The organism is Paenarthrobacter sp. E2MeOHC11 (assembly GCF_058744955.1).
This window is the reverse complement of sequence record NZ_CP196673.1, coordinates 1268775-1326050: the sequence shown is the minus strand read 5'-3', so window position 1 is coordinate 1326050 and position 57276 is coordinate 1268775. Positions and strand designations below refer to the sequence as shown.

General features: G+C 63.7%; 49 protein-coding genes, 2 tRNA genes, 1 pseudogene and 1 riboswitch (2 of these 53 running past the window's edge). Of the genes and pseudogenes, 21 read left to right on the top strand and 31 right to left on the bottom strand.

What is annotated here, in order from left to right:
• Positions 1 to 26, bottom strand: the beginning of a protein-coding gene (locus ACSSVG_RS06080; protein ID WP_231343302.1) for a nucleoside deaminase. Its footprint begins 511 nt before the window's first position; the window shows 26 of its 537 coding nt (coding positions 1–26); it begins with the start codon at positions 24 to 26; the stop codon falls past the left edge of the window.
• A gap of 22 nt (positions 27 to 48) precedes the next feature.
• On the opposite strand from ACSSVG_RS06080, the gene upp reads away from it, so the two are divergent.
• The 5 genes from upp to ACSSVG_RS06055 all read left to right on the top strand — a co-directional run bounded on the left by upp (position 49) and on the right by ACSSVG_RS06055 (position 5102).
• Positions 49 to 684, top strand: coding sequence for a uracil phosphoribosyltransferase (gene upp, locus ACSSVG_RS06075; RefSeq protein ID WP_159704801.1), 636 nt, complete (start codon positions 49 to 51; stop codon positions 682 to 684).
• A gap of 283 nt (positions 685 to 967) precedes the next feature.
• Complete coding sequence (locus ACSSVG_RS06070; protein WP_492417888.1) at positions 968 to 1738, top strand: hypothetical protein; 771 nt, start codon at positions 968 to 970, stop codon at positions 1736 to 1738.
• Between the two features lie 812 nt (positions 1739 to 2550).
• Positions 2551 to 2928 (top strand): glyoxalase superfamily protein, encoded by a 378-nt coding sequence (locus ACSSVG_RS06065; RefSeq protein WP_492417887.1) that lies wholly within the window; start codon positions 2551 to 2553, stop codon positions 2926 to 2928.
• Between the two features lie 45 nt (positions 2929 to 2973).
• Positions 2974 to 3657, top strand: a complete 684-nt coding sequence (locus ACSSVG_RS06060) for an HAD-IA family hydrolase (protein WP_492417885.1) — start codon at positions 2974 to 2976, stop codon at positions 3655 to 3657.
• A gap of 53 nt (positions 3658 to 3710) precedes the next feature.
• A complete protein-coding gene (locus ACSSVG_RS06055) occupies positions 3711 to 5102 on the top strand; it encodes a pyridoxal phosphate-dependent decarboxylase family protein (RefSeq protein ID WP_492417883.1) in 1392 nt (463 codons plus the stop codon).
• A 16-nt stretch (positions 5103 to 5118) separates the two neighbouring features.
• On the opposite strand, the gene ACSSVG_RS06050 is transcribed toward ACSSVG_RS06055, so the two are convergent.
• From ACSSVG_RS06050 to ACSSVG_RS06025, 6 genes and pseudogenes are all read right to left on the bottom strand, one after another.
• Positions 5119 to 5688 (bottom strand): MerR family transcriptional regulator, encoded by a 570-nt coding sequence (locus ACSSVG_RS06050; RefSeq protein WP_492417881.1) that lies wholly within the window; start codon positions 5686 to 5688, stop codon positions 5119 to 5121.
• 18 nt (positions 5689 to 5706) lie between these two features.
• A pseudogene (locus ACSSVG_RS06045) lies at positions 5707 to 5844 on the bottom strand (MerR family DNA-binding transcriptional regulator); the annotation flags it as partial.
• 48 nt (positions 5845 to 5892) lie between these two features.
• Complete coding sequence (locus tag ACSSVG_RS06040; RefSeq protein ID WP_492417879.1) at positions 5893 to 7131, bottom strand: dolichyl-phosphate beta-glucosyltransferase; 1239 nt, start codon at positions 7129 to 7131, stop codon at positions 5893 to 5895.
• A 169-nt stretch (positions 7132 to 7300) separates the two neighbouring features.
• Entirely contained in the window at positions 7301 to 8143 is an 843-nt protein-coding gene (locus tag ACSSVG_RS06035; RefSeq protein WP_231341399.1) for an aggregation-promoting factor C-terminal-like domain-containing protein, read from the bottom strand.
• A 3-nt stretch (positions 8144 to 8146) separates the two neighbouring features.
• Positions 8147 to 8306, bottom strand: a riboswitch (cyclic di-AMP (ydaO/yuaA leader).
• Between the two features lie 135 nt (positions 8307 to 8441).
• Positions 8442 to 9932 (bottom strand): sensor histidine kinase, encoded by a 1491-nt coding sequence (locus ACSSVG_RS06030; RefSeq protein ID WP_492417876.1) that lies wholly within the window; start codon positions 9930 to 9932, stop codon positions 8442 to 8444.
• 3 nt (positions 9933 to 9935) lie between these two features.
• Positions 9936 to 10676 carry a response regulator transcription factor gene (locus ACSSVG_RS06025; protein WP_090825045.1) on the bottom strand — a complete coding sequence of 247 codons (741 nt, stop codon included), beginning with the start codon at positions 10674 to 10676 and terminating at the stop codon, positions 9936 to 9938.
• Between the two features lie 203 nt (positions 10677 to 10879).
• Between ACSSVG_RS06025 and ACSSVG_RS06020 the strand changes: the two genes are divergently transcribed.
• The 3 genes from ACSSVG_RS06020 (at position 10880) to ACSSVG_RS06010 (ending at position 13931) form a co-directional block, all read left to right on the top strand.
• Positions 10880 to 11710: a hypothetical protein gene (locus tag ACSSVG_RS06020; protein WP_492417874.1), complete on the top strand. Its 831-nt coding sequence runs from the start codon at positions 10880 to 10882 to the stop codon at positions 11708 to 11710.
• Between the two features lie 553 nt (positions 11711 to 12263).
• Positions 12264 to 13130, top strand: coding sequence for a winged helix-turn-helix domain-containing protein (locus ACSSVG_RS06015; RefSeq protein WP_231341396.1), 867 nt, complete (start codon positions 12264 to 12266; stop codon positions 13128 to 13130).
• A 276-nt stretch (positions 13131 to 13406) separates the two neighbouring features.
• Positions 13407 to 13931 (top strand): SixA phosphatase family protein, encoded by a 525-nt coding sequence (locus ACSSVG_RS06010; RefSeq protein ID WP_231341392.1) that lies wholly within the window; start codon positions 13407 to 13409, stop codon positions 13929 to 13931.
• A 26-nt stretch (positions 13932 to 13957) separates the two neighbouring features.
• Here the strand turns inward: ACSSVG_RS06010 and ACSSVG_RS06005 are convergent, their stop codons facing one another.
• Entirely contained in the window at positions 13958 to 14281 is a 324-nt protein-coding gene (locus tag ACSSVG_RS06005) for a hypothetical protein (RefSeq protein ID WP_492417872.1), read from the bottom strand.
• Positions 14282 to 14397: 116 nt separating this feature from the next.
• Positions 14398 to 15315 carry a LysR family transcriptional regulator gene (locus ACSSVG_RS06000; protein WP_492417870.1) on the bottom strand — a complete coding sequence of 306 codons (918 nt, stop codon included), beginning with the start codon at positions 15313 to 15315 and terminating at the stop codon, positions 14398 to 14400.
• A gap of 72 nt (positions 15316 to 15387) precedes the next feature.
• Between ACSSVG_RS06000 and ACSSVG_RS05995 the strand changes: the two genes are divergently transcribed.
• Positions 15388 to 16302 carry an EamA family transporter gene (locus ACSSVG_RS05995; protein ID WP_492419155.1) on the top strand — a complete coding sequence of 305 codons (915 nt, stop codon included), beginning with the start codon at positions 15388 to 15390 and terminating at the stop codon, positions 16300 to 16302.
• 56 nt (positions 16303 to 16358) lie between these two features.
• On the opposite strand, the gene ACSSVG_RS05990 is transcribed toward ACSSVG_RS05995, so the two are convergent.
• Together ACSSVG_RS05990 and ACSSVG_RS05985 are read right to left on the bottom strand one after the other, a co-directional pair.
• Positions 16359 to 17837: a gamma-aminobutyraldehyde dehydrogenase gene (locus ACSSVG_RS05990; protein ID WP_492417868.1), complete on the bottom strand. Its 1479-nt coding sequence runs from the start codon at positions 17835 to 17837 to the stop codon at positions 16359 to 16361.
• Positions 17838 to 17991: 154 nt separating this feature from the next.
• Entirely contained in the window at positions 17992 to 18678 is a 687-nt protein-coding gene (locus ACSSVG_RS05985) for a TetR/AcrR family transcriptional regulator (protein WP_492417866.1), read from the bottom strand.
• Positions 18679 to 18857: 179 nt separating this feature from the next.
• On the opposite strand from ACSSVG_RS05985, the gene ACSSVG_RS05980 reads away from it, so the two are divergent.
• Complete coding sequence (locus ACSSVG_RS05980; protein ID WP_492417865.1) at positions 18858 to 20570, top strand: amidohydrolase; 1713 nt, start codon at positions 18858 to 18860, stop codon at positions 20568 to 20570.
• On the opposite strand, the gene ACSSVG_RS05975 is transcribed toward ACSSVG_RS05980, so the two are convergent.
• Positions 20527 to 20787 carry a hypothetical protein gene (locus ACSSVG_RS05975; protein WP_492417863.1) on the bottom strand — a complete coding sequence of 87 codons (261 nt, stop codon included), beginning with the start codon at positions 20785 to 20787 and terminating at the stop codon, positions 20527 to 20529. The two genes, ACSSVG_RS05980 and ACSSVG_RS05975, sit on opposite strands and share 44 nt — an antisense overlap.
• A gap of 69 nt (positions 20788 to 20856) precedes the next feature.
• On the opposite strand from ACSSVG_RS05975, the gene ACSSVG_RS05970 reads away from it, so the two are divergent.
• The 5 genes from ACSSVG_RS05970 to ACSSVG_RS05950 are packed head-to-tail and all read left to right on the top strand — an operon-like array spanning position 20857 to position 27194.
• Positions 20857 to 22251, top strand: coding sequence for an ABC transporter substrate-binding protein (locus ACSSVG_RS05970; protein ID WP_492417861.1), 1395 nt, complete (start codon positions 20857 to 20859; stop codon positions 22249 to 22251).
• Position 22252: 1 nt separating this feature from the next.
• The gene (locus tag ACSSVG_RS05965) at positions 22253 to 23281 is read left to right on the top strand and encodes an ABC transporter permease (protein ID WP_374110783.1); all 1029 of its coding nucleotides are present in this window, start codon (positions 22253 to 22255) and stop codon (positions 23279 to 23281) included.
• Positions 23278 to 24135 (top strand): ABC transporter permease, encoded by an 858-nt coding sequence (locus ACSSVG_RS05960; protein ID WP_492417859.1) that lies wholly within the window; start codon positions 23278 to 23280, stop codon positions 24133 to 24135. Before ACSSVG_RS05965 ends, ACSSVG_RS05960 begins: the two co-directional genes overlap by 4 nt.
• Entirely contained in the window at positions 24132 to 25736 is a 1605-nt protein-coding gene (locus ACSSVG_RS05955; protein WP_492417857.1) for a dipeptide ABC transporter ATP-binding protein, read from the top strand. The genes ACSSVG_RS05960 and ACSSVG_RS05955 overlap by 4 nt, the downstream gene beginning before the upstream one ends.
• 39 nt (positions 25737 to 25775) lie before the next feature.
• Positions 25776 to 27194, top strand: a complete 1419-nt coding sequence (locus tag ACSSVG_RS05950; protein ID WP_253466492.1) for an NAD(P)/FAD-dependent oxidoreductase — start codon at positions 25776 to 25778, stop codon at positions 27192 to 27194.
• A gap of 78 nt (positions 27195 to 27272) precedes the next feature.
• On the opposite strand, the gene ACSSVG_RS05945 is transcribed toward ACSSVG_RS05950, so the two are convergent.
• The 5 genes from ACSSVG_RS05945 to ACSSVG_RS05925 all read right to left on the bottom strand — a co-directional run bounded on the left by ACSSVG_RS05945 (position 27273) and on the right by ACSSVG_RS05925 (position 32969).
• Positions 27273 to 27845, bottom strand: a complete 573-nt coding sequence (locus tag ACSSVG_RS05945; RefSeq protein WP_492417855.1) for a hypothetical protein — start codon at positions 27843 to 27845, stop codon at positions 27273 to 27275.
• A gap of 76 nt (positions 27846 to 27921) precedes the next feature.
• Positions 27922 to 28554: a TetR/AcrR family transcriptional regulator gene (locus ACSSVG_RS05940; RefSeq protein WP_492417853.1), complete on the bottom strand. Its 633-nt coding sequence runs from the start codon at positions 28552 to 28554 to the stop codon at positions 27922 to 27924.
• Entirely contained in the window at positions 28551 to 30587 is a 2037-nt protein-coding gene (locus tag ACSSVG_RS05935) for a YhgE/Pip family protein (protein ID WP_492417851.1), read from the bottom strand. Before ACSSVG_RS05935 ends, ACSSVG_RS05940 begins: the two co-directional genes overlap by 4 nt.
• Positions 30584 to 31441, bottom strand: a complete 858-nt coding sequence (locus tag ACSSVG_RS05930; RefSeq protein ID WP_231341360.1) for a P-loop NTPase family protein — start codon at positions 31439 to 31441, stop codon at positions 30584 to 30586. The genes ACSSVG_RS05935 and ACSSVG_RS05930 overlap by 4 nt, the downstream gene beginning before the upstream one ends.
• A 70-nt stretch (positions 31442 to 31511) precedes the next feature.
• A complete protein-coding gene (locus tag ACSSVG_RS05925; RefSeq protein WP_492417849.1) occupies positions 31512 to 32969 on the bottom strand; it encodes a dihydrolipoyl dehydrogenase family protein in 1458 nt (485 codons plus the stop codon).
• 155 nt (positions 32970 to 33124) lie between these two features.
• Between ACSSVG_RS05925 and ACSSVG_RS05920 the strand changes: the two genes are divergently transcribed.
• Positions 33125 to 33955 (top strand): sulfurtransferase, encoded by an 831-nt coding sequence (locus tag ACSSVG_RS05920; RefSeq protein WP_492417847.1) that lies wholly within the window; start codon positions 33125 to 33127, stop codon positions 33953 to 33955.
• A gap of 60 nt (positions 33956 to 34015) precedes the next feature.
• On the opposite strand, the gene ACSSVG_RS05915 is transcribed toward ACSSVG_RS05920, so the two are convergent.
• The 7 genes from ACSSVG_RS05915 to ACSSVG_RS05885 all read right to left on the bottom strand — a co-directional run bounded on the left by ACSSVG_RS05915 (position 34016) and on the right by ACSSVG_RS05885 (position 42282).
• Entirely contained in the window at positions 34016 to 34702 is a 687-nt protein-coding gene (locus tag ACSSVG_RS05915; protein WP_492417845.1) for an N-acetylmannosamine-6-phosphate 2-epimerase, read from the bottom strand.
• Positions 34699 to 35709: an ROK family protein gene (locus ACSSVG_RS05910; protein WP_492419153.1), complete on the bottom strand. Its 1011-nt coding sequence runs from the start codon at positions 35707 to 35709 to the stop codon at positions 34699 to 34701. The genes ACSSVG_RS05915 and ACSSVG_RS05910 overlap by 4 nt, the downstream gene beginning before the upstream one ends.
• Before the next feature lie 18 nt (positions 35710 to 35727).
• Entirely contained in the window at positions 35728 to 36645 is a 918-nt protein-coding gene (locus tag ACSSVG_RS05905; protein ID WP_253466513.1) for a dihydrodipicolinate synthase family protein, read from the bottom strand.
• Positions 36646 to 36682: 37 nt separating this feature from the next.
• Positions 36683 to 37489, bottom strand: a complete 807-nt coding sequence (locus tag ACSSVG_RS05900; protein WP_231341342.1) for an ATP-binding cassette domain-containing protein — start codon at positions 37487 to 37489, stop codon at positions 36683 to 36685.
• Positions 37486 to 39597 (bottom strand): dipeptide/oligopeptide/nickel ABC transporter permease/ATP-binding protein, encoded by a 2112-nt coding sequence (locus tag ACSSVG_RS05895; RefSeq protein ID WP_253466515.1) that lies wholly within the window; start codon positions 39595 to 39597, stop codon positions 37486 to 37488. Before ACSSVG_RS05895 ends, ACSSVG_RS05900 begins: the two co-directional genes overlap by 4 nt.
• 3 nt (positions 39598 to 39600) lie before the next feature.
• Positions 39601 to 40506 carry an ABC transporter permease gene (locus tag ACSSVG_RS05890; RefSeq protein ID WP_051420905.1) on the bottom strand — a complete coding sequence of 302 codons (906 nt, stop codon included), beginning with the start codon at positions 40504 to 40506 and terminating at the stop codon, positions 39601 to 39603.
• A gap of 153 nt (positions 40507 to 40659) precedes the next feature.
• Entirely contained in the window at positions 40660 to 42282 is a 1623-nt protein-coding gene (locus tag ACSSVG_RS05885) for an ABC transporter substrate-binding protein (RefSeq protein ID WP_374110784.1), read from the bottom strand.
• A 338-nt stretch (positions 42283 to 42620) separates the two neighbouring features.
• Here ACSSVG_RS05885 and ACSSVG_RS05880 point away from each other — a divergent pair, with 338 nt between their 5' ends.
• A complete protein-coding gene (locus ACSSVG_RS05880) occupies positions 42621 to 43349 on the top strand; it encodes a FadR/GntR family transcriptional regulator (RefSeq protein ID WP_492417842.1) in 729 nt (242 codons plus the stop codon).
• 162 nt (positions 43350 to 43511) lie between these two features.
• On the opposite strand, the gene ACSSVG_RS05875 is transcribed toward ACSSVG_RS05880, so the two are convergent.
• Positions 43512 to 43585: transfer RNA gene (locus tag ACSSVG_RS05875), tRNA-Arg, on the bottom strand.
• Between the two features lie 284 nt (positions 43586 to 43869).
• Here ACSSVG_RS05875 and ACSSVG_RS05870 point away from each other — a divergent pair.
• Positions 43870 to 45696, top strand: coding sequence for a phosphoenolpyruvate carboxykinase (GTP) (locus tag ACSSVG_RS05870; RefSeq protein WP_017198121.1), 1827 nt, complete (start codon positions 43870 to 43872; stop codon positions 45694 to 45696).
• A gap of 92 nt (positions 45697 to 45788) precedes the next feature.
• Here ACSSVG_RS05870 and ACSSVG_RS05865 read toward each other — a convergent pair whose 3' ends face one another.
• The 4 genes from ACSSVG_RS05865 to ACSSVG_RS05850 form a co-directional block, all read right to left on the bottom strand.
• Positions 45789 to 46946 (bottom strand): globin domain-containing protein, encoded by a 1158-nt coding sequence (locus ACSSVG_RS05865; protein ID WP_492417840.1) that lies wholly within the window; start codon positions 46944 to 46946, stop codon positions 45789 to 45791.
• A 156-nt stretch (positions 46947 to 47102) separates the two neighbouring features.
• The gene (locus ACSSVG_RS05860; protein WP_231343207.1) at positions 47103 to 47573 is read right to left on the bottom strand and encodes an RrF2 family transcriptional regulator; all 471 of its coding nucleotides are present in this window, start codon (positions 47571 to 47573) and stop codon (positions 47103 to 47105) included.
• 40 nt (positions 47574 to 47613) lie between these two features.
• On the bottom strand, positions 47614 to 48069 hold the full coding sequence (locus ACSSVG_RS05855; protein ID WP_231343209.1) for a hypothetical protein: 456 nt from the start codon (positions 48067 to 48069) through the stop codon (positions 47614 to 47616).
• Positions 48070 to 48077: 8 nt separating this feature from the next.
• Positions 48078 to 49496, bottom strand: coding sequence for a phosphomannomutase/phosphoglucomutase (locus tag ACSSVG_RS05850; protein WP_492417838.1), 1419 nt, complete (start codon positions 49494 to 49496; stop codon positions 48078 to 48080).
• A 125-nt stretch (positions 49497 to 49621) separates the two neighbouring features.
• On the opposite strand from ACSSVG_RS05850, the gene ACSSVG_RS05845 reads away from it, so the two are divergent.
• Together ACSSVG_RS05845 and ACSSVG_RS05840 are read left to right on the top strand one after the other, a co-directional pair.
• Positions 49622 to 51787 (top strand): RecQ family ATP-dependent DNA helicase, encoded by a 2166-nt coding sequence (locus ACSSVG_RS05845; RefSeq protein WP_492417836.1) that lies wholly within the window; start codon positions 49622 to 49624, stop codon positions 51785 to 51787.
• 121 nt (positions 51788 to 51908) lie between these two features.
• A complete protein-coding gene (locus ACSSVG_RS05840; protein WP_231343216.1) occupies positions 51909 to 53342 on the top strand; it encodes an MFS transporter in 1434 nt (477 codons plus the stop codon).
• A gap of 38 nt (positions 53343 to 53380) precedes the next feature.
• Here ACSSVG_RS05840 and ACSSVG_RS05835 read toward each other — a convergent pair.
• Positions 53381 to 53468: transfer RNA gene (locus ACSSVG_RS05835), tRNA-Ser, on the bottom strand.
• 153 nt (positions 53469 to 53621) lie between these two features.
• Positions 53622 to 55868, bottom strand: coding sequence for a prolyl oligopeptidase family serine peptidase (locus ACSSVG_RS05830; RefSeq protein WP_492417834.1), 2247 nt, complete (start codon positions 55866 to 55868; stop codon positions 53622 to 53624).
• A gap of 60 nt (positions 55869 to 55928) precedes the next feature.
• Between ACSSVG_RS05830 and ACSSVG_RS05825 the strand changes: the two genes are divergently transcribed.
• Positions 55929 to 57276, top strand: partial view of an FAD/NAD(P)-binding protein gene (locus ACSSVG_RS05825; protein WP_492417833.1) — the 5' portion only. The gene runs 590 nt beyond the window's last position; only the first 1348 of its 1938 coding nucleotides appear in the window; the start codon lies at positions 55929 to 55931; the stop codon falls past the right edge of the window.

Here is a 57276-nt window from a genome sequence, read left to right as displayed (position 1 = left end):
GCGTGATACGGCTCGGTGGCGCTCATGTCTCAATGATAGTTTTGGGGGATGCGCACACTCGTCGTGGACCACCCGCTGGTCGCTCACAAGCTCACCGTACTGCGGGATAAGAACACCCCTTCACCGGTCTTCCGGCAACTCACGGAAGAACTCGTCACCCTCCTGGCCTATGAGGCCACCCGCGAGGTCAAGACGCAGCCAGTCGAGATCGAGACCCCTGTCACCAAGACCATCGGCACGGCATTCACCAAGCCCACGCCGCTGGTGGTCCCCATCCTGCGCGCAGGCCTGGGCATGCTTGAGGGCATGACCAAGCTGGTCCCCACCGCTGAGGTCGGCTTCCTGGGCATGGCCCGCGATGAAGAAACCCTGGACATCATCACCTACGCCGAGCGCCTCCCCGAGGACCTCACCGGCCGCCAGATCTTTGTCCTGGACCCCATGCTCGCCACCGGCGGCACCCTGCGCGAAGCCATTAAGTTCCTCTTCAAGCGCGGAGCTTCCGACGTCACCTGCATTTGCCTGCTGGCTGCTCCGGAAGGGTTGTCCAAGCTGGAAGAAGAGCTCTCCGATGCCAACGTGAAGATCGTCCTCGCGTCGATTGACGAGAAGCTCAACGAGAAGTCGTACATCGTGCCCGGCTTGGGCGACGCCGGGGACCGCCTCTACGGGGTGGCCGGCTAAGGGGAGACCCCTACCGGTTTCCCACATCTTTGGCTGTGCCGCGCTTGTAGTAACTGCGGTGGGCTCACGGGCAGCCATGCTCTGACTTTTACTTGCTTGCCAGTTCACGCCGGTGGTGCCATGACCCTAAAGCGGCGCCCATATCCCTCGTCATTCTGAGCCTCTAACTTGTGTCTGCTTATGGCAGACTAAGTGGTCCTGAATATGGTTCCCGTCACGTTTCGTGCCCTGAGTTCACTTCCATAGCGGGCGGACCCTCCTCCCGAATTGTGATGGGGGACGAATGCGATTGAAACAATTCGCTGCACTCGCTAGTGCTTCGGCCATAGTCATTTCTCTGCTGGGGCCAGCGGCTGCGCAAGCCAAGGAACATGATAAGACCGGAAAGGAAACTGCCGAGACAGCGGCCGCTGTTATCCAGGAGGCCGTGGTCTCCGCGGGCCAAGACTCGGCTGCTGCCGTGCAACCGCACGCAGAGTCGTCCGATTCGGTAACAACTAACGTCAGGGAATCGACCGTCGAAGTTTCAAAGGACGGAGGAGATGGCACTGCATTGCTGGACGGAGGCGCCGACGGGTTGCAACTCTCGTTGGAACTGCCGACGAGCGGTCAGGCAGACGATGCTGCAGTGGCCGAGGATGGTACAACCGTCTTTGCGGACCCAAACAGACATACAGACGTTGGAATTCAAACGCTTGAAGACGGCGCCGTTCGGGCATTGACGGTCATAAATGACCGGCAAGCGCCTACCCGCTACGACTACAAAATTGATGCTCCTGAGGGCGTAGCCCTCACGCTGGCTGACGGTGGTGCTATTTCAATCAAGGGCCTGGATGGGTCGGATCAGGGCATGATCCTTCCAGCTTGGGCGGTCGATGCGAACGGCACGGCAGTGAGAACCCATTATGAGGTGTCGGGGAATACCGTGACCCAAGTCGTGGAACATAACACGCCAGGTCTCGCATACCCAGTGGTCGCCGATCCAAAGGTCTACTACGCATGGTGGCAGCTATTCAGTTGGTCAGAATGGGCTGGAACAGCTACTACGGCATGAATCAGCTTTCCATTGAGCTTTCTGGTTGGGGACGCTACGACGCTATCTTCAATGCTGGTCAATTCTTGAGCTCGGGTTGGAACCTTCTCCGAACGAAACATTCATCATGGATGTTTACAGCGTCCATGTGGCAGCAATGGGAATGCCATGTGCTTGGAGGGATGGCTGAATGGGGAACCTTCGACTTAGAGTACGAACGTTATTCAAATCCAAATTGGCGAAGCCGGATTGGAATGTGGCCCATATCCCAGACCTGTAACTGGTAGCCAAAGGAGGACTTGGCGATGCCGAGACATGCCGTGCATAAGTGGGTCCTGCTGGGAACTACGCTGTTTCCGTGGGCACTCGGATCCTACGCCGTCTACGTCACTTCGGCGCAGTTTTCCGGTCTCGGCATCTTCGAGTCCTACCGGGCATTTGAGGCCGGTTCCAACCTAGGCAATGCCTTGTGGTTCCTTCTTTGGACAGGGATCTCTGCTGCGGTGTGTTGGTTTCTTGTGCGAAGACCGGGCCCCATCGGAGCGGTTCAATCCGGGTGTCACGCACTATACTGCTACGGCACTCCGGCCGCCCTACTGGTTTTTCCAGACGCAGCCATGGGTTTCGCGGTTTCGCACGTCCGGGCGTTCACAGACGACACTGTCTTGCATTCGCCCGTGGTCGAGTTTCTTGTTGTCAGCGGCATGGGGGCTTTGGCCTGCGCTTTCGTCATGTCCCTCGTATTCAAGATAAAGAAGCCGCGTCGTGAGGCTTAGGCTGCCGAAATCAAAGACCCCTACCGGTTTCCGCCATGCCCCGTTAGCCTGTGGCGCATGGACTGGAAACTTGAACTGGTATTTGTCCCTGTCTCCGACGTCGATCGCGCGAAGGACTTCTACGTCAACAAGGTTGGTTTCAACGCCGATTTCGATGAGCGTCCCACGGACGGCATCCGCTTCGTGCAACTGACGCCGCCGGGTTCGGCGTGTTCCATCGCCATCGGTGAAGGTCTCACCGACGCCCCTCCGGGTTCGGCTCCCAACCTGCAAGTGGTGGTGGCGGACATCAACAAGGCCCATCAGCACCTCAAAGCCAACGGGGTGGAGGTCAGCGATGTCGACGTCCAGGACTGGGGTCACTTTGTGTACTTCGCTGACCCTGACGGCAACCAGTGGGCGGTGCAGTACCTTCCGCAGCGGCCGAATGGCTAAGTCACACTTCAGCACCACCCCATGAGCGTGCGGCAGGATGGAACCATGAGCCATCCTGCCGCACCCGTGCTGACCGTCCGCGCCGTCCTCTTCGACATGGACGGCACACTGGTTGATTCCACGGCGGTGGTCGAGCAAGTGTGGCTTGAGTTCTCCGAGCGCTACGGCCTGGATTACAACGAAATCCTCCGCACCTCGCACGGCGTCCAAGCCGGCGATACTGTTCGCCGTTATGCGCCCGCTGATGCTGATTTCGAAGCCTTGACGGCTGAACTTGGTGAGATGGAGCGTTCCCGGACCGACGGCGTGATCGCCCTTCCCGGGGCAGAAGCCCTGCTGGCAGGACTCCCTGATGACGCCATCGCCTTGGTCACCTCAGCAGACCGCATCCTTGCCGATATCCGCATGCAGGCGGCCGGACTCACCATGCCGTCCACTGCTGTCACCGCGGAGTCCGTCACCCGTGGCAAGCCGCATCCGGAGGGCTATCTGAAGGCGGCGGCGCTCCTGGGAGCCGACCCGGCCGACGTCGTGGTTTTCGAAGACGCACCTGCCGGTATTGCCGCCGCGCGCGCCGCGGGGATGCGGACCGTTGTGGTGGGCAAGGCCGCTGCCAGGCACAATGCGGAGCTTGAACCGGGCATGTGGCGGATCCCGGACTACTCGGCAGTGACGGTCACCGCTGTGAAGGACGACGACGGCGGGCACCTCCTGACGCTGACCCTCTAGTACTGCCGGGTTAAAGACTGTTCCAAGCGGTGAACCGGGCGTAGGCTGTGCGCATGTCTGCGATGCCGGAGGCGTACGGTGCTGCATTGGAGCGGGCCATGGTCCACGCCGGTGATTGGCTCGCGTCGGTCCCAACACGTTCAGTCCGCCCTTCGTCCGACGCCGATGAGGTTGCCAGGAGCATCCTGCCGAGCCTCCCTGACGAAGCCACTGATGCCGCCGAGGTAGTCGACGAGCTCGCTGCACTGGCTGAGCCCGGCCTGATGGCGATCCAGTCCGGACGGTTCTTTGGGTGGGTCATGGGCGGAACCCTGCCCGCTGCCATGGCCGCAGATTGGCTCGTCTCCGCCTGGGACCAGAACACGGGGCTCCGCTTCGCCACCCCGGCAGCCGCTGCCATCGAGGAATCAGCCGCCGCGTGGCTTCTGGACCTCCTGCACCTTCCTGCAAGTGCCGACGTCGGATTCACCACTGGCGCAACCACCGCCAACTTCGTTGGGCTGGCAGCGGGCCGCCAGTACCTGATGGACGAGGCAGGCTGGGACCTTGAGGCGCTTGGCCTCAATGGCGCCCCACCCATCACCACGTTTGCAGGACGTGAACGCCATGCCGCAGTGGATCTGGCTTTGCGGTACCTCGGCTTGGGGGCGTGCATACCTGTTGCCGCTGACGAAGAAGGCCGGATCCTGCCGGACGCGCTGGCCGATGCCATGGATCAGCAACCAGGCCCGTCGTTGGTCTGCCTCCAAGCAGGCAACCTCCACTCCGGCGCATTTGACCCCATGGAGGAAGCCATCGCTGTGGCCCACGATCGCGGAGCGTGGGTGCACGTGGACGGCGCGTTTGGGCTGTGGGCGGCTGTGAGCCCACAGCTGCGAGGGCGGCTGGCCGGAGTGGAGGACGCGGATTCCTGGGCAACGGACGCCCACAAAACCCTGAATGTTCCCTACGACTGTGGTCTGGCAATCGTTTCCCGCCCGGAATCCCTCAGACGCGCCTTCAGCGTTCACACCAGCTACTTGATCGCCACTGAAACGGGACTGGGCGATCCGTTGGAGAAAGTTCCTGAGATGTCCCGGCGGGCCCGTGGAATCCCGGTGTGGGCTGCCCTCCGCCAGCTGGGCAGGTCCGGAGTCATCGCCATGGTGGAGCGGCTCGCGGCGAACGCGCGCGCATTGGCCGAAGGCCTCGCCGCGATCCCCGGAGTGGAGGTCCTCAACGACGTCGTGTTCACCCAGGTCTCAGTGAGCTTCGGCAGCGATGACCGCACACACCGCATAACCCAATGGCTCATGGCCGAGGGCGCGGTGTGGATGTCCGGGTCTTCGTGGCGCGGCCGCGAAATCCTCCGGATATCTGTGAGCAACTGGACCACCGACGCCGGGGACATTGCTGCATCAATCGCCGCCGTTCGTGGTGCGGTGGAAGCCGAACCGGAAGCCTGAGGAAGTACGTCGGGGGCTACTGTGCTCTGGCCTTCTGAAGGTAGGCCATCAGTCGAGCCAAGTCATCGGCACCCCAAGGAAGGTCCGCACTGATAGTTTGGCTGTTCTCCTGCCACGCTTCCCGGGCTGCGGCTTTGGTGTCCTCGCCCGAATGGAACATTTCCCCGATCCCGTCCCAGGAGCGAACCCAGTCCTGCACAGCCGGATCCGTCACGGAAGTGCCGGCGCGAATAAGTTCCAAGCCTTCCTCAACCAGCGTTGCCCATTGATGTTTTGCGGCCTCAATCTTTTCAGCGCCCAGTTCCTGGCGCTTGTCTGCAAGCTGTTGACGCTGTTCCGGTGTGAAGTGTTTTTCAAACACTGTGATCATCTCCAAGGTCGACATGAATTGTTCGGCGGTTGGCATGGTTGGAGTGTCCAGGCGGTCCAGAAGCTTGCCCAGTTGGATTTGAAGGGTCTGGACTTGTTGGGCGTGCTGCTGAACATGCCGCAGTTGCCGGTCCAGCAGGACACGCATGGATGCCAGGTCATCGTCCTCGGACATGTCCAGCACTGCCGTAATGGAAGCGAGCGGAATCCCGAGCATCTTGAGTGCCCTGATCCGATACAGCCGGCGAAGATCGCCCTCCCCGTACCGGCGATGACCGGAAGGCGTCCGACCGCTCGCGGACAGGAGGCCGATCTCGTCGTAGTGATGGAGCGTCCTGACACTGACTCCGCAGGCCCTGGCGAGTTCGCCGATGCTCCACTGTCCGCTCTCCGCTGTTCCCCTGGAAACTACGCTAAATCCTCACGCCACGTCAGGTGCAAGAGCCCTTCGACCAACCAAGGACCTGCCGATATGTACGGCGAGCGAGGCAACAGCCAGCGCTGCCCCCTCAAGCCAGCGATCCGGCGTCGTTATCACCGGCAGAACCGCAAGGGCGGCAGAAGTCAGCAACAACGTGAGCAAGAGCGTCAGCGGTCCTTGGAACCGCATGCGGGTGGCAACGGAGGTGAAAACAAGGGCGATGAGGTTTGCCTGCAGGGGATCCATAAAGCCGCGGAGCAGCAGGAAGACCATGACATCAACCGATGTCCACGCCAACGCCCTGAGGATGCTCTTGGGAATGCCAGCTTGCGGCGCTGGAGGTGTCCTGCCGATTTCCTGGCGAAGCCGGGTGAAGGGAACGCGCCCGCGGCCGAGGTCGCGGGTCAGTCGCGCCATGCCGCCCAAGTCGGCGAGGGCGGTGCGTACGACGTCGACACTCGAGTTGGGGTCGTCGGTCCAGTCGACGGGGACTTCATGAACGCGCAAACCACAACGTTCGGCGATCACCAGAAGCTCGGTATCGAAGAACCAGCCATCGTCCTTGGTGTAGGGAAGGAGGCGGTGCGCAACGTCCGCGCGGACGGCCTTAAAACCGCACTGGGCATCGGAGAAGCGGGCCCCGAGCACGGTCCGCAGCAGGGAGTTGTAGCTGCGGGAGATGAACCCGCGCTGCGGACTGCGGGTCACATACGAGGTCCGTGCCAGCCGGGTGCCGATCGCGAGGTCCGAGTGGCCGGAGAGCAGCGGCGCAAGGAGCGGAGCCAGGGCGGAGAGGTCCGAGGACAGGTCTGCTTCCATGTAGGCGAGCACTGGTGACGGTGAGGTCAGCCAGACTTGTCGGAGGGCGTTTCCCCGCCCCCTGTGCTGGAATCGAACCACCGTCAGTTCAGGGAGTTCGCGGGCCAGCCGTTCGGCGATCCGCAGGGTGTTGTCCGTGCTGGAGTTGTCCGCCACGGTGATCTGGAAGGTATGGGGAAAGGACTCCGTGAGGTGCCTGTGCAGCTTGCGCAGGCCCTCCTCCAGGCGCGATTCCTCGTTGAACACAGGGATGGCGACGTCAAGGACAGGTACGGCAACGCGGGTGTCAACGGGGGAGCGCCGAGGCAGCTGCCGGCCCTCCGGCCCTCCTTGCTGGCCAGCCGGCGACGCCGCGCCAGCGAAGCCCGCGGAATGGACCCGTCGTCGCAAGGAGCTGGTGGCTGGATCTATGAGCGTCATGCTTCCAGAATGGGCCCGCCGATTATGAGGGCTTTAGGCGGAAGCTGTGACCCCACTGTGAACTCCGAGGGGCAGCTGTGAAACGGGAAAACCGCGCCGGTTCCCGCCGTCCGCTCCAGTGGGTACTGGTGTGAGCGGCGGCAACCGGCGCGGTATCAAGCAGTCTGGTTTAGTACCAGTTGTTGGCCAGGTGGAAGGCCAGGGCAGCCGACGGGGATCCGTAGCGTTCCTTGATGTAATTCAAGCCCCACTTGATCTGGGTCTGGTAGTTGGTCTGCCAGTCAGCACCCGCAGTTGCCATCTTGGAGGCCGGCAGGGACTGGACAATGCCGTAGGCGCCGCTGGAAGCGTTCGTGGCAGTGGTCTTCCAGTTGGATTCCTTCTCCCACAGGGTGTTCAAAGCGGTCATTTCGCCGGCGCTCCAGCCGTAGTTGCCCAGGATGCTGGCGGCATAGGCCTTGGCGGCGGCGGGATCGTCCACAGCTTTCGGGGCTGCAGCAGCGGCGGCAGCTTCGGCAGCGGCGGCGGCAGCAGCGGCATCAGCAGCCTGCTTGGCGGCAGCATCTGCAGCGGCTTTCTCTGCTGCGGCCTGGTCAGCGGCAGCCTTTTCGGCAGCAGCCTTTTCAGCTGCGGCCTGGTCAGCGGCAGCCTTTTCGGCGGCAGCCTTCTCAGCAGCCACCTTGTCCGCTGCAGCCCGGTCAGCGGCGCCCTTTGCGGCGGCTGCATCCAGGGAAGCGGAGATCTCGGCTGACTTGTTATTGCTGACCTGGGCATTCGCCTGGGTCTCGGCAACGCGGCTCACCTCGGGGAGGGTCAGGGCGGCGTTGGCAGCAGTGCCGAGCGATGCAACGCCCAGTGCAGCAGCTACAACACCGGCAACAACCGACATGCGGTGGCCGGACTTACCCTGACGGGCGGCGTTCTTGAGGACAGCCTGCGACTTGGTCAACGGGGCGTTGTGTTCATCGCGGTGACGCGCGGAAGGGCGCGTCTGATCGTTAAATTCAGACATATGTGATTACCTCTCAGCGCCTGCGGAGTTAGCTGTCGGGTTCGGATGAGGTCATCCGGCCGCGCATCACGCTGCGGCTTCACCCCAAGGGCCGGCAAAAATGCCTGGGCCCGGAGACTCTGGGTCCCCCGTCTCTGCCTCGGAGAAAGAGCGGACTCCGGGAAGTGGCAGAGCTCGGCGCATCCCGGATGTGGGTCAGTTGGGGCGACCCACCCTTTCGACGGTACAGGAGGTTTCGGCAGAAGTCACATTTAGGTAACAGAGATCACGATGCCGGTGAGTCGCCTTGCCGGATTCGTTACACGCGTTCGTTGCTGACGGTAGGGAGTCGAAGGGCGAACTCCGTGCGCCCTGGACGCGAGGTCACCTCAACGCTGCCACCGTGCGCCTCCACGATGGATTCGACGATGGACAGGCCCAGCCCGGACGTGCCCTCGGACCCCGACCTTGCGGCATCGGCGCGGGCAAACCGGGAGAAAATCCGGCTTTGGAAATCTTCCGGAATGCCCGGGCCGTTGTCAGTCACGGTAACCACTGCGCTGCCATCGGCGGAGAGCATGACGCCCGTAACCACGGTGGTCCCGGCGTCCGTGTGTTTGCGTGCGTTGGAGAGCAGGTTGGCCAACACCTGATGCAGTTGCGTGGCGTCACCCCTCACAGTGATGGGTTCGTCCGGGAGCTGGAGTTGCCAGATGTGGTCCGGAGCCATGACTTTTTCGTCGCTGACCGTTTCGATGACTAATTGCGTGAGGTCCACATCCGTAACCTTGATGGGCTGGCCTTCGTCCAGCCTGGCCAGTAGCAGGAGATCCTCCACCAGTGTGGTCATCCGCTCGGATTGGCTTTGGACGCGAGCCAATGACTTCCGGCCGTCGTCGGTGAAGTTTTCGGTCATCCGCAGCAGTTCTGTGTAGCCGCGGATGGCGGTCAGCGGTGTGCGGAGCTCATGCGAGGCATCAGCGACGAACTGTCGAACCTTGGTTTCGCTCTCCTGCCGGGCTTCCAACGCGCTGGAGACGTTGTTCAGCATTTGATTCAGGGCATGGCCAACGCTGCCGACTTCCGTTCCGGGATGAGCGGCCGACGGGGGTACGCGCACCGCGAGCGCCACTTCACCGGCGTCCAGGGGCAGGCGCGAAACCTTGGTGGCCACCTCCGAGAGCTGTTCCAATGGCCGCATGGTGCGGCGGATGATGACCGTGCCCGCAAGGCCGATCAGCACCAGTCCGCCGAGCGAAACCAGCACCATGGTCCAGACCAGCGAGGCCTCGGCGCTCTGCTTGTCCGCAAGCGGCAGCCCTGTCACGATCACATCGCCATTGGTCTCGACGGCTACCAACCGATAGTCGCCGTTGGAGAGCGAACGGTCCACAGGGCGGTTGTCCGTGGGGAGGGACAGCAGCACTTGTTCGTCGGCCGCGGAGAGCGACACCCGGTTTCCCCTGGCATCGATCAGGCCCGAGCTGCTCACAATTGAGCCGTTGATCCGGGCGTTCAGCGTCCCGGCGGCCTGCCCGCGGGCCTCCAGCGGGTCAGGCCTTCCGGACCCAGGAAAGTTCGCCGGTGGCCTGCCGAAGTTGTTGGCGCGGCTGGATGCTTGCTCCAGTTGGCTGTCGAGCTGCTTGTTGAACACCATGTCCATGGAGGCGTAGCTCACCACGCCAACTGCTCCGCAAATGGCGACCAGCAGTGCCATGGCCACCAGAACCAGCCTGGTGCGCAAGTGCCACGTGGAGGGGTTCAGCCAACTGCGGCCCGACTTCCTGGCCACTCCTGAAAGTGTGCTCAACGCCTAGTCCGCTGGCTTGATGACGTATCCGGCACCGCGGATGGTGTGGATCATCGGCGGATGGTTGGCCTCGATCTTCTTGCGCAGGTAGGAAATGTAGAGCTCCACGATGTTGGCTTGGCCGCCGAAATCGTAGTCCCACACCCTGTCCAGGATCTGTGCTTTGCTGACCACGCGTTTGGGGTTCTCCATGAGGTAGCGCAGAAGCTCGAACTGCGTTGCGGTGAGCGGGATGTCCTCGCCTGCCCTGGTTACTTCGCGCGTGTCCACGTTCAGGGTGAGGTCGCCCACTACCAGCTCGGCGGTGTCCATCGCGGCGACGCCGGAACGCTGGACCAGGCGGTGGAGGCGCAGGAGGACTTCCTCCATGCTGAACGGCTTGGTGACGTAGTCGTCACCGCCGGCGGCCAGACCAACGATGCGGTCCTGCACGGCGTCCTTGGCCGTGAGGAAGAGCGCGGGAACTTCGGGGGCGAAAGCGCGAATGCGGTTGAGGACCTCCACGCCGTCGAATCCGGGCAGCATGACGTCAAGGACCAGGACGTCAGGCCGGAAGTCCTTGGCCAGCTTCACAGCTTCAGGACCATCGCCGGCCACGGCGACGGACCAACCTGCCATGCGCAGGCCCATGCTCATGAGCTCGGCCAGACTGGGTTCGTCATCCACCACCAAGGCGCGGATCGGGGAGCCGTCCGGGTGGGACAGCTGGGGAAGGTTGTTGGTCATGGAGTGCGAGGAGGCCATGGGACAACTCTCCATTCTGCTGGTTTGCCAGCGCTTTGCCGGTCCTGTGAGGACGCTGTGAAGTCAACACTAGCGAGGTGGGAGTCCGGAAACACGCGTATCCACAGGTCACAGGAGGGACTACTCCTCAACACAGCCCCCGCACAGCAGGGGCACTGACGCTGGGGGTCGTACGCAGATAAACATCATCAACGGAGAAGACAATGAACGAGCAAAACCAACCCCCGTTGCCTCAAGGCGCTCCTTTTGCCGGCAACACTGCCGAACCGGCGCAGAAGACCGCAGCAAGTGGCGGCTCATCGTGGGCTTGGTCGGAGTCGGAGGATGCAGGCCATCATGGGCCTGGCTCCCAAGGGTGGGGCAACCAGCAGGCGGGCCAGCCAAAAAGCGGCCTTCCGGGTGGCTGGACCGTGAAGCGGACCTTGATCGTCGCTGGCGTGGCAGTAGTGGTCGCCGCCGGAACCGCCGCGGGGTTCTACGCACTCGGCGGTGCGGGTTCAGCAGACGCCGCGAACGTGCCGCTGGGTCAGGGCGGGACCACCGGACCTGGTGGGCAACAGGAACAGGCGGTACCCGGACAGGGCGGCCTCGGCCAGGCGGCACCGGGCCAGATGGGCGGAAACATGGCTCCCGATGGACTCGGCATGGCTGGTGGGCTCAACGGGGCCATCCACTCGGAGTACGTGGTGCTTCGGGAAGAGGAATACGTGACCATGGCGGACCAGCTGGGAACCGTCAGCGAGGTCACGACGAACTCCCTGACCGTCAAGAGCGAAGACGGCTTTACGAGGACCTACGCACTCAGCGGCGAAACGACAGTGGCGCAGGGAACCAGGCAGCGGGGGAGTGCCACCAGCACGCTTACCTTGGCCGACGTGACTGCGGGCTCCACTGTTCGGATCACTGCCAGCAAGGACGGAAACAGCTACTCCGCTGCATCCATCCGACTGGCGACTTCCGGGCAGGGTGCGACGACGGGGCAAGGTACTGGTTCCGGGCAGGGCTCAACATCAAGCCTGGGTACCGCGTCCTGAAACCAAACGGGCAGTTTCTACAGCTTGTAGCAGATTTTCCTGCGAAAAATGCCGAACGAGGCGGCCAGCGATTGGACAACAACTGTTTCAGATCGTGAGATTCCGCTGCTGGGTGCTTCACAGGAACCTCGATGCATATGATGCCTGATTCGCCGAAGAAAATTCACTGGATTGCGAATATTTCTTGTTCCAGCCGAATGAAATGGCGTTCATTTATGAGGACAGCTGAATTGTGATTTGCAGCACAATAGACCTCTGTGTCTCAAAATGTGGACGGTTCGGCGCTTTGTTACTTGCGTGTTGCCATTGTTACGTTGCACACTTCCAATGTGAACAAGAACTCAACAGCACCTGCAGCCGCAGCAACCTGGCCCAGCACACCCGCTGGCCATGATGACCGCTGTTGTCGAATGCAAGCCTAACTTTCCACCCCAAGAAGTTTCAGGCATTCGCCCCCTAGCCCAGCGTTGGGCGCCCCTCCCCAAACTCATTGCGGGGACAACCAGCATTCGAAGCCGCGATGACGGCTATTCACTTTTGAGGTAAGCACTCCATGTCAGTTGCATCTGGATACGTCCACATCTCCGTCCGTAACGCCAATAAGGCAGCGTCAAACGCAGGGCTTCGCCCCGGTTTCGGCAACCGCCCCGGCTATGCCCCCGCACCCCAGGGCGCAGGGCAGCAGGCTCCCGGTTACGTTCCGCAGGGCTACAACCCCAACTCCTATGGTCAGTTGCGCGCAGTCCCCACCAGCGAGCCGGCACCCATGACGGCCCCCACTCCGGTGATTGCGCAGTCCGACAGGCTGCGCCCCGTTGCCAATGACAACGTGGCCCGCGGCTTCGTGCTCTACATGGGCATCGACGAAGAAACCGCAGCGGCTGCCGGAACCTCCATTGCCAAGCTCGCCCAGGAGATCCGGGCCTACGCCCAGTCTTTGGTGACCGGCGCTGAGAGCTACGCTGCCGTCGCTGTTGCCCCTTCGGGTGCACCCGGGTCAGCACTCGACGTCGTGCGTTCCACCTTCGGCGACCCCACTGTGGCCTCCCGCCAGCGCACGGAAGCTGCCCGCCCCGCGCCGCAGCAGGAAGCCCGCCCTTCCGGTGTGCTCATCGACCTCGCCCGCCGTGAAGTGCACCTCGACGGCGAATCGCTGAACCTCACGTTCAAGGAATTCGAACTCCTCAACTACCTCGTCGAAAACGGCACCCGCACTGTGGGCCGCGACGAACTCCTCGAGGGCCTGTGGCGCAACGCCGAAGAGGTGCCCAACGAGCGCACCATCGACGTCCACATCCGCCGCCTCCGCTCCAAGCTCGGCCGTCTCGCCAACACCGTCCGTACGGTTCGCGGCCAGGGCTACCGCTTCTACGAGCACCCCGAAGTTATCGTTTGGGCCGCTCCGGAATACTCGATCTAGCAAACCTCAAAAGCGCCCGTCTCCAGTCAGGAGGCGGGCGCTTTCGCGTTCGCGCAACTCCGTATGGCCCCACGGCGCCATAGCGCCGTCACCATGTCGGAACTGCCCTCCCCGGCTGAGGGGGACTCGGGTGTCAGCGTGTGCCTTCACCACCCACATTGGCCGGGTGCACCTTCGGCGCGCCAGGCTGCACCGCGTGTCCAGGGTGCCCGGGAGTTCAAAGTTGGTGGTGGCGCTACGCCCTGTGCGAGGGTCCGTGGCGGATAGGGTTGGTCCATGAGCGACCATCACATCAAACGGCTGGTGATCATGCGCCATGCCAAGGCTGATTGGCCCATGGGCGTGCCCGATCATGAGCGGCCCCTTGAAGAACGTGGGCATCGGGAGGCTCCCCTCGCGGGCAAATGGTTGCTCAAGCATGGCGTGGTGCCGGACTTCATCCTGTGCTCTTCTGCGCTGAGGACCCGCCAGACCTGCACCTGGGTCTGTGATGAGCTGGGTGACAAAGCGCCGACGCCGAAACTCGAGGACGGGTTGTATGCCGCTTCCGCGAACCGCATGCTGACGGTCATCAACCATGTACCCGACACCGTGACGACCCTGATGGTCATCTCGCACCTGCCCGGCGTCCAGGATCTCGCCATGCACTTGGCTTCGCGCGATTCGGACCACGACGCTTACATGGATGCCGCTACCCGCTACCCAACGAGTGCGTTGACGGTCATGGAAACGGAGAAATCCTGGGCTGAGTTGGACGGGCAGGATGCGCGGCTGACGCATTTCACGGTGCCGCGCCACTAGGACTCCGCCACTGCGCGGTCCGGCTACTACGAGTTGCTGGGGTCCCCGTAGGCCAACTGCGGCATGCACATGCAGCGGATCTCGAAAACCGGCAGGCCTGCAGCTTCTTCGCCGTGCCCCGTCGCGATGAGGTATTCGCCGTCGAACATGTATACCGGCAACTGAGGCGCCATGTATTCGTTGTACCGGCTGGGATAGACCCACTGCCCACGGATGTCGAAGGCCGGAAGTGCGTACGGATCCCGCCTGTTATGGGCGCTCGGATAGAGTCCGTCGTCGACCATGATGTAACTGACCAGGCCATAGGTGTGATGGTGGTTCATGTCCGTGGGAAAGAGGATTGCTTCCACAGTTGGGCCCCTTCAAGAATTCGACAGGCTGCGCTCCGGGAGGCGCAGGTAGCTAGGTAAGGTTAGCCTAAGCTAACTGTCTGCTTGGCGTCGAATGTTCCACTGTGTGACGTTGATCAACCTTGTGGGAGCGGTAGCTCGGAGGCCACCTCACGCAGCACGCGCACTGCCTGCCGGATGTTGGGGCTGGCAGTCATCGTTTTGCGGTGGACCACGCCAACCGACCGCTGCTGAACGGGGTTAATGACGGGAATGGCGACGACATCCCGCGGCAGAGGGGGCCTGCCGAGCCGTGGCACCAGCGCTACGGCCACACCCTGCTCCACCATCGCGATGTGGGTGGAGAAATCGGGATCGTAGACGCGGATGTCCGGAACCCGCCCCAATCCCGCGAAGATCTGAAGCAAAGCCTCATTGCAGATGGCACCCGTGGGCGTGCTGATCCAGGTCTCGTCCAGTAAGTCTTCACGCTCGACGGCGGTACGCGACGCGAGTGCGTGGGTGCTGTTGACGAGGACATCGGCTTGGTCGATGCAGAGATCCTCGTGCACCAGATTCTCGGGGATCACCAATGGGACAGAGTTCCAATTATGGACTACAGCCAGTTCCGCTTCGCCGGACGCCACCCTTTGGACGGCTTCGCGGGGGTCCTCTGCCAGCACGGTAATTTCCAGCTCGGGGTGGGCAGCCGCCATGCGCCCGAGCATGGGTCCCACCAGGCCCCGGCATGCAGTCGAGAAAGCCACCAACCTGAGGAGGCCCGAAGGTTTAGCGGGATCGGCCAGCAGTGTGGCCTGCAGTTCTTCCAGCTCGCCCATGATGCGTCGGCCGTAACCGGCCAACGCCAACCCGCGCTCGGTGAGGAGGACTCCGCGGCCGTTGCGCTCAAGCACTGTTACCCCGGTTTGTTTTTCCAGTTTCTTGATCTGCTGCGACACCGCGGATGGGCTGTAGCCCATCACATCGGAAGCGGCCACCACCGATCCGTGCTGCTCCACGGCCACGAGCGCCCTCAACGCTGAAATATCAATCATGAAGTAAATCTACGCTGTCCCATGCGTAAATCAACGCTGGTGCTTCAAGGTGAAGAACGCCAGAGTGTACTTGTGAACCTTCGCCACTCTTCCCTCGCCATCCTGGTCGCCGTTCTTTGGGGCATCAATTTCGTCGCGATCGACCTCGGCCTGCACACCAACGGCAGGGAAGTTCCTCCGCTGCTGTTCGTTGCCATGCGGTTCCTGCTGGTCGTCTTTCCCTTCATCCTGTTCATCCGGAAACCGGACGTGGGCTGGAAGGCGATCATCGGCGTCGGGCTCTTCATGAGTGCCGGGCAATTTGGCCTCCTGTACCTGGGCATGGCGCTCGGGATGCCCGCGGGCCTGGCGTCGCTGGTTCTCCAGGCCCAGGTCCTGTTCACCATCCTGCTCGCAGCGAGGTTCTTGGGTGAGCGGCCCAGCCGGCGCCAAATGGCCGGGGTGGTGCTGGGCATAGCGGGCCTGGGGGTGGTGGCTCTGGGACGAAGTGCCGTAGCGCCGGTCCTTCCGCTCATGATCGTGCTGGCTGCGGCACTGTCCTGGGCGATCGGCAATGTGGTGGCCCGGCATTCAAAGGCAGCCTCCGGTTTGGGCCTGGTGGTGTGGTCCGGCGCGGTGGTGCCGCTGCCACTGGCGGGATTGTCGTTGGTAGTGGACGGGCCGGACACCGTCTGGGCGACGCTCACGGACCTGCAGCCAGCCACCATCCTGAGCGCGATCTACACCGCGGTCTTCGCGTCGTTGGTGGGGTACGGCATCTGGAACCGGCTGTTGTCGCTGTACCCAAGCTCCGACGTCGTGCCCTTCACTCTGTTGGTCCCGGTGGTGGGAATGACAGCGGCCTGGCTGGTCCTGAACGAGATTCCCACCACCACCGAGATCATGGGTGGACTGATCCTGCTCCTGGGCGTTGCTACGGCAGTGCTTGGAGCCGGACGCAAGAACCGTCCGGAAGCCACCGTTGTGGGGCCTGCTCTGCGGCTTTAGATCCCGCGAAGGCGCGCAGAGCGGGCCCCGCAACGGGCCCTGGTCAATGGCTCCCGTCAGCGGAGGTTGAAGATGGTCCGGTGCCAGTCCTTCTCCGTGGCGCCCTCCAGTTCGAACATCACGTGCTTGACCTGGGTGTACTCCTCGAAGGAGTAGGCGGACATGTCCTTGCCGAAGCCGGATTGCTTGAAGCCGCCGTGGGGCATCTCGGAGATGATCGGGATATGGTCGTTGACCCAGACGCAGCCTGCCTTGATCTCCCGGGTAGCGCGCAATGCCCGCTGGAGGTTGTTTGTCCACGCTGAAGCTGCGAGTCCATAGACGGTGTCGTTGGCGAGGTGGATCGCTTCGTCATCCGTATCGAAGGGAAGGACCACAAGGACGGGCCCGAAGACTTCATCCTTGACGATCTCCGAGTCCGGCGCCGCGTCCACCACCAGCGTGGGACGGTAGAAGGCACCGTTTTCCAAACCCCCGCCTGCCGGAGCGTAGCCGCCGGCCACCACTTTGCTGTAGCCGCGGGCCCGATCCACCATTGCCGCTACGTGGTCCCGCTGCTTGAAGGAAACCAAGGGGCCAAGGTCCGCATCCTCATCACCGGGAGCGCCCAGGACGATCCCCTCAAAGCGGGTGGCGACTTTGGCCACGAACTCTTCGTAAACGCTCCTGTGCACGATTGCGCGGGTGGCTGCGGTGCAGTCCTGGCCAGTGTTGATGAGCGAGCCGGCTACTGCGCCATGGACGGAAGCGTCCACATTGGCGTCCTCGAACACCACGAAGGGGGCCTTTCCGCCCAACTCGAGATGCACGCGTTTGGCGTTGACGGCAGCAGCTTCCAGGACCGTGCGGCCAACGCCGGTGGAGCCAGTGAAGGAGACCATGTCCACGTCCGGGTGCCGCATGAGTGCAGCGCCAACGGTGGCGCCGTCGCCCACCACCACGTTCACCACGCCGTCGGGCAGTCCCGCATCCGTGAGCGCCTGGGCAAACATCAGTGAAGTGAGTGGCGTGATCTCGGCGGGCTTGAGAACAATGGTGTTGCCGGCGGCGATCGCGGGCAGGATCTTCCACGCGGCCATCTGCAGGGGGTAGTTCCACGGTGCGATGGATCCCACGACGCCAATTGCCTCACGACGGATGGATGAGGTGTGCTGCGCCGAGTACTCAGCGGCGGCCTTGCCTTCGAGGTGGCGGGCAGCTCCGGAAAAGAAGTCGATGTTGTCAATGGTTCCAGGGACGTCGAATTCGCGGGTCAGCCGCAGGGGCTTGCCCGTTTGCGAACTCTCCACCCGGGAGAATTCTGCTGCCCGTTCCTCCATGATGCGGGCGAACTTCTGCAGGATGCCGGCACGTTCGCCAGGGGTGGTCCGGGACCACGCGGGGAAGGCCGAGCGGGCTGCCGCCACCGCGGCTTCAAGGTCCGCCAGTGAAGCGAGGCTGACGGTTTCCACCAGCTCCGAGGTGGCCGGATTGATGACTGCCAGGCTGTTACCCGAGGTGCCGGTCAGGAGTTTTCCGTTGATGAACTGGTGCATGTGGGTGCCGTGCTTTCCCTGCCTGGCGGCGGTGCCAGGGCAGTGCTGAAGGGACGACGCCGGGTGGCGGCGTGCGTGCGATGAAGGTGGGGTGGGTGCGTGGGCGCCTCAGGTGGGAGGCCGCCGTTGGGAGGCCGCCGCAATTTGCAGGCGGTCAGGCCTGGGGTCGCTGCGTGCTTTCGCGCTCGGCGCTGTCCAGGATGGCCGCAAGGCCGGCGTGGAATGCCTTCAGGGAGTCCAGGTTTTGAAGGGCTCCGTGATGCTTTTCAAGAAGCGGATGGCCTGTGATTCGGGTGAAAATCCGGGGGTTGAGCCATGGGTCGTGGCCTTCTGAATCCGGGAGCCGCTGGATTTCCACGGCGATCCCGGCACCGAGGGCCAGGGTGTAGCTTTCCAGGGCTGCGTAGTAGTGCACCACGCGGTCCTCGGCCAGTCCGGCATCCGTCAGGCACTGCAGGACGAACTCGATCGCCTTCAATTCGCCGGGGCCATAAGTGTCCGTGGCGAACGACTCGCTGCCCAGCGAGGGGTGCTGCATGAAGACCCTGAGGAGTTCGTCAAGGTAGGCCTCAAGCCGGGTGCGCCAATCCTGCTCGCGTGCCACGGCCAGCGTGCGCTCCACTGACATCATGAACAACTTGTCCAGTGCTGCCCTGACGATTGCGTCCCGGTTCCGGAAATGCCGGTAGACGGCTGTTGCGTCCACCTCCAGTTCCTGTCCCAGCCGCCGGACGGTCAACCGGTCACCGAGTTCCTGGCTGGAGATTCGGAGGACGGCGTCAATGATGGCGGCAGGGTCCAGGCGGGTGCGGCGGTCCGTCGACTGTGCTGGCTGCACCATCAGTTGTCCGCCTTCCATGCGATCCCGGGTTGGTTATCAACCTACATGATTCATGGTTTCCTCCTCTCAAGGTCAAGTCAAAGTCTTTGTCAGCATTGATGTCAACACTGTTGACTTTAGTGTGATCCGGCTCATAGTGTGTCTCGCAGAGTTGAATTTCCCCACGAAAGGACTCGACCGTGCACGCAGAGATTTTGTTTGAGAACGGATGGGTGTACACCGGCAATGACGCCGGACCCATCCGGGCAAACCTGGCAGTAACCGACGGCAGGATCATCGCCGTCGGAAGCCCCCTGGACACCCACGGAACCGTCACGCCGGACACCCGACGGGTGGACCTGGAAGGGCAACTGGTCCTCCCTGGCTTTCAGGATGCCCATATCCATCCCATCTTCGCCGGAATAGAGCTGCTCCAGTGCGACCTGACCGAGGTGGCCAGCGCAGAAGAGGCCGTGGCAGCAGTTGCCCGCTACGCCATGGAGAACCCGGACGAACCATGGATCCTGGGCGCAGGCTGGTCCATGGATCTGTTCGCCGGCGGCACCCCCGGGCGGGAACTGCTTGATGCGGTGGTCCCGGATCGGCCGGTGTACCTCGTCAACAGGGACCACCATGGGGCTTGGGCCAACACTGCGGCGTTCACAGCCGCCGGGATTACCAAGGACACCCCTGACCCGGACGGTGGCCGGCTGGAACGCGAAGAGGATGGCACTCCGGCAGGCACCGTCCACGAAGGTGCCATGGACCTCTTCAACGCGGTAAAGCCAGCAGTTCCCTACGAGCTGGCCTACCAAGGTTTGCTCGCGTCCCAGCAGCTGCTGCTCGCCCAGGGCATCACGGCTTGGCAGGACGCCTGGGTTCCCATCCCGGAGGGCGAACATGCCGATCACCTGGAGGTCTACCAGGACGCAGCAAAGGCCGGGGACCTCAAAGTCCGGGTCACGGCCTGCCAGTGGTGGGACAGGACGGCCGGGATGGCCCAGCTGGAAGCAATCGTCGAACGCCGGAATACCGTACGCGAAGCATTCGATCCCCTGCAGCTCAACGCCAACACCGTCAAAGTCATGGTGGACGGCGTGGCAGAGAACTACACGGCCGCCATGCACCACGTCTACCTGGACCATCACGGCCATCACACGGAAAACCGCGGCATCGAGTTCTTCGAGCCCGAAGAGCTGAAGGAATTCGTCACTTCGATAGATGCCGCCGGTATGCAGGTGCACTTCCACGCACTCGGCGACCGCGCCGTAACGGACGCCTTGGACGCGGTGCAGGAAGCCCGGGGGAGCAATGGCCCGAATGATCACCGGCACCACCTGGCCCACCTGCAGCTGGTTCGCGGCGAGGACATTCCCCGCTTCGCGGAGCTCAATGCGGCCGCCAACGTACAGGCGCTCTGGGCCTGCCACGAGGAACAGATGGACACCCTGACCCTCCCGTTCCTGGAACCGGGCGCCGAGGACAGGCACTATCCCTTCGGCGAACTGGCTGCGGCGGGCGCCCGCTTGGTGGCGGGCAGCGACTGGCCGGTGTCCACGGCCGACCCCATCGCAGCCATCCACGTAGCGGTCAACCGCACAGCTCCCGGCGAGGACCTGCCCCCGCTCGGCCCCGCATCACAAAAGCTCAGCCTCCAGCAGATCGTGGACGCCTATACCCACGGCACGGCGTGGATCAACCACCTGGACGCCGCAACGGGAACCCTGGAACCGGGGAAGCTGGCCGATCTCGCCGTCCTTGACGTCAATATTTTCGACCTTCCCGTGGACGAACTGCACCGGGCGGTGGTGACGCAGACGTGGATTGGGGGCGAATGCGTCTATGACCGCGCGGCGGCCCAAAGCTCACTCACGGAAACAACCCGCAGCCACCAGTCCGAGGTGATGCAATGAGGCCGCCAACAGCGCGCGGTACCGTGCGCTTCAAACAGCGGACGACGCCGTCGCGCATCACAGCGGTGATGGTCGCCGGCGTCGTGGTCAGCTTGCTCCTGGGCGGCTGCGGCGTGCGGCCCGCCGGCGTGACTGACGCGGCGGGCGGTGCGAAGTACACCTTGTCCGACTCCACGCCTGCCCCCACCAAGGAGATCGACAACTTCACCTGGGCCATGTACGCGGAGCCGTTTTCCCTGACTACGCCTACGCCTTCGACTACCCGGACAACACGGTCCTGTCCAACGTGTGTGAGTCGTTGTTCCGGTGGAATGCGGACCTGTCCACCTCGCCCGGCCTCGCCACGGGAGTGGAGAACCCGGATCCCTTGACCTGGGTTTACACCATCCGCCAGGGCGTGAAGTTCCACGATGGCAGCGAAATGACGGCAGAGGATGTGGTCGCGTCCCTCAGCCGCCACCTCGATCCGGAAGTGGGCTCGTTCTGGGCCTCGTCCTACCAAAACGTGGAGTCGATCGAGAAGACCGGCGACTACGAGGTCACCGTCACCACCACGCGCCCGGACTATGTGTTCAACGCGTCCTTGGTCGGCGCCCCGGGTGTGGTGGAGTCCGCCACAACGCTCGAAGAAACAGGCAAGGACTACGGCAACTCCAAAGCCGGCGTGAACTGCACCGGCCCCTTCGAATTCGAGCAATGGGAAGCGGGGGAGAGCATCACCCTGAAACGCTTCGACGACTACTGGGACCCGGACCTGAAAGCCAAGTCGAAGCAGGTCACGTTCACCATGCTCCCGGACGCCACGTCCCGCATCAACGCCTTCCAGACCGGCGAAATCGACGGTGGCTTCGCGATCCCGTCCAACGCCATCGACATCCTGAAAGCCAGCAAGGATGCCGGGTCCCTCTACTTCGGCAACGACACCTCCGTGCAGAGCATGGTCTTCACCAACCTGGCCGGGACCTTCCAGGACGTCCGGGTCCGCAAGGCGCTCATGATGGCCATCAACCGTGACGCGCTGATCAAGGCCGCAGAGCAGGGATACGCGAAGAGCACGGACGCGCTGACCACCAGAAGCGTGTGGAAGGACGTCCCGGCCGGGACGGCGGACCAGGCTTTTGACGGCCTCCTCTCCACGCCCTATGACCTGGAAGAGGCAAAGAAGCTGGTCAAGGAAGCCGGAGCCGAAGGCAGCAAGTTCGTCTTCGCCACCGCCTCCCTGAATGCCGCGTTCGACATCACGGCACGGGCCATCGCGTCCGCGGCCAAGGAGATCGGCCTGGATCCGGAAATCCAGACCATGTCCAACGACAAATACACCACCCTGTTCTCCGACCCGGAGGCCCGCAAGAACGTGGACCTGCTGGTGACGTCCTGGTACCTCTCCAGCACCGAGCCCCTGGAAATGTACAGCGTGCTGCGGACCGGGGACTTCAGCAATTACGGCGGCTGGAGCAACCCGGAATTCGATGACCTGGTGAACTCCGCCTACAGCGTGAAGGACCCTGACGCCCGCGGCAAGCTCACGGGCCGGGCCGCCACACTGGCCAGCCAGGAAGTGGTCTGGGGGCCGCTCTACGAGACCGTTACCTCCATGTGGCTCAGCAAGCGCATTACCGGAGCGGACCCCTCCATCAACTACATGTACTTCCCGTGGGCAGCCCAGATTGGAGGTCGCTGACATGACCGCTGCAGAACAGGTCCTGGCCACCCCGGCGCCGGGCGAACCCATGCGTAAGCAGGCCAGGAACAGGGCAGTCCGCCCGGCCGTGTACATCGTGAAGAAGCTGCTGGCCTTGGCCCTGACGTTGTTTGTCGCCTCCCTGGCCGTCTTCTTCTCCCGCTTCCTGGTCCCCGGAGACCCTGCACGTTTCCTGCTCAGGGGACGCAGCCCCAAACCCGAAGCACTGGAAGAAATCACCCGCCAGTTCGGCTTGGACAAGCCAGCCTGGGAACAGTACCTGAACTGGCTCGGCGGCATCCTGCACGGAGACTGGGGGCGCTCGCTGACCTACCGCCAGGACGTCTCCGACGTCTTGCTCGGCCGCTTGCCCACCACCCTGCAACTCGTGGCTTTGGCCGCAGTGTTCATCACGATCCTTGGGTTGTTCGCCGGGATCGTGGCCAGCCTGAACAAGGGCTTCGGCGACCGCTTCATCCTCATTACCCTCACCGCTGCCGGGGCCGTTCCGCCGTTCGTGGCAGCCATCGCCTTGGTTGCACTCTTCTCCGTAGGCCTGGGATGGTTCCCCTCCTTTGGAAGCGGCGACGGCGGCTTGGACCGGATCTGGCACCTCACCCTCCCCGCACTCGCCTTGGGCATCACCTACATCGCGATGGTGGCCAGGGTGACGCGCTCCTCCATGAACGAGCAACTGCTCCGCGAACACGTCGAAGTTGCAACCAGCCGGGGCCTCACCCGCGGTTCCGTGGTGGCACGCCACGTGTTACGCAACGCCCTGGGACCCATCCTGACCGTCAGCGGCGTGCTGGTGGCCGGCCTCCTCGTCTCCAGCGCGATCATCGAGCGGACGTTCGGCCTCTCCGGCATCGGCCAGCTCCTGGTGCAGTCCATTGACAGGCTGGACTTCGCCGTCGTCCAAGCGATCGTCATGGTGGTGGTTGCCGCGTTCGTTGTGGTGAACACCGTGGTGGACCTCGTCCAACCCCTCATTGATCCGCGTATCGCGGCCGGAACGGAGTCCCGATGACCTTGGCCATCCAGCTGCCGCAGACAGGCCTTCGCCGTTACGGCAGCCTCCTGTCACCCATGGCGTGGGGCGCGCTCGCCGTTGCCGCCGCCGTCGTGCTTCTTTCCCTGTTCGCCCCGGTCCTGGCACCGTATGACCCGGACTATGTGGACCTCAACAACGTCCTGGCCGGTCCCAGCGGGCAACATCTGCTGGGCACCGACGCGCTGGGCCGGGACCTCCTGAGCCGGCTCATGCACGGTGGACGGACCTCGCTCCTGGGACCCACCATCGTGGTGATCGGGTCCACTGTGCTGGGACTTCTGCTTGGCTTGGTGGCCGGCTGGTCCGAAGGCTGGCTGGGCAAGGTCCTTGGCCGGGTTTTCGACCTTCTCTTCGCTTTTCCCGCACTGCTGATGGCCATGCTCGCCATCGCCCTGTTCGGTAAGGGGCTCTTTGCTCCGATCCTGGCCATGACCATCGCCTATGTTCCGTACGTTGCCAGGCTCGCGCAATCCCTGGTGGTGGCTGAACGCAGCCGGCCCTACGTCCAGGCGTACCGCGTGCTGGGGTTCCGGACGCCGTGGGTGGTGCTGGGGAGGGTGCTGCCCAACCTCATTCCCACAGTCGGCGCCCAATCCACGCTGAACTTCGGTTACGTGCTGGCCGACCTCGCAGCGCTCTCCTTCATCGGACTGGGCGTCCAACCGCCCACCAGCGACTGGGGAGCCATGATCGAGGAGTCCCGCGGCGCCCTGCTGGGTGGGTACATCCTGCCCGCCTTCTGGCCCGCCTTGGTAGTGGTCCTGGTAGTGGTGGCCGTCAACGTCATCGGCGAGGAACTCTCAGACCGCATCGGAGGAAAACTTTCATGAGCCAGCTGTTGCAGATCGAAAACTTTACGCTCGGGTTTCCGGGCCGTCCGCCGCTGCTGGACAGCGTTTCCCTGCACGTGGACGACGGCGAAGCGGTCGCCTTGGTGGGGGAGTCCGGCTCAGGCAAGTCCCTGACCACCCGGGCCGCACTGGGCTTGTTTCCCGGCGGTGCACAGTCCTCCGGCCTCGTGTCGGTGCAGGGCCTCGATACCCTGACGGCCGGCAAGCAACGGCTGATGGAGCTGCGCCGCAAGCATGCTTCGATGATTTTCCAGGACCCCCGGGCCGGCATCAATCCGGTCCGGACCGTGGGGGACTTCCTCACGGAAACACTCGTGCGGTTTGAGGGTCTGGCCCGCGCCGAAGCCACCGAACGCGCCGTGAAGCAACTGGAGCAAGTGGGGCTTCGGCGGGCCAAGGAACTCATGGACCAGCACCCGCACCAGCTCTCGGGCGGCATGCTCCAGCGGGTCATGATTGCCGCTGCGCTCCTGAATTCACCGGATCTGCTGCTCTGCGACGAGCCCACGACGGCCCTGGACGTCACCACCCAGGCCGGGATCGTGCGGCTCCTGCGCGAGGAACAACAGTCCCGCGGTATGGGCATGCTGTTCATCACGCACGACCTGAACCTGGCCGCGAGCCTGTGCGAACGCGTCTACGTGCTCCGTCGCGGCGAAGTGGTGGAACACGGACCAACCCGGACCGTGTTCCTGGCGCCCCGGCAGGACTACACGCGGCAGCTGGTGGAGGCGACGCCTGTGATTGAGGTGGGTGCCGGTTCTGCGCCGGAGATGGCGGGATCTCCCCTGCTGCAGGTTTCCGGGCTCACCAAGACCTACCAACTGCCCCGCGGCGACGTCATCACTGCCTTGGACGATGCCGGCTTCAGCCTTCCCGAGGGCGGTTCACTGGGGGTGGTGGGCGAGTCCGGCTCCGGAAAGTCCACCCTTGCCCGCCTGGTGGTGGCCCTCGAAACCGCCAGCTCAGGCGAACTCACGCTCCGCGGCGTCCCCAGGCCACACCGGCCGTTGAAGGCCTCCGAGCGGAAAGTCCTGGCCAAGGAAGTGCAGATTGTGTTCCAGGACCCTTACCTTTCCCTGGACCCGCGCATTCCGGTAGGCAATGCTGTGGCCGATGTCTTCCGCCTGCACCAGAAGCAAGGACGCAAGGAAGCCAAGGACAGTGCACGCGATCTCCTGGCCCGGGTGGGGATCGGGCCCGAACGGTTCGACGCGCGGCCCCGTGCCCTCTCCGGTGGCCAGAGGCAGCGTGTCGCCTTGGCCAAAGCCCTTGCCGCCCGTCCCAGGCTCTTGGTGTTGGACGAGGCCACCAGCGCCCTGGACGTCTCCGTCCAGGCCCAGGTGCTGGACCTCGTGGAGGAGCTGCGGGACCAGTTCGGACTCACCATCCTGTTCGTCACCCATGACCTCGCGGTGGTCTCGCGCATTTGTTCCGAGCTGATCGTGATGCATCAGGGCCGGATCGTGGAGCAGGGTCCCACGGCGCGAATCCTTGAGGACCCCGGAGACGACTACACCCGGAACCTCATCGCCTCCCGTCCCCGGCCCTTGTGGGACGCAGAGCCGGTCTCTGCCTGACCGGTTCCTAGATCACCGATTGAAACAGGAGAACCTCCCGTGAAGACCACCGTTTTCGAACGGAATGTCCCGCAGGCCGCCGTCGTATCCCGTGCGCTGGAAGGTGCCGCCCACCGGCCTTTCTGGATCGACGACCTGAAGGACTCAGCAACTCGCTACCCCCAGCTCGACGGCGATGCTGCCGCCGACCTTGTGATCATTGGTGGCGGATACACCGGCCTCTGGACGGCGCTGCGTGCCAAGGAACGCGACCCCGGCCGGACAGTGATCCTGGTGGAAGCAGAACACGTGGCCTGGGCCGCGTCCGGCCGCAACGGCGGCTTCTGCGAGGCCAGCCTCACCCACGGCCATGAGAATGGCAGGAACCGTTGGCCGGACGAGCTGGAGACCCTTGACCGGCTGGGCATGGAAAACCTGGACCGCATGCAGGAAGCCGTGGAGAAATACGGCCTGGACTGCGATTGGGAGCGGACGGGTGAGCTCAACGTTGCTGTCGAACCCCACCAGGTTGCCTGGCTCAAGGACGACGACAGCCCGGGGAGCGTCTTCCTGGACCAGGCAGCCATCCAGGCCGAGGTCAACTCGCCTACCTACCTGGCGGGCCGCTGGCACAAGGACTCCGTGGCGATGGTCCATCCGTACAAGCTCGGCCTCGAACTTGCGCGGGTGGCAACGGAGTTGGGTGTGCGGATCTTTGAAGGCACGCGCGTGCGTGAACTCAAGGACCATGAGGACGGCGTCACTGTGGTTACCGAACGGGGGAGCGTTGAGGCCGGGCACGTCGTCCTTGGCACCAATGTGTTTCCGTCCCTGCTCAAGCGGAACCAACTCATGACCGTGCCGGTGTACGACTACGCCCTCATGACCGAGCCCCTCACTGCGGAACAACTGGAGTCCATCGGCTGGGGTAAACGGCAAGGCATCGGGGACGTGGCCAACCAGTTCCACTACTACCGCATCACCAAGGACCACAGGATCCTGTTCGGTGGATACGACGCCCTGTACTTCTGGGGCCGGCGGGTGGACCAGCGGCACGAGCATCAGCCCGCCACGTGGGAGAAGATCGCCTCCCACTTCTTCACCACGTTCCCGCAATTGGAGGGCCTGAAGTTCACGCACAAGTGGGCTGGCCCCATCGATTCGAGCACACAGTTCTGCGCGTTCTTCGGTACTGCGCGGAAGGGGCGTGTGGCGTACGCTGCCGGGTTCACCGGGCTGGGTGTGGGTGCCACGGCGTTTGCTGCCGATGTGCTCCTGGATCTTTTGGCCGGCCTCGACACCGAGCGCACGCGGGTGGAGATGGTCCGGAAACGCCCGCTGCCATTCCCGCCTGAGCCGCTGGCCTCCCTGGGCATCAACCTGACCCGGTGGTCCATGGACCGGGCCGACCACAACCAGGGGAAACGGAACCTCATCCTCAAAGCGCTCGACGCCGTGGGGCTGGGTTTCGACTCCTGAGTCTCCCCGTTGTGGGGCCTGGTCTGCGCGTTTAGATCCCGGGGATGCGTGGAGAGCGGGCCTCGCAACGCAGGGTGGTTAGCGCTTGGGGGCCGGTTTGCGTTGGGCGGAAGCGTTCGACGCCGGCCGCCTGGCTGGCGTCGTTGGCGTACGGGGTGCGGGGCGCTTAGCGGGTGTCCCGGCGCGGGGCGCCGGTTTGCGCGGCGCTGGGGTGCGCTTTGCCGTCGTCGAGGGTCGTTTGGTGGGGACAGCGGCACGCGATCCGAACGAGGGCACTACGGCCCCGAGGAACAGCACCGCCAGTGTCCCAACACCGGCCGCGGCAGCCAGGTAGAAGTAGATGTCGGAGTCCTGGGTGCTGCTGGCACTGCCCAAGGCGTTGGCATCCTGGTTGAAGGCGATGCCCCACATCCTCAGGAACGCGATGCTGCAGCCAATGAAGAGGCTGGTGCCCACTGCGCCAAGGAGGACCACGAGGTAGCGGCGGCGGTTGAAGACCTGGACGAGGGACGCAAGATAGCAGACCAGCACAGCGCCGAGGAACAGGTACAACACCAGTTCCTCGAGCACCACCGCTGCCAGTACCAACAGCCCGAGGGAGACGAACGCGGCCACTACCGCAAGCTTCCCGCTGTTCCCCATGTGACGCATGAGGTTAATCATCGCCGACCGAGTGGCCGCGCCACGCCGTCGTACATTGCAGTTGAATACCGTTAGGGACAGCCAGTTACTTGATGACGTATCCGTGCATGATGGTCATCACAGCTGCGACGCTTTGCTCGCGGGTCCGCTCCGGGTTGTATGTCTGACGGTCCAGGCCCACCACAAAGATTGCCCCGAAGATCGCCGCCTCCAAGGAACCGCGGGCAATGGACTCGTTGACCTTGTACCCGGCCGCCACGCTTTCCACAGCCGAGCCGATCACGGCCAGCAGCTCAGCACGGAGTTCGGCGAACACGGCGCTCCACTCGCCGGGCGTGCGCCAGTTTTCACTGACCCACAAGCGTGCGAAGGAGGGGTAGTCGTCCATGAATTCCATGGCCTGGCCCACCATGTTGTTCATGGACTCCAAGGGGTCGCTGGCCTGTCCACGAACATCCTGGAGCCGGAGCAGCATGATGTCCACGCCGTGCCGGAGCAACTGGGCGATGAGGTCCGATTTGCTGCCGAAGTTGTAGTAGACAGTGCCCTTGGAGACCCCGGCCGCGGCGGCGATTTCGTCCACCGTTACCCCCGCGGCGCCGCGCTCGCCGATCAGCTCCATGGAGGCTTCAAACAGGCGCTGCTTGGTGGCGTTGGTGCGTTCCGGCCGGAGCTTCTTTTCTGCAGGGCCGGCGGGGACGGGCTCAGTGGTGCTCATACTGCGATCTCCGGCTTCAGCGTCTTGAGGGTCCACACCTTGTGCTTGCGGACGGCGAGCGTGGACAGCGCCATTCCCAGCAAAGTGTATCCAAGCAGGCCAAGGACAGTCGGCCAGATCATGCTGAGTTCGCCTCCGTAGATCAAGTGCCTCATGCCGGTGACCACGTAACCCATGGGCAGTACCTCGTGCACCACGTGCAGCGGCATGGGGGTGGTCTGCCACGGGAACGTGCCGCCCGAGGACACCAGTTGCAGGACCAGCAGGATCAGCACCACGAACTTGCCCGGTGTCCCCATCAGCGCCACGATGCCCTGGATGATCGCGCTGAACGCCATCACCGCGGCCAACATGAACAGCCACATTCCGATGGGGTGGGCGGGGTTCAAGCCGAGGCCCAAGTTCACCACGAGGGTGAGGATGGTGGCCTGCAGGACCGAGACGACGAAGAACGGCAGCCAGCCTCCGACGGCGATTTTCCAGGCGGGGGCGTTGGACGCCAAGGCCCGCTGGGTGATGGGCCGCATGGCCTGGACCAGCATGAAGACGCCGATCCACAGTGCCAGGGTCAGGAAGAAGGGTGCCAGGCCGGCGCCGTAGGAACCTGCCTTGGCCTGGGAAACGTTGTCCACGGCGACAGGATCAGCGATCACCTTGGACACGCTGCTCTTCTGCTCATCATTCGGGTTGGGGATCTCTCCCGCGCCCTTGGCCAGTTCCGTGGCCAGGGTGTGGGCGCCGTCGGAGGCTGTGACTCCACCGCTGGCAAGCTGTCCCGCGCCGTCGTCCAGTTGGCGGGCGCCGTCGTCGAGCTTGGCAGCACCGTCCAAAGCGGTCTGCTGGCCGGCAGCCAGCGTGGCTGCACCGGTGTTCAGTTGTCCGGCACCGGCAGCAGCCTGCGAGATGGCGTCGGTCAACGTTGGTGTTGCCGCGGCGAGCTTGGAAGCTCCCGCGCTCACGGCGGCCGAACCGTCCGAGAGCTGCTGGATCTTGGCGGCATCGCCGGAAATCTTGGCCTTTGCGTCCGTGACGGGGCCCGAAGCAGCAGCGGCGTCGAAGTCCGCCAGGACCTTGTCGGCCTGCTCCTGGGTCAGCACGCCAGCGGTAACCAGCCGGGCGTTGGACTCGACGACGCGGTTCCGGAGGCCCTTGTCCGCCGCTTCAAGCTGCCCGACGACGTCCTGGACTTTCGCGTTCAGCTCGGCGTTGCCGGCGGCTACTTGCGCGGCACCGTCGGCCAGCTTCTTGGAGTCGGCCGGGAGGGTGGAGGTCTTGTTCTTCAGTTCCGTGAGGCCTGAACTCAACTGGCTGGCGCCGGTGTTGAGTTGCGCCGCACCGTCACGCAGCTTGGTTTGCCCCGCCACGAGTTGATCGGCACCGGTCACCAACTGGGTGGTGCCGTCGTGGAGGGTGGCGGCGCCGTCGCTCAGCTTCCCCACGCCCGTGGCCAGTTCCGAGGCTCCGTCCGCCGCTTTCACGATCGACGAATGGATGGTGCCGAACCCGGTGAGGAGCTGGTTGGCGGTTTCCTCGCCCACTTCCTTTGCCACGGTGGAATGCACGGCCGTGGTGAGCTTGTCCACGATGGTGCTCAACAGGTAGTTGTTGGCGTCGTTGGTGGTGACGTGAAGCATGGCCTGGTTGGCGGCGTCGAAGCTGCCGGGGGAGACCAGGTTGGCGGAGAAGTCCTTGGGGATCCGCAGCGCGAAGGCGTACTCGCCCGTGCGGACACCGGCGTCTGCGTCCTCGGCGCTGGAGACCGGCTTCCAGTTGAAGACGTGGCCCTCAACCAGGCTGTCCGCTACTTTCCGGCCGGCCTGCAGCTCGGTGCCGTCCGATGATGTGGCGCCTGTGTCCTCGACTACCAAAGCGGCGTCGATCTGGTTCAGGTTGCCGTACGGATCCCAGTTCGCGTAAAGGTACACGGCGCCGTAGAGCAACGGCACCATGGTCAGGGCGAGGATGGTCAGCTTGGGCAGGAGCCCGCCGGTCATGCGCTTGAGTTCGGAGCGGGCGAGCCGCAGAACAGTCACTTTGCAGTCCTTTGGAGGTTTTCGGAGTCAGGTTCGGCAGCGGCTTTAGGTGCTGCTGGAGTTTCGGGCGTTTCCGGGTCTTCCGGGGCCGGCTTGGCCGCGTGCTTGGCTTTGGGCTCATCGGCCGGCTGGAGCTCGGCGGCCGGCTGGAGCTCGACGGCGGTGCCCGGCTTTGGCTGGGCGGGCTGAGGTTCGGAGGGGGCGGGTTCCGCTTCCGGTTCAGGGGGGTGAGCGACAGAGTTGCCGATCACCGCTGCGGCTCCGGTCCAGTTGTCCGGGAGGGCACCTACGACGGCGACGACGGCAAGCGGCCGCCCGGCGTCGGACGCCAGCGCCTGAAGTCGCGGCAACCACGCGGCGGGATCGGCGCTGTGGCGGTCCGGGGAGTCAACCACGAGGAGGTCGGTGGCTGGATCAGCCAAGGCAAGCGCGGTCAGGAGTTCAAGGCGGCGGCCGGCCGGAATCTGTTCGATCCAGAGTCCCGCGATGTCCTCGAAGCTGTTGACCTTCAGCCACGGCTTGCTCAGCAGTGCACCGCGGTAGCGGCGGGGGATGAGGGAGAGGTCTTCGGTGACGAGGTCGCGGACGCTGAGGTGCTGCTCGGGCTCGTTGACGCCGGGGGAGTCCACGAGGGCGCTTGCGAGGCGGATCTTCTTGGTCTTGGTGGTGGTGTCCCAGCTGAGGACGCCGTTGCTTGGCTTCATGCGGCCACTCAAGGCCAACGCCAGGGCCGTCCGCTGGTCTTGGCCCTCTCCGGCAACGAGCAGGAGTTCGCCGCGGCGGACTTGAAGGGACGTGGCTGGAAGGAGATCGTCCCGGCGGCCGTTGATCTGGAGTTGCTGTACGGACAGCACAATGAAGCCTTTCGCAGAAATGGTGTCTGCGAAAAGTCTAACTGAACTGACTGGTCAGTTCAAATAGAAATTAGAGTCCGTACTTTTCCAAGAGTCGCAGCCACACTTCGCTGATGGTGGGATACGAGGGAACCGCGTGCCAGAGCCTGTCCAAGGGAACCTCGCCAACAATGGCTATGGTTGCCGAGTGGAGGAGTTCGGCCACCCCCGGGCCTACGAAGGTGGCACCGAGGATGACCTTGCGATCCTCATCCACCACGATCTGCGCCCACCCCTTGTAATCAGGGGAGTGCAGCTGGGAACCGGATACGTTGATGGGGAGTTCCACGCCGGTGACGTTCTTGCCCTGCAACAACGCCTGCTCCAGGCCTGGGCCCACGGAGGCGACCTCGGGGTCGGTGAACACCACGCTCGGGACCGCGTGATCGTTGGCGGTGTGGGCCCACGGGCTCCACGGCTGGGGCGTGCCCTTGAGCTTGCCGTTGGCCCGGGCCACGATGGCGTCACCGGTAGCGCGGGCCTCGTACTTGCCCTGGTGGGTCAGGAGTACCTTGCCGGCGGCGTCACCGGCGGCATAAAGCCAGAGCCCGCTCGTGCCATCGCTCGCTGGGCCTTCAACGAGTCCGCTGGATTCGGTGGTAAGCCGGAGTGGTTTGCCGTTCTGAGCCTCGACGCCCACATTCTCCAAGCCCAGGTTGGCCAAGGCGGGGTGCCTTCCCGAGGCCACCAGGAGCTTATCGGCGGTGACTGTCTTGCCGTCGAACGCGACCGTCACCGAGCCGTCGTCGTTCGTCCCGACCTTCTGGACATCAGTGTGAACGTGGACGGACACGCCATCGGCGCGGAGCCCGGCCAGGACCAGGTTCGCGGCTTCCTCCGGGTAACTGCTCAGCAGTCGGCCGCGGGCAATCAGGGTCACGTCGGAGCCGAGACGGGCAAACGCCTGCGCCATTTCCACACCCGCCACGCCGCCGCCGAGCACGGTGAAGCGCCGGGGGACTTCCTTGGCTGCCGTGGCCCCGCGGGTCGTCCAGAACGGGACGTCCTTCAAGCCCTCGATATCGGGGATGGTGGGGGTTGATCCCGTCGCGACCACCACGGCATGGTGTGCCTTGAGCGCGTAGCTGTTGCCGTCGAGGCCATCAACCTGGACCTCGCGGGGGCCGGTGATGCGGCCGCGTCCACGGATCAACTCGATGCCGGCGCTGTCCAGCCATTCCACCTGGCTGCCGTCCTGCCAGTTATTGGTGAACCAATCCCTATGCTTGAGTGCGGCCTGGGCATCGACCACCCCGGTAACGGCCTCGGACGCGCCCGGGACAACTTGCGCGGCGTGCAGGACACTTCCTGGCCGGAGCAATGCCTTGGACGGGATGCACGCCCAGTAGGAGCACTCGCCGCCCACCAATTCGCTCTCGATAATCACCGCCGTCAGGCCGCCTCGGACCACCCGGTCCGCTACGTTTTCCCCCACGGCGCCCGCGCCGATCACGATTACATCGAATTCCCGGGAGCTCTCGGCAGTCATGGGGAAAGCCTACGCCGGGTGAGCACGCGTTGTGAGGCCCGCTTTGCGGGCTTGAGGTGGCTTTTGGGGCGCAGAGCGGGCCTCGCACGTGGCAGTTTGTCCGAATAGTGGGATCTGTATCTCAAAGTATGGAACGGCTGACTAATCTGGGGTGCATGGAAGAAGAGCTGAAACCTTTTGTCGACTGGAGTTGGTGCGCGGACAACCCCGGGAAGTTCGTTCTTGCCGATTGCCGCTGGTATCTCGATGGCTCATCCGGGAGCGATGCGTATCGGCGCGGCCATCTTCCCGGGGCCGTCTTCATCGACCTGGACCAGTGGTTGTCCGGGCCGGCATCCCCTGAGGCCGGGAGGAACCCGTTGCCGGACCCCGAAGTATTCGCCGAGGGCATGCGGCAAGCGGGTATCAGGGACTCGGACGCGGTGATCGCCTACGACGACGCAGGTGGAGTCATCGCGGCCAGGCTCGTGTGGATGCTCCGGTCGACGGGACACAATGCAGCGATCCTCAACGGAGGCATGGCCGCTTATCCGGGAGAGCTCACAGCCCAAACACCTCCGCCACGCAGAGGGTTTTTCTCGGCACAATCCTGGCCCGGGCGCCTGCTCACCGATATCTCCGAGGTATCTGACGGCAAGTACCCCGTCATCGACGCGCGCAACCGTGACCGCTTCGATGGACTCCAGGATCCCGTGGACCCCCGCCCTGGACACATACCCGGGGCCGTGAACGTCCCGTGCCGCGGAAACCTCCACCCATTGGGACATCTGCTGCCCGAGCTTGAGATTCGCGCGAACTTCGAACGCGCTGGCGTTTCGTCCGCAGGGAACACTGTCTCCTACTGCGGCTCAGGGGTGACCGCCTGCCACAACCTGCTGATGATGGAACAACTGGGAATGGGCCACGGCAAGCTGTTCGTCGGCGGATGGTCCCAGTACTCCCGCGCGCAGGAGCGGCCAGTGGCGGGGGTGTCACCGGGGTTGTGAGGCCTGCTTTGCGGGCTTGGCGTGGGTTTTGGGGCGCAGAGCGGGCCTAGCAACACAGGGTTACGCGTGCAGTGCGCCCTTGAACCAGCCCGTAATCGACGCCGGGTGGGTGATCGCAGTCCCCACCACTACGGCGAACGCACCGGCATCAAGGGCCTGCCGCGCGTGAGCCGGGGTATGGATACGGCCCTCCGCGATGAGCGGCTTGCCCAGTCCGGCGGAAGCGATCTGCTCCAACAAATCCAGGTCCGGGCCGTTCGTTTTCGGGCGCTCGCCGGTGTAGCCGGCCAATGTCGTCCCGATCAGGTCTGCCCCGGCTTCAACAGCTGCCGCTGCGTCGTCGAGGGACCCGCAATCGGCCATCACCAGCGCGTGGGACCCAGCGTGGATGCCGGCCACCGTTTCGGCGAGGGAAAGCCCATCCAGGCGTGCCCTGCGCGTTCCATCGATCGCCACCACATGAGCCCCGGCATTCGCCACGGAGAGTGCATGACGGAGCGTGGGGGTGATGAACACGCCGTCGTGGCCATCTTTCCAGAGGCCAATGACCGGAACTTCGACGGCGGCACGCGTGAACTGCACGTCAGCCAGCCCTTGTACGCGGACAGCCGCAGCGCCACCGATGACAGCCGATGCGGCCACCTGGCCGGTGGTGCGGGGATCGCGCATGGGCTCGCCGGGGTATGCCTGGCAGGAAACGATCAGTTGGGAGCGGAGGGCTTCAAGGCCTTCGGGTGTGAGGATCATGATGTTCCCTTACTTACGGACTGCTTAAGGACGAGTTTCGCAGCGCCAACGATGGCGGCTGTGTTGCCAAGGGTGGCCCGGACTACGGGCACGGAAGTCAACGGGGCAAGGAGTTCCTGGCGCAGGGCAGCTTCCATGGGATTCCACCAGAGCTCTCCGGCGTCGGCCAGACCACCGGAGACCACCACAGTTTCAGGGTCAAGGATGTTGATGAGTCCGCCCACGGCTTGTCCGGCAGCGGCTGCGCCAACACCGATGGCACGCACAGCGGCGGCGCGGCTGCCAGCGGAGTCAGCGCCAGCACCGCCGTCGTGCGCGTCAGGGACAGAAGAGGCAAGGGCAAACACGCCCCGGGTGTCCACAGCCTCGTCCGAAGACCCGCCAAACCGCAAGTACGCCTCATGGATGGCTGGCCCGGAAGCGATCGCCTCGACGTGCCCGGTTCCACCGCAAACGCAGGCCAAAGGACGCCCGGAAAACACCGCAAAGGGTGAAGCAAAGTGCCCCACATGCCCGCCGACAAAACGGTGCCCCAAGACGGGAGCGCCGTCCAAGACAAAACTGCCGCCCACGCCCGTCCCGAACGCCACCATGAGTGAGCTGGAGGAACCTGCCGCCGCACCAAGCCAGGCTTCGCCGAGAGCGTGCGCATGGACGTCGTTGACGGCCCGCACCGCAGCAGCCGGCAGCGAAAGCCGCGCAGCAAGCCCGGCCACAAGCGCAGTCCCGGCCCAGCCATGAATCGCGTCGGTCGCAGACACAACGGACCCAACAACAGCGTCAATAACCCCCGCGGAGCCGATGCCGACGCCGGAAACCGAAAGTCCGGCGTCGGCAGCGCGCTCCACCAAGCCCGCGATCATTGCAGCGGTGGCATCGAGGATGGCTTCGCCACCAGCCCGGTTCAACGTCGGAATGGTCTCCGACATCAACACGTCGCCAGAAGGGGCAACAACCCCGGCGGCGGTTTTCGTGCCGCCGAGGTCAACGCCGATCACATGGGTCATGGAAGCGGTCATGGAACCTTAGACCAGCCCGTTCCGCTCCAGAATTGAACGAATTGCAGCCGTCTCGGAATCGTTCAGGGAAAGCATCGGCGAGCTCATCGTGTTGGACTCGATGACGCCCATCACCTGCAGCGCGGTCTTGAACGCACCCAGACCAGCGGCTCCGCCGGACACGCGGCCATTGGGGGTGTAGACGATCTCGAAGACGTCGGCCAAGCGGTCCTGCTCCCTTGCCGCGAGAGCCCAGTCGCCAGCCTGGGCGGCGTCGAACAGTCGACGGTAGCCGGCCGGGTCAACGTTGCCGAGGCCGGGGACAACACCCTGCGCGCCGCCCAGGAGGGCGCCGTCCACCACAACTTCGTGACCGGTGAAGATGTCGAAGTTGGGGATGTCTTTTGCCGCGAGGAGCAGCTGGCGGAAGGAGACGTCGTCGCCGGAGGAGTCCTTGACGCCGGCAAGGACGCCATCGCGGCCGAGCCGGACCAGGAGGTCGGTGGGCAGCTTGAAGTGCGTGCGGACCGGGACGTCGTAGGCGAAGATCGGTTTCTCGATGGCGGCGTGGATGCTGCGGAAGTGCGTTTCGGTCTCCGCGGCGTTGCCAATGGCGTAGTACATGGAGGTGACCACGATCGCGTCGGCGCCGAGGTCAACCACCTTGCGCGCTTCTTCGATGACGCGGTTGGTGGTTTGTTCGTTGGCGCCCACGATCAGCGGGACGGCTCCTGCGTTGGCGTCGGCGATGGTGGAGACCACCAGCTCACGCTCGTCGTTGGTCATGTAGGGGACTTCGCCGGAGGAGCCCAGGACGAAAAGTCCGGACACACCGCCGTCGATCAGGTGCTTGGTGACGTTCTTCAGCGACGCGGTGTCGATGCTGCCGTCGGCGTGGCGGGGGGTGATGACCGGGGGGATGACGCCCTGGAACTGAGTGGACACAGAATTCTCCGTTGTTTGTAGCTTGTGAAGGGAAAAACTAGATGTGGAGCAGGCTCGGCGCGGCGCCGAGCAGCTTCTTGGTGTAGTCGTTGCTGGGGTTGTCGAAGACCTGGGTGGCTGTGCCCTGCTCGACGATCTTGCCGAAGTACATGACGCAGATGCGGTCCGAGACGTACCGGACGGTCTGGATGTCGTGCGAGATGAATACCATGCCGAGGTTCAGTTGGGTCTTCAGGTCGGACAGCAGGTTCAGGACCTGCGCGCGGACCGAAACGTCCAGGGCCGACGTCGGCTCGTCCGCCACGATGATGTCCGGATCCAAGGCCAGTGCGCGGGCGATCGCCACACGCTGGCGCTGGCCGCCGGAAACCTGCGACGGCGTCACTTCAGCTGCCGATTGCGGCAAGCCAACCAGCGCCAACAGTTCCTTGACCTTGGCAGCGCGGGAGGCTGCGTTGCCGATGCCATGGATCTGCAGCGGATCCGTCAGGATGTCCTGGATGGTCATGCGGGGGTTCAGTGCCGTCGCCGGATCCTGGAAGACCACGGAAACTGAGCGGCCGAACTGCTTGCGCATCGCTGCGTTCCGCTTGATGGCGGGCTTTCCATGGAACAGAACCTTGCCCGACGTCGGCGGCTGCAGTCCCACGAGCACTGAAGCGAGCGTGGACTTGCCGCAGCCGGACTCACCGACGATGCCCACGGTTTCGCCGCGGCTGATGGTGAAGTCCACGCCGTCCACGGCTTTGACAATGTTCGGGCGGAACAGTCCACCGGTGCGTGCATGGTGGTAGACCTTGACGTCTTTGAGCTCGATGACCGGCTTTCCGGTTGATTCACTCATTTCGCGTCCTCCTTCAAATGGCTGGCCCAGTAGTGGTCGGCATCGTCTCCGTTCGCTGTGGCAACCGTGGTGAGGACCAGCGTCTGGTGGGGATCGGCGTCGGCGCGCAGCGAGCGGGCCGCGAAGCGGTCTCCTGTTGCGAAGTCCCGCGGGGACGGGACGGTGCCGGGGATCTGGTGGAGGCGGACAGCGTCGGCCTCGATGGAGAGCACTGCGCCGAGCAGGCCGCGGGTGTACTCGTGCTTGGGGTTCTGCAGCAGTTCGGAGGCCTGTGCGGATTCAACCACCTGGCCGGCGTACATGACCGTGATGCGGTGGGCCAGGGAGGCCACCAACGCGAGGTCGTGGCTGACGAACACCATCGCGAAACCGAGCTGTTCGCGCAGTTCGTTGAGCAGATCCACAACCTGCTTCTGGACGGTGACATCCAGGGCGGTGGTGGGCTCGTCAGCAACAACGATCTTCGGCGAACGGGACAGGGCCATGGCGATCAGCACGCGTTGGCGCTGGCCGCCGGAGAGCTCGTGCGGGTAGCTGGCGAGGGTCCGGACGGGATCCAGTTTCACCATGTCCAACAGCTCGGCAGGAGTCTTGCGACCCCCGCGCTTGGTCAGCTGTTCCATCTGGTCCTTGATCTTCATGGACGGGTTCAGGGAGCTCAACGCGTCCTGGTAGACCATGGCGATCTGCTCACCGCGCAGGCCCTCGTAGGCCTTGGGGTTGCTGTGCTTGGTGGCGGAGTCCAGGAGTTCCTTGCCATCGAACTTGATGGAACCGGTGACCTGGGCGGTCTTGGGCAGCAGGCCCATGACTGCGAGCGAGGTGATGGACTTGCCACAACCGGACTCACCCACCAGGCCCATGGTCTCGCCTTCGCGGACAGTGAAGGAGACGTTGTCCACGATTGCGATGTCGCCGAAGCGGCCGGGGAAGCGGATGGACAGGTTCTTCACTTCCAGCACATTGCGTGCCCCGGAAGAGACCTGCGGGAGGCGGTCGGTACGCTTCGCTTCGATGGCTGCCAGGAGCTCCAACTCGCGGTCCAGGAGGAGGTGCGGGTTGGCGGCGGCCAGCTTCACATCGGTGAGGACGGCTGACGTGCCCACCTCAGAAGTGGCGGTGTCGCCGGAAGCGGCACGGACGCCGTCGAGCTCGTGTTCCTCAACTACGGAGGGCTGGGCGACGGAGGTTGCGACCTCGGTGTCCACGGCCACAATGGCGGTGGATCCGTCGTCGTCCTTTACTACGGGTGCGCGGCGCAGTTTCGGGTTCACCATGGCGTCGGTGAGGCCTTCGGCCAGGATGTTCAAGGAGAGCACCGTCAACAAGATGGTGACACCGGCGAAGGTGGTGGCCCACCAGCCGCCGGACAGGACCAGGTTGCGGCCGTAGGAAATGACGTTGCCCCATGATGGCGCCGGGTCCTGGACGCCTGCGCCGAGGAAGGACAGCGAGGCTTCGAGGATGATGGCGTCGGCCACCATGACCGTGGCGAACACCAGTACCGGAGCTGCGGTGTTGCGGACGATGTGCTTGACCAGGATGTAGAACCGTCCTGCACCAATCACGCGCTCGGCACGGACGTAGTCTTCGCCATACTGGGCCAGGACGTTGGCGCGGACCACTCGGGCCAGCTGCGGGGTGTAGATGATGGCGATCGCGATGATGATGGTGGGAACCGAGTTGCCGAAAGCAGCCAGCAGCACGGCCGCCAGCGCGATGCCGGGGAATGCCATGAGGATGTCCATGAGCCGCATGATGATCTCGTTCACGGACTTGCTGGACGTCGCGGCGAAGGAGCCGAGGAGCGCACCGGCAAGGATGGCCAAGGCCACCGCGCCGAGGCCGATCATCAGCGATGACTGTGCACCAAAGAGGAGGCGCGAGAAGATATCCCGGCCCAGCCGGTCAGTGCCGAAGAAGTGTTCTGCGCCCGGCGGGGTGGCCGGAATGAAGGTCTCCAGCGGATCGTGCGGGGCGATGACCGGTGCGAAAATGGCCGCCAGAACAATCATGATGAGGAAGAGCAGGGCGATACGGGAGCCCCAGGGCAGGGCCTTGAAACGAATGCCCGGGGCACTTAGCCGTTCTGCGAGCTTGCTGCGCATGAGCTATACCGTCCTGATTCGGGGGTTGATAAGCAGGTAGAGAAGGTCCACCACGATGTTCACCAGAACGAAGGTGACGGAGATGGTGAGCACCACGCCCTGGACCAGGTTGACGTCCAGGTTGGTGATGCCGTTGAGGATCAGTTGGCCCATGCCGGGCAGGGCGAAGATCATTTCAATCACGACGGCGCCACCCAGCAGGTAGCCGACGCGGAGTCCCAGCACGGTCACCGGGGTGACGAGCGCGTTGCGAAGGACGTTCTTGGAGACGACCTCGCGGTAGGGGACGCCGTTGCCGATGGCGGTGCGGACGTAGTCACGGTCCAGCTCTTCCACCATCGAGGTGCGGACCACCCGGATCAGCGATGCTGAGACGGGGATGCCAAGCGCGAGGGCCGGGAGGGCCATCGAGTTGAGCCAACCGCCGAAGCCGGACTCCGGCGTCGCAATTCCGCCCGAGGGGAACATCGGGTTCTCGCCCAGCGCGAACCACTGGATGAGCAGGATGCCGAGCCAGAACGACGGCGTGGCGATCGCGGCGATGGAGAAGACGCGGACCAACTGGTCCTGCCACTTGTCGCGGTACAGGGCGCCGAGGATGCCGAACGCGAGGGAAAGCACGATCGCGATGAGCACGCCCAGGAAGGTGAGCTGGAGCGTCAGGGGGAACGCCGAGCCAATCATGGATGCCACCGACTTTGCCGGCGGGGTGGTGACGCCGAGGTCGAACTGCAAGAGCTTTCCGAGGAAGCGGAAGTACTGCAGGACCAGGGGATCGTTCAGGCCATTGTCCTGGCGGTACTGCTGCTTGGCTTCTTCACTGGCGCCGTCACCGAGGGCGGAGCTTGCCTGGTCGCCGGGGGCGGCCTGCAGGACGAGGAAGACGAGCAACGTAATGCCCAGGATCATCAATGGCAATGCTGCAAGCCTGCGGCCAAGCAGACGCAATATCGTGACCAATTTGTTCTCCGGTTGGTTGGGTGCTGCTGGTTGCGGGGCCCGCTCTGCGGGCTATTTGGGGGATTCAGGCCGCAGAGCGGGCCCCACAACTCGAAGGGTGCTTTAGGCGGTTCGTCCGACGTCGACGAATGACAAGCCGGTGGTGGGCAGGGGCTGGAAGCCGTTGAGCTTCTTCTCGTCCCAGGCACTGGGCAATTGACGGTGGAAGATGGGGTAGAGCGGAACCTCGTCGGACACCATGTCCACGATTTCGCCGACGATCTTTTTGGCCTCGTCTCCGGAGGCCTGCGAGCCCTTGTTCATGAGGTCCTGCAGTTTGGTGCGCTCGGGGGTGGTCCAGAAAGCACGCTTGTCCATCCAGGTTGCGCCGGAGTAGAACCAGCTCAGGAGGAGGTCTGCGTCATTGCCGAAGACTGAGGGATCGCCCGGGGCCGCGACCACCGAGAAATCGCCCTTGCCCACGCGGTCGCTGTACAGCGCGCCGGACTGGAGGCTCTTGACGGTGACCTTGACGCCCGGAATCTTGTTCCAGGATTCAAGGATCAGCGGTGCAACATCCTTGACCCAGGCAGTGTCCGTGGTGAGCAGTTCGAACTCAAGGCTGGTAACGCCTGCCTGCTTCAGTAGGTCTTCGGCCTTGGAAGCGTCGTAACCGTAGACATTCTTGGCCTTGACGTAATCCGGGTGGCCTTCCTGGAAGTAGGAGCTGGCGGCTTTTGCGTTGCCGAACAGCGCTTTCTTGATGATGGATTCCTTGTCCATGCCGTAATGCAACGCCTGGCGGACGAGCTTGTTGTCGAACGGAGCCTTGGCGCAGTTGAACATCAGGAACAGCATGCCGAACGACTGGACGGATTCGACCTTGACCTTGGACTTCAGGCCATCGACGTCCAGGTACGGAACGTCTTCGATGGCCTGGACACGGCCGGACTGGACGGCGGTGACGCGGGCGGCCGCGTCGGAGAGCAGCAGCCAGGTCATGCCCTTGGCCAGTGCGGGCTTGGGGCCGTTGTAGTCGGCGAACGCTTCGAAGACGATCTTGTCGTCCTTGACTGCGGAGATGAGCTTGTACGGACCTGATCCCACCGGTGAAGCGTCGAAGGCCTTCAGGTCGGTGGCGAGTGCCTTGGGAACGATCTTGACCACCGAGATACGGGGACCGAAGCCGGGGAAGGCGTACTTGAGGGTGAACTCCACCGTCTTGGCATCCAGCGGCTTGACGTCCTGGATGAAGGGGATGAACTGGGAGAACAAGGACTTGTTCGCCGGATCCATCACGCGGGTGAAGGAGAAAGCGACGTCTTCGGTGGTGACGGGGGAGCCATCGTGGAACTTTGCACCGTCGCGGATGGTCACCTGGTAGGTGGTGTCGTTGACCTTCTTGGGGTCCGCCGCCGCCAGGGCGTTGTAGGGCTGCCGAGTGGCGGGGTGGAGCTCGATGAGGCCTTCAAAGATGTGGAGGTTGGCGGCCATCGGCGTGGCTCCGGAGGAGCTCAGCGGATCAAAGCCAGTGGACAGCGCGTAGGAGATGCCTGCCTCGATGGTGAGGTCCTTGTTAACTGCCGCGGTATTGGTGGTCGTGCCCGTGGTGGTGCTGGCAGCGCCGCCGCACGCGGAGAGGGTTGCCGTGAAGGCGGCTGCTGCACCAACTGCGCCGCTTAGCTTCAGGAAGTTCCGGCGGCTGGCGTCGTTGACCAGCGGCAGGCTGTGGATCGTCTTGCTCATAGGGTGCCTCACCATTCGCGTTTCGTGGGTTATCGGATGTAGGACGTCCGATGCTCGTATTGAAACTGTAAGGGCGGTCACAACGGGACGTCAAGTGTGAATCGGCGCTGAGGGTGCTGGCACACGCCTTGTGGATTGCCGGCTGCGGCCGGTTCGGAACGGAAACCTCAAGGATTTCGCGGCACATAGCTATGACGGAGGTGGGACATCCGATATTGTATGTTGCGAGTCACTCATTCTTTGGTGGGCACTAAGCTCGCCTCAATATTAACACCGCACTTGCTTCCAAGGCTGGCCTCCGCCCGTTTCAAGGCAAGTGCATCGGCAAGGAGAAAGCCATGACAACTTCCGGCGTGGTTCCGCAGGCGCGGTTCAGTGCACAGGCCCGACTGCGGGCTTTGCAGTCGGACATTATGGAATTGATCCTTGAGCGCGAGCTCGAGGCGGGCGATCCATTGCCGACGGAAAGTGAGCTTTCCGGCGCTCTCGGCGTGGGACGCAATACGCTCCGCGAGTCACTCAAGGTGCTGCAAGCCCTCGGTGTCATCGAAATCCGCCACGGCTTCGGCATGTTCGTCGCCCCCAGTAACTTTGACGCCTTGGCTGACGGGCTGACTTTCCGGGGCCGCCTCTCCCTGCGTCACCAGGGCTTGGAAGCCTTGCAGTTGGTGGATGTGCGCCAGGCACTGGAATCCGGGCTCATCGGCTCGTCCATTGATGTCATGACCAAAGAGCAGCTCGCTTCCATCGAAGAAGCCGTGAAACAGATGGAAGAGCTCGCCGCTGCCGGCGAAAACTTTGTGGCTGCGGACGCCGAATTCCACCGCCGGCTTTTCGAACCCCTGAACAACGAGCTCCTGATCAACCTCATGGGCGTGTTTTGGAAGGTGTACCGGAAGATCCACGTGGAGATCGGTCCGGGCAACGAGGACCTGGTCAAGACTGCCGCGATGCACCGTGGAATCTATGGTGCTGTCGCCACGGGTGACAAAGTCATGGCCTCCGAACTGCTCAACCGGCACTTTGACGGCATCCGCCGCCGCATCAGCGAGGCCGTTGGGGACTAAGCGTCCGCAGTTAACGCAAGGGGCCGCCGTCGTACTTCTTTGGAAAGTACGACGGCGGCCCGTTTAGTTCTGCGTGTTGCTCAACCGCCGCTGCCCTACTTGGGTGGGTACTTGGGCAAAGCAAAAGACCCGCACCGGCGAACCGGTGCGGGTCTTCATTTGTGCGCCCAAAGGGATTCGAACCCCTGACCTTCTGTTCCGTAGACAGACGCTCTATCCAGCTGAGCTATGGGCGCATTTCGTGTGATTCTCGGCGGTCTGTTTCTCTGACCCCCTCGAACCTCAATAAACTTTACAGAAGTTCATGTGAAGTTCCAAATCGAAAAGCTGTAATCTAGGCAACTAGACCGGTCTACATGACCTTAGTCACTTAAAACCTGCTTTTGAGAACCTTCCTCCTTGAGTTCTAGCGGTTTTTGCTTTTCCGTCCTCCGGATGTCCGATGTCTGACAGCGGATTGGTCTGGTCCGCGGCCCCTATCGTTTAGGACACACCACTGAACCCGAGGAAGGGAACCGCAATGGGCGATCTGGCGCGACTGCCGCTGCTTGAGAAGGCACCTACTACGCATGCACGCCTGCTGGCCTGGGTTGAGGAAGTTGCCGAGCTGACTCAGCCGGACCGCATCCACTGGGTTGATGGCAGCGAAGCAGAAAACAAGAAGCTCACGGACGAACTGGTTGAGGCCGGCACGCTGAAGCGGCTGAACCCGGAAACGTTCCCGAATTCCTTCGCGGCGTTCTCCGACCCCGCTGACGTTGCCCGTGTTGAAGAGCAGACCTTCATCTGCTCAGAGAACGAGCGCGACGCAGGCTTCACCAATAACTGGATGGCCCCGGCCGAGATGAAGCAGAAGCTGCGCGGCCTGTTCGCCGGCTCCATGCGAGGCCGCACCATGTACGTCATTCCGTTCGTCATGGGCCACCTGGATGCCGAGGACCCGAAGTTTGGCGTCGAGATCACCGACTCCGCCTACGTTGTTGCCTCCATGCGCATCATGGCCCGCATCGGCACGGACGTGCTTGACCGCATCACGCAGACCGATGCTTTCTTCGTTCCGGCATTGCACTCGCTGGGCGCACCGCTGGAAGCCGGCCAGGCCGACGTCGCGTGGCCGTGCAACACCGACAAGTGGATTGTTCACTTCCCCGAAGAGCGCTCCATCTGGTCCTTCGGCTCCGGCTACGGCGGCAACGCCCTCCTGGGCAAGAAGTGCTACGCGCTGCGCATCGCATCGGTAATGGCCCGCGACGAAGGTTGGCTGGCCGAGCACATGCTCATCCTCAAGCTGACCTCCCCTGAGCAGAAGACCTACTACGTCTCCGCTGCTTTCCCGTCCGCCTGCGGCAAGACCAACCTCGCGTTGCTCGATCCCACCATCAAGGGCTGGAAGGTTGAGACCCTCGGAGACGACATCACCTGGATGCGCTTCGGCAAGGAAGGCGAGCTCCGAGCCGTCAACCCTGAAGCCGGCCTGTTCGGCGTCGCTCCCGGTACCGGTTGGGGCACCAACCCCAATGCCATGCGTGCCATCGCCAAGGGCAACAGCATCTTCACCAACGTGGCTCTGACCGACGATGGTGGCGTCTGGTGGGAAGGAATGACGGAGGAAACTCCGGCACACCTGACCGACTGGCGCGGTGAGTCCTGGACTCCGGACTCCGATGCTCCGGCCGCACACCCGAACTCCCGCTTCTGCACGCCGATCGACCAGATCGACATGCTGGCTGAGGAATACTTCAGCCCGGAGGGCGTGGAACTGTCCGCGATCCTGTTCGGTGGCCGCCGTAAGACCACCATCCCGCTGGTTACCGAAGCCCGCGACTGGTCCAACGGCATCTTCATGGGTTCCACTCTGTCCTCGGAAACCACGGCTGCTGCCGCCGGTGCCGTTGGCGTTGTCCGCCGCGACCCCATGGCCATGCTGCCGTTCATCGGCTACGACGCAGGCGATTACCTGAACCACTGGGTCAACCTCTCTGCCAAGGCCAACCCGGAGCGTCTGCCCAAGATCTTCCTGGTCAACTGGTTCCGCCGCACGGCCGAGGGCGGCTTCGCCTGGCCTGGCTTCGGAGACAACGCCCGTGTGCTCAAGTGGGCCATCGAGCGCCTTGAGGGTAAGGCCGACGCTGTGGAAACCCCGATCGGCTTTGTCCCGACCGGTGAGTCCATCGACCTCGAGGGCCTGGACATGACTCCGGCCGAGGTTGAGTCGGCTGTTCGCGTCGACCCTGAAGAGTGGGCAACAGAGCTGGCGTCCATCGAAGAATGGTTCGCCAACTTCGGCGAATCGCTCCCGGCGGCACTCCAGTCCGAGCTGGACGGTCTCAAGACCCGTCTGGGCTAGACCTCTTAGGAACAACGGCGTTCTTGAGTGAACGACGACGGCCCGTCACCTTTCGTTGGAAAGGTGACGGGCCGCCGCCGTATGTGCGTGCTTTAGTTGGCGAGCCAAACGTCCGGCCCGAACACTTCGTAGTGGATCCGGGTGGCCGGGATTCCGGCGTCGATGGCTTCGTCGCGGATTTTCTTCATGAAGGGGAGCGGTCCGCACAGGTAGAGCGATGCCTCGGCGGGCAGGTCTACTTCCCGCAAGGACATGAAGCCTTCGCTGGCGGCGGCATGGGGTGATTCAAGCCAGAGCTGCAGCTCTGCGTCGATCGTCGCGGCGTCTGCCGTCATCTGGCCCCTCAACGCCCAGTTGTCCATGGTCTTCTCGGCATGGAGGACCATAACCTGCCGATCCGTGCCGGACTCCGCGAGCGAGCGCAGAATGGACGCCGTGGGAGTGCATCCGATTCCCGCGGATGCCAGGACGACCGGTCCAGCGCCATCCTTGAGGGTGATCTCGCCGTAGGGGTTCGAGATCTCCAGTATGTCGCCAGGTTCGACGCCGGCATGCAGGGCGGTGGATACCTCGCCGCCGTCGTTGAGTTTGGTGGTGAAGGTTCGGTTGGTGCCCGTGTCACCGGACAGCGAATACTGGCGCACTTGGCGCAGGCCGTCGCTGAGGCGGACCTTGACGCTGATGTATTGACCCGGGATCGCTTCCGTGGCTGGGGTGTCGTCCGCAGCTTCCAGGGTGAATGTCATGGCGTCCGCGCCCGCGGCTTCCTTGGCGGTTACGCGCCAAGGCATCCACATTTTTGTGTTCGCCTGGGAAGCGTAGAGGTCCTTTTCGAGCTTGATCAGGGCGTCGGCCATCAGCCAGTACACCTCGGTCCAGGCTTCCGCAATGTCCGGCGTGATGACGTCGGCCAGGTCTGCGGCGATGGCGGCGAACAAGTGCTCATGGACCACGCCGTACTGATCCTCGGTGATCCCGAGTGAGGCGTGCTTGTGGGCGATCCGCGAGAGGACCTTTTCGGGCAGTGTGCCGGGGTTGTTCACCAGGTGGGTTGCGAACGCCGCGATGCTCCCGGCGAGAGCCCGCTGTTGATCGCCTGAACGCTGGTTGGATCGGCTGAAGAGGCCATCGAGTAATTCGGGATGCGCTGCGAAAAGCCGCTGGTAGAAGTCGGCCGTGATCGAGCCGATCCGTGCACCCACCAAAGGGAGGGTTGCTTCGATGATGGGCCGGGACTTTTCCGAGAGCATGGTTCTCCTGGGTGTAGGGGTCAGCCTTGACTGGCCGATATATAAGCATTTGAAATGCATATATTTATACCTCAATTTCTACACTGCGTAGAAGAGTTGTGCAAGCTGTGAAGGGGCCAGCTGCCAGGGAAGTCGTTCCGGGGTTGCCGAGGGGGCTTACGGCTGGGTGGCCGGTACCCTGAACTCCGGGCGGAGCCCGATGGATTGGAACACCGGGTTCATCTGGCGGGCGTGGGGGAGTGAAGCTATGACCACGGTATCGAGCTCGCGGTAAAAGGCCTCCCGGGCGCGATTCATCGCGTGGCGCAGGCCGCATTCAGTGATAAGCGGGCAATTCTTTGTGGGAGATTGGCACTCCGCCGGATCCTGCCGGCTGTCCAAATGCCTAAGGACTTCCCCGACGGTGGCCCGCCGTCCGGATTCATTGAGCCGGGAACCGCCCAGCCGGCCACGTTCGACGTCGATGTAACCCAGTGCACGCAGGCGGACCATGGCCTTGCTGACGTGGTTGTACGGTGTCCCGACGGCGTCGGCCACTGCCTGGGTGGTCAGCAGCGTACCGTCGGGAGCCGCGGCCAACACCATGATGGCGCGGAGGCTGACATCTGCGAACGCGTTTATCTTCATGGGATCAGCTCACGGGTCGGGTCCAGCTCACGGTTAGGGTCTAGTCCACCCAGATGGATGGCTCGTGTGTATCGGGTTCCATCGCGTTGAAGGCAAAGCCCTCCGCCGTGGGAGAGTACGGGATGATGGCGGCCAGAACGTCGCCGTTCCGGTGCTCGGCTGCGCCGTGGATACCGTCAGATCCATGGTCCGGCAGGCTGACGTCACTTACTACTGCGATGGCCCGGAACTCATCACGGCCCTGGCGGAGAAGGTCCTGGATGTCCGAGAGCATCTGACCGGCGTCGACGTCACCGTTTTCGTCCGGCTCGCCAGGAGCAATCATCACTATCCGCAGCTCGCCGTCCTCGGACAACGTGACTCCGAACGGGAAGAAACCGCCGTTCTGCTGGAGATGCTCCTGGGCGGTTCCAAGCGCGGTTCCCAGGGTTTCACGGAGTTCGCGATCCTGGTCCGATTCTCCTGAAACGCCATCGGTGACGGGCTGGTCACTCATGCCTGGACCTACGCCCGGACCAGTGCGAGGACGCGGTCGCGGATCTTTTCCATGGTGGACTGGTCCTTGGCTTCTGCGTTCAGGCGCAGGAAGGGCTCGGTGTTGGATGGGCGCAGGTTGAACCACCAGCTGCCATCCTTGGCCGCGAACGTGCTGCCGTCCATGTGGTCGATGTCGATGTCTTCGGTTTCAAAGTCGATGCGGACGCGCTCGACTGCGCCTGCCTTGTCCTCGATTTCCGAGTTGATTTCACCGGAGGAGACGTACGGCTCGTACTGGCGGCCGAGCTCGGAGAGCGGACCGTCCTGCTCGCCGAGGGCGGCCAGGACGTGCATGGCAGCAAGCATGCCGGTGTCGGCGTTCCAGAAATCCCGGAAGTAGAAGTGCGCTGAGTGCTCCCCGCCGAACACGGCGCCTTCCTCGGCCATGACGGCTTTGATGAAGGAGTGTCCCACGCGGGTCCGTACCGCACGGCCGCCGTCCTTGGCCACCAGTTCGGGCACGGCCTTGGACGTGAGGAGGTTGTGGATGATCACAGGGGTTTGTTCCCCTGCTGCCTGGGCGCGGGCGATCTCCCGGCGGGCAACCATGCCGGTGATCGCGGACGGAGAGACCGACTCACCCTTTTCGTCGATCACGAAGCAGCGGTCAGCGTCGCCGTCGAAGGCCAGTCCGATGTCCGCGCCGTGCTTGATGACAGCGGCCTGCAGGTCACGGAGGTTTTCCGGTTCCAGGGGGTTGGCCGGGTGGTTGGGGAACGAACCGTCCAGTTCAAAGTAGAGCGGGACGATCTCGAACGGCAGTGCCGGGAGCAATTTGTCTCCAAGGACTGCCGGGGTGGTCAGGCCGGCCATGCCGTTGCCGGCGTCCACGACGATCTTCAGCGGACGGGAGCCCGAAAGGTCCACGAGTTTGCGCAGGTACTCGGAGTAGTCCTTCAGGACGTCGTGCACGCCGATCTCGCCGCGGTTGGCCGCTGCAGGGATGGTGCCGGAGTTCAGGTACTGCTCTGCGAGGGCCTGGATTTCCTTCAGGCCGGACTCGGAGGAGATGGGCTGGGCACCGGCCTTGGCCATTTTGATGCCGTTGTATTCGGCAGGGTTGTGGCTGGCGGTGAACGTGGCGCCGGCGGCGTTCAAAGCGCCGCATGCGTAGTAGAGCTCATCTGTGGAGATCAGGTCCAGCAGTTGGACGTTCGCTCCACGCGTGGCTGCGCCGTTGGCAAAGGCCTGGCTGAACTCGGGCGAGGAGGGACGCATGTCGCCGCCGACCAGGACGGTCTCGCCCTCGAGGCCCAGGACGTCGATAAAGGCAGCGCCCACGGCCTCGACGATTTCAGCCGTGATGGATTCACCCACGATCCCACGGACGTCATACGCCTTGAAGGATGCCGAGAGGTCGAATGTCTTGTTCTGCTCGCTAGTCACGCGCTCAATCCTACTGTGGCAACGCAATTGGGCATGAATGCGGAAGGGAGCTATGTGGATAGCCGTTGTCCACATAGCGTGGATGAACGGTTCTGGCTGTCAGGGTCGGCTGGAATACTGGGGTGATGGCCAACAACTCCCAGAACGCTGCCGTTTCCGTGCAATCGCCCACCCAGCAACAGGCTTTGGCGTGCCTGCGGGAGTTGGTGGGGCACCCCGAAGCGCAGTTCCATGACGGCCAGTATGAAGCGATCGAGGCATTGGTTGATGCCGGCCGGCGGGCGTTGGTTGTCCAGCGAACCGGTTGGGGAAAGTCAGCTGTCTATTTCGTCGCATCGTTGCTGCTGCGGAGACGGGGAGCGGGTCCAACGCTGATTGTCTCGCCCCTGCTCGCCCTCATGCGTGATCAGGTTGCCGCCGCCGCGCGGGCGGGTGTGCGTGCCGTGGCCATTAACTCTGCCAATGCTTTGGAATGGGACACAGTCCTGGCCCAGTTGGCCGCAGACGAGGTGGACGTCCTCTTGGTTTCTCCTGAGCGTCTGACAAATCCGTCCTTCAGGGAGAACCAGCTCCCGGAGCTCATCCGTCGTACCGGTCTCCTGGTGATTGACGAGGCTCACTGCATCTCGGACTGGGGGCACGACTTCCGGCCCGATTACCGACGCATTGCCGATCTCATCGCGCAGTTGCCGACATCGGTGCCAGTCCTGGCCACTACAGCCACAGCCAATTCCCGGGTGGTCCATGACATCGAGGAACAACTCGGCGACGGAGTGCTGACCATCAGGGGTGCTCTCGGCCGTGAATCACTGCGCCTCGGCGTTCTGACCCTGCCCGATTCCCGGGACCGGTTGGGTTGGTTGCTGACTCACCTGGCCGACATGCCCGGCAGCGGGATTATCTACACGCTCACGGTTTCGGCCGCAGAGGACACCGCCCGGCTCCTCGCAGAAGCGGGACACAACGTCCTGTCTTACACGGGACGGACAGATCCCGCGGACCGGGAACGCGCTGAGCAACTCCTCAAGGACAACCAGGTGAAGGCCCTCGCGGCCACGTCCGCCCTGGGAATGGGTTTCGACAAGCCGGACCTGGGCTTTGTCATCCACCTTGGCGCGCCGTCGTCACCCGTTGCCTATTACCAGCAGGTTGGACGTGCTGGACGTGGAGCAGCCAACGCGGACGTCTTGTTGCTTCCCGGCTCTGAGGACCGTGAAATTTGGCAGTACTTTGCCACAGCCTCCATGCCATCCGCGGAAAAGGCCGACGCCGTACTGGCCGTCCTCGGGGAGGCAGGATCCGCCCTCTCCACCGTCGCGCTGGAAGCCCGGGTGGATCTTCGCCGCACGCCGTTGGAACTCCTCCTCAAAGTCCTGGCAGTTGACGGCGCAGTAGAACGCGTCGGCGGGGGGTGGCGTTCCACCGGCATGCCGTGGAACTACGATGCCGAGCGGTACGCGCGCATCGCCGAGGCGCGTGTGGACGAGCAGGACTCCATGGTGATCTACCAGGACACCGCAGGTTGCCGAATGGAATTCATCACCTCAGTACTGGACGACGAAACAGCTGCCGCGTGCGGCCGTTGCGACAACTGCGCTGGCCGTTGGTTCCCCGTGGACGTGGCAGCCTCGGCAGCCGACACCGCGGGACAAACCCTGCGGCGAGCCGGCATAGCCGTGGAACCACGCCTTCAATGGCCCAGTGGCATGGACAGGCTCGGGGTTGCGGTCAAAGGCAAGATCAAGCCCGACGAGAGCGTGTCCGAAGGGCGGATCCTGGCCCGGCTAACCGACCTCGGGTGGGGCGGAGCCCTCCGGGAGTTGTTCGCCGCCGGCGCTCCGGACCGCGCCGTAGACCCTGCCATGCTGCAGGCATGCGTCCAGGTACTGCGCGAATGGTCAGGAGCTGAAGGCGGAACCCCGTGGAGCGGGGTCGGCCGTCCTGCGGCAGTTGTCAGCATTCCGTCACGGAGCAAGCCGCAGCTGGTCGAATCCTTGGCCCAGGGAATAGCCGGTATTGGGCGGATGCCTTACCTCGGGCAACTGCAGCCCCAGCACGGTGGGCCAACGGGAGCTCGTGGAGGCAACAGTGCATATCGGCTGGCCGGGGTCTGGGACAGGCTCGTGGTCGGTCCCGAACTTGCCCAGGCCTTGGCAGGTACCGGGGGCCAGCCCGTACTGCTGGTCGATGACCTCATTGACAGCCGATGGACCATGACCGTCTCGGCCAGGGCACTGCGCCAGGCCGGTGTGGGTGCGGTCCTCCCGCTGGCGCTGGCCCAAGCGGGGTAGAGCGGCTGCCCAGTCCGGTAGGACTGCGTCATGTTGTGATCGCTCCCACGCTGCCTCTATAGGATCGACCAAACAGCCCGCTCCCTGTCGCGGGCCATACGCCAGAACCCGGACCGGAGCCATGAGCACAAACCCGAGCAGCACAGACGTCGACGCAGCCAACCAGACGAGTTGGCGGCCGCGCCTGGCACTGCTCGTGGCGGCGACGTTCTTCATGGAATTCCTGGACGGGACCATCCTCACGACGGCCATCCCCAGCATCGCCTCTGATTTCCGGGTGGCACCTGCTGACATCAACATCACCATGACGGCGTACCTGGTGACGGTCGCCATGGGCATTCCGTTGAGCAGTTGGCTCGCTGAGCGGTTTGGCGCTCGCAGGATCTTCTGCCTTGCGATATCCGTGTTCACCATTGCCTCGCTGCTCTGCGCGATCAGCACCGACCTGACTATGCTCACGCTCAGCCGGGTGGCGCAGGGCATGGGCGGGGCCATGATGGTTCCCGTAGGCACCCTGGTGGTGCTGCGGGGCACCCCCAAATCCGAGCTTCTCCGGGCTACCGCTTATCTGGTGTGGCCCGGGCTCCTTGCTCCTGTCCTGGCCCCGATGGTGGGCGGCGCCCTCACGACCTTCCTTTCGTGGCACTGGATCTTCATCATCAACGTCCCGCTGGGCCTGGCTGCCTTCATTGCAGCCCTCAGGCTGGTGCCGCAAACGCAGTTCGACGGGAAGCGCCGGCTGGACTGGTTCGGCTTGCTGCTCACCACCCTGGGTGTAGGCGCGTTGGTGGTGGGGCTGGAAACCCTGGGGGGACACGCATCGAATGTGCTGGCCGCGGGAGTGGTTTCCGCAGGGGTGCTGTCGCTCGCGGGCGCGGTCTGGTGGATGAGCAAGGCGAAAGTTCCGCTGTTCAACCTCAGCGTCTTCGGAACCAGGACGTTCAGGGCAACATCCACCGGGGGTTTCATATACCGGCTGACCATCAGTTCTGTCCCTTTCCTGCTGCCGCTGATGTTCCAGGACGGGTTCGGTTGGGATCCCCTCAAGGCCGGGGTGATGGTGGCAGCGGTGTTCGTGGGCAACATTGGGATCAAACCGGCCACTACGCCCTTGATCAGGCGTTTCGGGTTCAAGCCCGTGCTGGTCTTTGCGTCGTTTGCTTCGGCCGTGACGTTTGCGTTGTGCGCTTTCCTTGATGCCCAAACACCCGAGCCACTCATTTTCGCCTTGTTGCTGTTCAGCGGTGCCTTCCGTTCCATCGGTTTCTCCGCGTACGCCTCGGTGCAGTATGCGGACATCATCCCGGGACAGTTGCCCTCGGCCAACGCCATCTCCGCAACACTGGTTCAGCTGGCGGCTGCGGCCGGGATCGCGGTGGGTGCCTTGTTCCTGCGCCTTTTTGAGGCCACAGACGTGTTCGGCCCGGACCAAGTGTCGGCGTACAAGGGGGCCTTCGTAGCCATGGCGGTGCTGATGCTGGTCAGCACTGTGGACAGCCTCACGCTTCATCGGCATGCGGGAGCCGAAGTCAGCGGCGGAGCGAAGCGCGGTTAAACGCAAAAGGTCCCGGTTCGAAAACCGGGACCAATTCGCGGAGACGGGGGGATTTGAACCCCCGGTGGAGTTGTGCCCCACACTTCATTAGCAGTGAAGCCCATTCGGCCGCTCTGGCACGTCTCCCTTTGCTATTGCTAGCCCACCAAGGATACGCAGAACCAGCGGTCCAGTGCAAAACGTGGCCATTCGCCCGCCCATTTCGATGGTTCGCTGCAGGATATGCCGTTGGCACGGCATGGTGCGCAGGGAACCATCGAATCGGGCCCGGCGGAGAGGTTAGTTGCTTCCAGCCAGCGAACGCCACAGGAAATGGTTGCTCCGTGCCTGCAAAGCCGCCGCTTGCCGGTTGTCCGAGGCTCCGGCATGTCCGCCCTCAAGTGCCTCGTGGAACCAGACGTTCGGGATCCCCATCGCCTGCATGCGGGCGGCCATCTTCCGGGCCTGGACGGGTCCCACCCGGTCATCGGACGTGGCGGTCCAAATGAACGTTTCGGGGTATTCCACACCGTCGTGAAGCAGGTGGTACGGCGAGAACGTGCGGATGAACTCCCATTGTCCGGGGACATCGGGATCGCCGTATTCGGCAATCCACGAATACCCCGCGGACAGCTTGGTGTACCGGCGCATGTCCAGAAGTGGCACGCCGCAGGATACGGCACCGAACAGTTCGGGGTACTGGGTCAGCATGTTTCCCACCAGGAGCCCGCCGTTGGAGCCGCCCACGCAGCCCAGGCGGGGGCGGCTGGTGACGCCGCGGGAGATCAGGTCCCTGGCCACGGCAGCGAAGTCCTCATAGGCACGGTGCCGGTTTTCCTGGAGGGCGGCGCGGTGCCATGAGGGTCCGTACTCGCCGCCGCCTCGGATGTTGGCCACAACGTACACGCCGCCACGCGAGTGTGCTTCGGCGCCGTCCTCGGCGGAGGCGCCCACTGTGCGCCGCTCGAGCCAGGCCCGCCCTATGGATCCGCTGTACGCCGGGGTCCGGGAAATTTCGAATCCGCCATAGCCGGAGAGTTGGGTGGGGTTCTGGCCGTCGAGCACTAGGTCCTTGGACGCGACCTGGAAATAGGGAACCTTGGTTCCATCCTCAGAAACCGCGAAGTGCTGCTGGACTTCGTAGTCGGCTTCGTTGAAGAACGACGGCGACCGCTTCACCTCGGCGTGTTGGCTCACCACACCGCCGGACTGCCCGCCATCAGACTGCCCATCCGCACCGCGTGTCAGGGTTCCGCGGGTCAGGGTAGTGGGGGTGGTGAAGCCGGTGGCCACCAGCCAGAAGTCATTGCCGGCAGGGCCCTGGTCTTCGTCGTCCACGGCATAGGCGTTGACGTCGTGAAGCGGCGGGCACGCATCCAGGAGGGTGGATCCCCACACGCCGCCGGCGTCAACAGTGGATGGATCCAGCACCCGGATCTCGGAGGAGACATCGCGCAGGAGGTTCAGCAGCAGGTATTCCCTGGTCCAGCTCCAGGACTGCAACGATGTTTGGGCGTCCGGGGTGAAGAGGACCAGCAGGGAACGGGACCCCCCAAGATACGAATCGAAGTCAGCAGCCAGCAAGGACCCCGCCGGATACACAACGCCGGCAACATCCCAGTCCTGCTGCGGACGGAACAGCAGCCAGTCACGGTGGGCGCTGATATTCACATCGGTGGGAACGTCTATCGCCACCCATGAGTCGTCCTTCAGCAACGACGTGGTGCGGTTGTAGAAGTCGATGTAGTCCACGGCGAAGGTGCGCTCGTAGCCCGGAGTCGAGTCGTGGGCCACCATTGCCAGCATGTGGTATTCGGGGATTTCAAAGAGGCGCTCGGCCTGGGCAAGCGATTGGCCGCGGCGCAGCCTCACACCGGTCCGTGCGTAGGAGGAGGTCGTCGCGGGCAGCCCTTCGGCGGTGCTGGACACCAGGAGGGTATCCGCATCGAGCCAGCTGACGTTGCCTTTGGCTGTGGGGAGGTCAAAGCCGCCGTCCACGAAGGTGCGGGATTCGACGTCGAACTCGCGGTGGCGATCAGCGTCGCCGCCGTCGGGGGAGAGCGAAACCATAGCCAGCCGGTACTCGCTGCCATCTGCGGGACGGAGGAAACCGGCGCCGTGGAACACCCACTCGACACCCTCAGCGGCGGCCAGGGCATCTATGTCCAGCAGGACATCCCACTCCGGCTCCTCGCTGAGGTAGCTCTCCCAGGTGGTGCGGCGCCAGAGGCCTTTGGGGTGTTCCTGGTCCTTCCAGAAGTTGTAGTAATAGTCGCCACGTTTGGAGACCATGGCGATGCGGTCCGTTGAGTCGAGGACTTCCAGGATGCCGGCCTCAACAGCGGCGTACTCGGAGTCCTCCAGGAGTTCCTCGGTGCGGGCGTTCTGTTCGCGGACCCACGCCAGCTGTTCTTCGCCGTGGATGTCTTCCAGCCAGACGTTTTCATCCGTGGGCTCAGGCGCGACGTCCGCAGCGTGGCGCGGTCCGGCGGCCGTCGCAGTGTCATTCTCGGGAAGTGGCGTCTGATCAGCTTCTGTGGTGGTCATCGCCCCATCCAAGCAACACTGTTCAACGGTAAGCAAGTCACGCAGAAGTTAGGCTGGAGCGTGGATGAATCGCAAACCAACCGTGTTGCCCTGATTGGGGCCGGCCCTCGGGGTACCAGTGTCCTTGAGAGGCTGCTTGCGAATTGGGCCGCGGAGACACCTGAATCGACCGCCCTGCACATCCATGTCGTGGATCCTTTCCCGGCCGGTTCGGGCCATGTGTGGCAGCCGGAGCAGTCGCGCCTGTATCTGATGAACACCCAGTCCTTCTACCCGACGCTCATCCCTGAGGAACCCGGGCTTGCCCAGCCGTTGACGGGTGGTTCGTTCGACCAGTGGCGTGAGGCCCGGCGTCGTGATGGTGCGGGCCTGAACGCCGCCGAAAAGGCGGAGCTGGCTGTCCTGGACTCGCACGACTTCCCCAGCCGGGCGCTGTACGGACGGTACTTGAGGCAAACCCTGGAGGGGCTGCTGAACCGGCTGCCCGACGGCGTTGAGGTCACCTTCCACGAGACACTCGCCGTGGCTGCCCGGCCTGTGAAGGACGGGTTCGACGTCGAACTGGCCAACGGTGCGTCCCTCACCGTCGGCTCCGTTGTCCTCGCGCTGGGACATATCGGGTCCCGCCTGAATCCCGAGCAGCGCTCTTTCAAGAGGGCCGCAGACGAACAGGGTCTGTTGTACTTCCCGCCCGCGCCGCCAGCGGACGTGGACTGGCGGGCCGTGCCGGACAACGAGCCAGTACTGGTCCGCGGTATGGGGCTGAACTTCTTCGACGTGATGGGGCAGTTGACGGAAGGCCGGGGAGGCACGTTCGTTGATGCGGGTGTGCCTGGGGCCGGTGTGCTGGAGTACCGGGCATCGGGCCGGGAGCCGAAGATCATCGCCGCCTCCCGCAGGGGCACGCCGTACCGGGCCAAAGCGGGCCTGGACGGCTACTATCCACGCAGCATCACCATGCGTTACCTGACCGAAGACGCCGTGGACCGGTTCCGCGCGGCCGGAATCCAACCGGGCTTTGACCACGACCTCTGGCCACTGCTTCACCGCGACGCGCTGTGGGCCTACTATTCGACGTTGGCCCGGTCCCAGCCCACGGCAATAAAGGACCCTGCCCAGTTCCTCGCTGATCTTGAGGACGCACTCCAGCCGCATGCGCACACCACCACGCATTGGGAGGGCAGCGTGGGCGATCTCGTCGAAAAGCACGTCGTTTCCTCCCGCCGGTTGAACCTCCGTGGACTTGCTGCACCGCTGGCAGGACGTACCTTTGCCTCCCGGGGTGAGCTGGACGCGGCCATTACCGCGTACCTGGATGATGATGCCCGGCGATCGGCCCTTGGCGAAGCGGACCCGGTCAAGATGGCCATCGGCGCCCTGCACACCGGCCGGGCAATCCTCAAGTCGG

Coding starts and splice junctions, on each gene's coding strand:
- ACSSVG_RS05990 (WP_492417868.1), bottom strand. CDS start 17,837: ATGCACCAGTTCATCAACGGAAAACTCCTGACCGGCACCTCGGGTAAC.
- ACSSVG_RS06040 (WP_492417879.1), bottom strand. CDS start 7,131: ATGACGCTCATAGATCCAGCCACCAGCTCCTTGCGACGACGGGTCCAT.
- ACSSVG_RS05965 (WP_374110783.1), top strand. CDS start 22,253: ATGACCGCTGCAGAACAGGTCCTGGCCACCCCGGCGCCGGGCGAACCC.
- ACSSVG_RS06000 (WP_492417870.1), bottom strand. CDS start 15,315: ATGATTGATATTTCAGCGTTGAGGGCGCTCGTGGCCGTGGAGCAGCAC.
- ACSSVG_RS05925 (WP_492417849.1), bottom strand. CDS start 32,969: ATGACTGCCGAGAGCTCCCGGGAATTCGATGTAATCGTGATCGGCGCG.
- ACSSVG_RS05885 (WP_374110784.1), bottom strand. CDS start 42,282: ATGAGCAAGACGATCCACAGCCTGCCGCTGGTCAACGACGCCAGCCGC.
- ACSSVG_RS05870 (WP_017198121.1), top strand. CDS start 43,870: ATGGGCGATCTGGCGCGACTGCCGCTGCTTGAGAAGGCACCTACTACG.
- ACSSVG_RS05845 (WP_492417836.1), top strand. CDS start 49,622: ATGGCCAACAACTCCCAGAACGCTGCCGTTTCCGTGCAATCGCCCACC.
- ACSSVG_RS05975 (WP_492417863.1), bottom strand. CDS start 20,787: ATGGCCCAGGTGAAGTTGTCGATCTCCTTGGTGGGGGCAGGCGTGGAG.
- ACSSVG_RS06070 (WP_492417888.1), top strand. CDS start 968: ATGCGATTGAAACAATTCGCTGCACTCGCTAGTGCTTCGGCCATAGTC.
- ACSSVG_RS05855 (WP_231343209.1), bottom strand. CDS start 48,069: ATGAGTGACCAGCCCGTCACCGATGGCGTTTCAGGAGAATCGGACCAG.
- ACSSVG_RS05955 (WP_492417857.1), top strand. CDS start 24,132: ATGAGCCAGCTGTTGCAGATCGAAAACTTTACGCTCGGGTTTCCGGGC.
- ACSSVG_RS06065 (WP_492417887.1), top strand. CDS start 2,551: ATGGACTGGAAACTTGAACTGGTATTTGTCCCTGTCTCCGACGTCGAT.
- ACSSVG_RS05830 (WP_492417834.1), bottom strand. CDS start 55,868: ATGACCACCACAGAAGCTGATCAGACGCCACTTCCCGAGAATGACACT.
- ACSSVG_RS05865 (WP_492417840.1), bottom strand. CDS start 46,946: ATGCTCTCGGAAAAGTCCCGGCCCATCATCGAAGCAACCCTCCCTTTG.
- ACSSVG_RS05940 (WP_492417853.1), bottom strand. CDS start 28,554: ATGAGCACCACTGAGCCCGTCCCCGCCGGCCCTGCAGAAAAGAAGCTC.
- upp (WP_159704801.1), top strand. CDS start 49: ATGCGCACACTCGTCGTGGACCACCCGCTGGTCGCTCACAAGCTCACC.
- ACSSVG_RS05960 (WP_492417859.1), top strand. CDS start 23,278: ATGACCTTGGCCATCCAGCTGCCGCAGACAGGCCTTCGCCGTTACGGC.
- ACSSVG_RS05880 (WP_492417842.1), top strand. CDS start 42,621: ATGACAACTTCCGGCGTGGTTCCGCAGGCGCGGTTCAGTGCACAGGCC.
- ACSSVG_RS06050 (WP_492417881.1), bottom strand. CDS start 5,688: ATGCTCGGGATTCCGCTCGCTTCCATTACGGCAGTGCTGGACATGTCC.
- ACSSVG_RS05910 (WP_492419153.1), bottom strand. CDS start 35,709: ATGACCCATGTGATCGGCGTTGACCTCGGCGGCACGAAAACCGCCGCC.
- ACSSVG_RS05890 (WP_051420905.1), bottom strand. CDS start 40,506: ATGATCCTGGGCATTACGTTGCTCGTCTTCCTCGTCCTGCAGGCCGCC.
- ACSSVG_RS06035 (WP_231341399.1), bottom strand. CDS start 8,143: ATGTCTGAATTTAACGATCAGACGCGCCCTTCCGCGCGTCACCGCGAT.
- ACSSVG_RS05840 (WP_231343216.1), top strand. CDS start 51,909: ATGAGCACAAACCCGAGCAGCACAGACGTCGACGCAGCCAACCAGACG.
- ACSSVG_RS05945 (WP_492417855.1), bottom strand. CDS start 27,845: ATGCGTCACATGGGGAACAGCGGGAAGCTTGCGGTAGTGGCCGCGTTC.
- ACSSVG_RS06015 (WP_231341396.1), top strand. CDS start 12,264: ATGTCAGTTGCATCTGGATACGTCCACATCTCCGTCCGTAACGCCAAT.
- ACSSVG_RS06055 (WP_492417883.1), top strand. CDS start 3,711: ATGTCTGCGATGCCGGAGGCGTACGGTGCTGCATTGGAGCGGGCCATG.
- ACSSVG_RS05895 (WP_253466515.1), bottom strand. CDS start 39,597: ATGCGCAGCAAGCTCGCAGAACGGCTAAGTGCCCCGGGCATTCGTTTC.
- ACSSVG_RS06020 (WP_492417874.1), top strand. CDS start 10,880: ATGAACGAGCAAAACCAACCCCCGTTGCCTCAAGGCGCTCCTTTTGCC.
- ACSSVG_RS05860 (WP_231343207.1), bottom strand. CDS start 47,573: ATGAAGATAAACGCGTTCGCAGATGTCAGCCTCCGCGCCATCATGGTG.
- ACSSVG_RS06010 (WP_231341392.1), top strand. CDS start 13,407: ATGAGCGACCATCACATCAAACGGCTGGTGATCATGCGCCATGCCAAG.
- ACSSVG_RS05900 (WP_231341342.1), bottom strand. CDS start 37,489: ATGAGTGAATCAACCGGAAAGCCGGTCATCGAGCTCAAAGACGTCAAG.
- ACSSVG_RS06060 (WP_492417885.1), top strand. CDS start 2,974: ATGAGCCATCCTGCCGCACCCGTGCTGACCGTCCGCGCCGTCCTCTTC.
- ACSSVG_RS06025 (WP_090825045.1), bottom strand. CDS start 10,676: ATGGCCTCCTCGCACTCCATGACCAACAACCTTCCCCAGCTGTCCCAC.
- ACSSVG_RS05915 (WP_492417845.1), bottom strand. CDS start 34,702: ATGATCCTCACACCCGAAGGCCTTGAAGCCCTCCGCTCCCAACTGATC.
- ACSSVG_RS05920 (WP_492417847.1), top strand. CDS start 33,125: ATGGAAGAAGAGCTGAAACCTTTTGTCGACTGGAGTTGGTGCGCGGAC.
- ACSSVG_RS05985 (WP_492417866.1), bottom strand. CDS start 18,678: ATGGTGCAGCCAGCACAGTCGACGGACCGCCGCACCCGCCTGGACCCT.